At 48.6% G+C, this 57671-nt stretch carries 39 protein-coding genes (2 of these 39 only partly in view); all 39 read left to right on the top strand.

Features of this window, described 5'->3' with window-relative positions; translation table 11 throughout:
- Positions 1–572, top strand: partial view of an extracellular solute-binding protein gene (locus ACKTT9_RS12575; protein ID WP_407871840.1) — the 3' end only. 2422 nt of this gene lie to the left of the window's left edge; only the last 572 of its 2994 coding nucleotides appear in the window; its start codon lies beyond the left edge, outside the window; it ends in the stop codon at positions 570–572.
- A complete protein-coding gene (locus ACKTT9_RS12580; protein WP_127449149.1) occupies positions 559–1539 on the top strand; it encodes a carbohydrate ABC transporter permease in 981 nt (326 codons plus the stop codon). The genes ACKTT9_RS12575 and ACKTT9_RS12580 overlap by 14 nt, the downstream gene beginning before the upstream one ends.
- Positions 1540–2439: a carbohydrate ABC transporter permease gene (locus tag ACKTT9_RS12585; protein ID WP_407871841.1), complete on the top strand. Its 900-nt coding sequence runs from the start codon at positions 1540–1542 to the stop codon at positions 2437–2439.
- 40 nt (positions 2440–2479) lie between these two features.
- Positions 2480–3925, top strand: a complete 1446-nt coding sequence (locus ACKTT9_RS12590; protein ID WP_407871842.1) for a DUF5060 domain-containing protein — start codon at positions 2480–2482, stop codon at positions 3923–3925.
- Positions 3925–5385 carry a DUF5605 domain-containing protein gene (locus ACKTT9_RS12595; protein WP_407871843.1) on the top strand — a complete coding sequence of 487 codons (1461 nt, stop codon included), beginning with the start codon at positions 3925–3927 and terminating at the stop codon, positions 5383–5385. The genes ACKTT9_RS12590 and ACKTT9_RS12595 overlap by 1 nt, the downstream gene beginning before the upstream one ends.
- A gap of 12 nt (positions 5386–5397) precedes the next feature.
- Complete coding sequence (locus ACKTT9_RS12600; RefSeq protein ID WP_407871844.1) at positions 5398–7764, top strand: glycosyl hydrolase family 95 catalytic domain-containing protein; 2367 nt, start codon at positions 5398–5400, stop codon at positions 7762–7764.
- Positions 7765–8150: 386 nt separating this feature from the next.
- Positions 8151–8510 (top strand): transposase, encoded by a 360-nt coding sequence (locus tag ACKTT9_RS12605; protein WP_407868515.1) that lies wholly within the window; start codon positions 8151–8153, stop codon positions 8508–8510.
- Positions 8511–8515: 5 nt separating this feature from the next.
- Entirely contained in the window at positions 8516–9412 is an 897-nt protein-coding gene (locus ACKTT9_RS12610; RefSeq protein ID WP_407873025.1) for an IS3 family transposase, read from the top strand.
- 399 nt (positions 9413–9811) lie between these two features.
- Positions 9812–10906 (top strand): Gfo/Idh/MocA family protein, encoded by a 1095-nt coding sequence (locus ACKTT9_RS12615; RefSeq protein WP_407871845.1) that lies wholly within the window; start codon positions 9812–9814, stop codon positions 10904–10906.
- On the top strand, positions 10903–11778 hold the full coding sequence (locus tag ACKTT9_RS12620; RefSeq protein ID WP_407871846.1) for a sugar phosphate isomerase/epimerase family protein: 876 nt from the start codon (positions 10903–10905) through the stop codon (positions 11776–11778). The genes ACKTT9_RS12615 and ACKTT9_RS12620 overlap by 4 nt, the downstream gene beginning before the upstream one ends.
- A complete protein-coding gene (locus ACKTT9_RS12625; protein ID WP_407873026.1) occupies positions 11771–13420 on the top strand; it encodes a hypothetical protein in 1650 nt (549 codons plus the stop codon). The genes ACKTT9_RS12620 and ACKTT9_RS12625 overlap by 8 nt, the downstream gene beginning before the upstream one ends.
- Positions 13421–13443: 23 nt before the next feature.
- Positions 13444–16524: a glycosyl hydrolase 2 galactose-binding domain-containing protein gene (locus tag ACKTT9_RS12630; protein WP_407871847.1), complete on the top strand. Its 3081-nt coding sequence runs from the start codon at positions 13444–13446 to the stop codon at positions 16522–16524.
- A complete protein-coding gene (locus tag ACKTT9_RS12635; protein ID WP_407871848.1) occupies positions 16476–18548 on the top strand; it encodes a hypothetical protein in 2073 nt (690 codons plus the stop codon). Before ACKTT9_RS12630 ends, ACKTT9_RS12635 begins: the two co-directional genes overlap by 49 nt.
- Positions 18549–18573: 25 nt before the next feature.
- Positions 18574–21735 carry a glycoside hydrolase family 2 TIM barrel-domain containing protein gene (locus tag ACKTT9_RS12640; RefSeq protein ID WP_407871849.1) on the top strand — a complete coding sequence of 1054 codons (3162 nt, stop codon included), beginning with the start codon at positions 18574–18576 and terminating at the stop codon, positions 21733–21735.
- Positions 21732–23840 (top strand): beta-galactosidase, encoded by a 2109-nt coding sequence (locus tag ACKTT9_RS12645; protein WP_407871850.1) that lies wholly within the window; start codon positions 21732–21734, stop codon positions 23838–23840. The genes ACKTT9_RS12640 and ACKTT9_RS12645 overlap by 4 nt, the downstream gene beginning before the upstream one ends.
- Entirely contained in the window at positions 23800–26931 is a 3132-nt protein-coding gene (locus tag ACKTT9_RS12650; protein ID WP_407871851.1) for a glycosyl hydrolase, read from the top strand. Before ACKTT9_RS12645 ends, ACKTT9_RS12650 begins: the two co-directional genes overlap by 41 nt.
- A complete protein-coding gene (locus tag ACKTT9_RS12655; protein ID WP_407871852.1) occupies positions 26918–29032 on the top strand; it encodes a YIP1 family protein in 2115 nt (704 codons plus the stop codon). Before ACKTT9_RS12650 ends, ACKTT9_RS12655 begins: the two co-directional genes overlap by 14 nt.
- Positions 29029–31302: a DUF5696 domain-containing protein gene (locus tag ACKTT9_RS12660; RefSeq protein ID WP_407871853.1), complete on the top strand. Its 2274-nt coding sequence runs from the start codon at positions 29029–29031 to the stop codon at positions 31300–31302. The genes ACKTT9_RS12655 and ACKTT9_RS12660 overlap by 4 nt, the downstream gene beginning before the upstream one ends.
- Positions 31299–32159: a carbohydrate ABC transporter permease gene (locus ACKTT9_RS12665; protein ID WP_157318086.1), complete on the top strand. Its 861-nt coding sequence runs from the start codon at positions 31299–31301 to the stop codon at positions 32157–32159. Before ACKTT9_RS12660 ends, ACKTT9_RS12665 begins: the two co-directional genes overlap by 4 nt.
- A 66-nt stretch (positions 32160–32225) precedes the next feature.
- Positions 32226–33143, top strand: coding sequence for a carbohydrate ABC transporter permease (locus tag ACKTT9_RS12670; protein WP_397370149.1), 918 nt, complete (start codon positions 32226–32228; stop codon positions 33141–33143).
- A gap of 40 nt (positions 33144–33183) precedes the next feature.
- Positions 33184–33885: a hypothetical protein gene (locus ACKTT9_RS12675; protein WP_407871854.1), complete on the top strand. Its 702-nt coding sequence runs from the start codon at positions 33184–33186 to the stop codon at positions 33883–33885.
- Positions 33886–33913: 28 nt separating this feature from the next.
- On the top strand, positions 33914–34654 hold the full coding sequence (locus ACKTT9_RS12680) for a hypothetical protein (RefSeq protein WP_407871855.1): 741 nt from the start codon (positions 33914–33916) through the stop codon (positions 34652–34654).
- Between the two features lie 29 nt (positions 34655–34683).
- Positions 34684–35373, top strand: coding sequence for a hypothetical protein (locus ACKTT9_RS12685; RefSeq protein ID WP_407871856.1), 690 nt, complete (start codon positions 34684–34686; stop codon positions 35371–35373).
- Positions 35374–35496: 123 nt separating this feature from the next.
- Positions 35497–36810: an ABC transporter substrate-binding protein gene (locus ACKTT9_RS12690; protein ID WP_157318091.1), complete on the top strand. Its 1314-nt coding sequence runs from the start codon at positions 35497–35499 to the stop codon at positions 36808–36810.
- 73 nt (positions 36811–36883) lie between these two features.
- Complete coding sequence (locus ACKTT9_RS12695; protein WP_407871857.1) at positions 36884–37894, top strand: hypothetical protein; 1011 nt, start codon at positions 36884–36886, stop codon at positions 37892–37894.
- Between the two features lie 37 nt (positions 37895–37931).
- A complete protein-coding gene (locus ACKTT9_RS12700; protein WP_407871858.1) occupies positions 37932–39296 on the top strand; it encodes an ABC transporter substrate-binding protein in 1365 nt (454 codons plus the stop codon).
- A gap of 57 nt (positions 39297–39353) precedes the next feature.
- Positions 39354–40745, top strand: coding sequence for an S-layer homology domain-containing protein (locus ACKTT9_RS12705; protein ID WP_407871859.1), 1392 nt, complete (start codon positions 39354–39356; stop codon positions 40743–40745).
- Positions 40746–40832: 87 nt separating this feature from the next.
- The gene (locus ACKTT9_RS12710) at positions 40833–41537 is read left to right on the top strand and encodes an ABC transporter ATP-binding protein (RefSeq protein WP_157318094.1); all 705 of its coding nucleotides are present in this window, start codon (positions 40833–40835) and stop codon (positions 41535–41537) included.
- Positions 41527–42555 (top strand): efflux RND transporter periplasmic adaptor subunit, encoded by a 1029-nt coding sequence (locus tag ACKTT9_RS12715; protein WP_407873027.1) that lies wholly within the window; start codon positions 41527–41529, stop codon positions 42553–42555. The genes ACKTT9_RS12710 and ACKTT9_RS12715 overlap by 11 nt, the downstream gene beginning before the upstream one ends.
- A gap of 12 nt (positions 42556–42567) precedes the next feature.
- Entirely contained in the window at positions 42568–45483 is a 2916-nt protein-coding gene (locus ACKTT9_RS12720) for an FtsX-like permease family protein (protein WP_407871860.1), read from the top strand.
- A gap of 1 nt (position 45484) precedes the next feature.
- Positions 45485–46369: an ABC transporter ATP-binding protein gene (locus ACKTT9_RS12725; RefSeq protein ID WP_157318096.1), complete on the top strand. Its 885-nt coding sequence runs from the start codon at positions 45485–45487 to the stop codon at positions 46367–46369.
- A gap of 17 nt (positions 46370–46386) precedes the next feature.
- The gene (locus ACKTT9_RS12730) at positions 46387–48120 is read left to right on the top strand and encodes a hypothetical protein (protein WP_407871861.1); all 1734 of its coding nucleotides are present in this window, start codon (positions 46387–46389) and stop codon (positions 48118–48120) included.
- Between the two features lie 13 nt (positions 48121–48133).
- The gene (locus ACKTT9_RS12735; RefSeq protein WP_407871862.1) at positions 48134–49117 is read left to right on the top strand and encodes an aldose 1-epimerase; all 984 of its coding nucleotides are present in this window, start codon (positions 48134–48136) and stop codon (positions 49115–49117) included.
- A 13-nt stretch (positions 49118–49130) separates the two neighbouring features.
- Positions 49131–50231: a Gfo/Idh/MocA family protein gene (locus ACKTT9_RS12740; protein ID WP_407871863.1), complete on the top strand. Its 1101-nt coding sequence runs from the start codon at positions 49131–49133 to the stop codon at positions 50229–50231.
- A gap of 27 nt (positions 50232–50258) precedes the next feature.
- A complete protein-coding gene (locus tag ACKTT9_RS12745) occupies positions 50259–51161 on the top strand; it encodes a sugar phosphate isomerase/epimerase family protein (protein WP_407871864.1) in 903 nt (300 codons plus the stop codon).
- A gap of 28 nt (positions 51162–51189) precedes the next feature.
- The gene (locus ACKTT9_RS12750) at positions 51190–52284 is read left to right on the top strand and encodes a fatty acid desaturase family protein (protein ID WP_407871865.1); all 1095 of its coding nucleotides are present in this window, start codon (positions 51190–51192) and stop codon (positions 52282–52284) included.
- Positions 52281–52598 (top strand): MocE family 2Fe-2S type ferredoxin, encoded by a 318-nt coding sequence (locus tag ACKTT9_RS12755; RefSeq protein ID WP_127449195.1) that lies wholly within the window; start codon positions 52281–52283, stop codon positions 52596–52598. Before ACKTT9_RS12750 ends, ACKTT9_RS12755 begins: the two co-directional genes overlap by 4 nt.
- A 643-nt stretch (positions 52599–53241) precedes the next feature.
- The gene (locus ACKTT9_RS12760) at positions 53242–56505 is read left to right on the top strand and encodes an S-layer homology domain-containing protein (RefSeq protein ID WP_407871866.1); all 3264 of its coding nucleotides are present in this window, start codon (positions 53242–53244) and stop codon (positions 56503–56505) included.
- 154 nt (positions 56506–56659) lie between these two features.
- Positions 56660–57671, top strand: the 5' portion of a protein-coding gene (locus ACKTT9_RS12765; protein WP_407871867.1) for a Gfo/Idh/MocA family protein. The gene runs 314 nt beyond the window's last position; 1012 of the gene's 1326 nt are visible here — the first part of the coding sequence; the start codon lies at positions 56660–56662; its stop codon lies off the right edge, out of view.

The raw sequence follows: 57671 nt of genomic DNA on the forward strand, positions 1-57671 counted from the left end.
CACCTGAACTGAATGGCGTATGGGGCGTAGCACCGATTCCAGGCGTCAAGCAAGCGGATGGCACGGTTGTTAGATGGACGGGAGGCAACGGCGGCGATCAATTTGCTTCAGCCATTTTCAAACACACGAAGAAACCGCAGGAAAGCTGGGAATTCCTGAAATGGTGGATGTCGGAAGAAGTGCAGGAGAAATACGGCCTCGATTTGGAAACGCTCAATGGGGTTACGTTCCGCTGGTACACATCAAATGTGGATTCCTTTGTAAAGCTTCCTTGGAAGGAAGAAGACCTGCAAGCGATTTTGGAGCAGTGGAAATGGTTCCGTGAAGTGGCGAAAGTGCCGGGCAGTTACTATATGGAGCGTGAGCTTACGAACGCTTGGACTCGAACCGTTATCAACGGGGAAAATTATCGGACTTCGCTCGAAACCGCAATAAAAGAAGTGGACAGGGAAATCCAGAGGAAGATGCAGGAGTTTCACTTTGTTGATGCCAATGGGCAATTAGTACGATCTTTGAATTTACCCGTGATTACAAAGCCATGGGAAGGAGTGGATAAGTATGTTAAAAAGTGAAGTGCAAGCGCGAGTGCTTCCAAGAACGATTCAACCGGTCAAAATACGAAAAAGTAAGCTGATATCAGCGCTGCAAACGCTTTGGGAATATCGGGTCTCGTATTTATTCATCGCCCCGTTCCTGATCTGTTTTATCATTTTTATTTTGCTGCCGGTTTTGTCCGCCTTAGCGCTTAGCTTTACTTATTTCAATGCCATTGAAGCCCCTCGGTTTATTGGCTGGGACAATTTCCGGTATATGCTTTCCCAAGACCTCATTTTGATTAAATATGCGCTTCCCAATACGCTTTCTTTTGCGTTAATTGTAGGCTCCGGCGGCTATGTGTGCGCCTTCATGCTTGCTTGGCTGATCTCGATTCTGCCCGGGGTGTACCGGAAATGGTTCACACTAGCCATGTATACTCCTTCCTTGGCAAGTTTGGTTGCGATGAGCATTATTTGGACGCCAATGCTTTCCAGCGACAGAATCGGTTACTTGAACAGTTTTTTATTAAAAATGAGCTTGATTAGCGAACCTGTCCAGTGGGTAACAAGTAAAGAGCACTTAATGACGTCCATGGTTGTCGTCTCTCTATGGAAAAGTATGGGCATCGGGTTTCTCGGCATGTTAGCGGGTATTCTCAACGTGAATCCCGAATTGTACGAGGCAGGCAGATTGGATGGCATTCGCAGCCGTTTGGAAGAAGTGTGGTACATTACGATTCCTTCCACCAAACCGCAAATGCTGTTCGGCGCCGTTATGGCCATCGTCGGAGCGATTCAGCTGTCGTCCATCGGAACGGCGTTGTCCGGCATGAATCCGACGCCGGAATATGCGGGCCATATGATCACAACGCATATTGACGATTATGGTCTAAAACGGTTTGAACTCGGCTATGCGACGGCTTTGACCGTGTGTTTGCTAACCATCGTTTATTTCGCCCAAAAGCTGAGCTGGAAGCTGTTCGGAACGAAGGGAGAAGAATAAATGAAAATTGCAGGGACAATGCGTCAATTGCACGCGTGGCGCAGGAGAGTGGGGATTCGGCGGTTGAGCCCCTTCGAGATGTTTGCGGCCGTGCTTCTCGTCGCGCTGAGCATCTTCATGCTGCTGCCGATTGTATACATTATTAACCATGCTTTCAAACCGTATCAGGAGCTGTTTATTTATCCGCCAAACATCTTTGTAAGGGAACCGTCGCTGCAGAACTTTGCTGAGCTGCTTGCCACGACCAAAGGGACGGCGGTTCCGGTCTCCCGTTATTTATTCAATAGCATTATTGTCACAGGAATGGCTGTATTTCTGATTACCATGACAAGCGCAATGTGCGCATACGCCATTTCCAAACATAAGTTTCCAGGGCATAAGCTGGTGTTTGCAACGATTTTGCTGACGTTGGTGTTCGTACCGGAAACGGTCGAAATCCCTAAATATTTGATCATCAGCAAACTGCATATTTTCGATACGTATTGGGGACACGTTTTGCCGCTCGTCGCCGTGCCAACCGGCGTGTTCCTTATGAAGCAATTTATCGACCAACTGCCGGATGAACTGTTGGATTCTGCACGGCTGGACGGAGCTAAGGAGCTTAGGCTTTTTATCAGTATCGTTATTCCCATGCTCATGCCCGCTGTTGCGACGATTGCGATTATCGCTTTTGACTCCGCATGGAAAGATGCCAGCACATCGACCTTCTATATGCAGGACGAGACGATGAAAACTTTCCCGTTCTATGTGGAAACATTAACGAGCGGTATGGCGAACAGCGTGGCCCGGCAGGGTGCCGCAGCCGCAGCTGCACTCCTCTTGTTTTTGCCAAACTTGATTATGTTTCTTGTATTTCAAAGTAAGGTTATCGCTACGATGGCTCATTCCGGGATTAAGTAACCGGGTGTGCTTGCATTGAAAAGGAGGGGATCGCGAGCCTATGGCAATTGAGATGAACATGCGGGAAGTGGAGCAATGGTCACAATTCGAGCTGACATTGAAAGGGCCAACTGAAGGAAATCCGTTTCTGGATGTTAAACTCTCCGCACAATTTCAATACAAAAACTTTATGGTTGAACCAGACGGTTTTTATGATGGTGACGGCACGTACCGGGTTCGTTTCATGCCCGACAGACCTGGCATTTGGAGGTATGTGACCCGCAGCAGTGAGGAAGAACTTGACGGACAAAGCGGCGAGTTCGTATGCACGCCGCCATCTGCCGGGAATCACGGCACTGTGCGGGTAAAAGACGAGTATTTATTCGCTTATGAGGATGGAACGCCTTATCTGCCGTTCGGCACGACTTGTTATCATTGGACACACCATGGCAGCAAGGAGTTGGAAGAGCTCACCTTGCAGACGTTGAAGGATTCGCCTTTTAATAAAGTCAGAATGTGTTTATTGCCAACCCGGGATATGCAGCCGCCGCTAAGGGTAGCCTTTGCCGGCACATGCCCTGAGGATGTAGACAAAAAACAATTTAATCCGGCATTTTTCGCCCATTTGGAAGACCGTATTCGTGATCTCATGCGGCTTGGCATAGAAGCGGATCTCGTCTTATTCCATCCCTACGACAAAGGATATTGGGGCGTCGATAATATGGACCCGGAAACGGATGCCTTTTATCTGCGCTATGTGATCGCCCGTCTCGCCTCGTTTCGCAATGTGTGGTGGTCACTCTGCAACGAATATGATTTTAATAAATACAAAACGATTGCCGATTGGGACCGACTGCTTCAATTAACTCAGCGATACGATCCGTACCAGCATTTGCGATCCATTCATAACGGCACGAAGATGTACAAATCTTCGAGTTTATATGATTTTAGCAAGCCTTGGATTACACATCAAAGCATTCAGCATTGGGATGCTGAACTGACGACCTCTTGGCGTGAAGCTGTTGCCAAACCGATTGTGATCGATGAGATTTCCTATGAAGGCAATAGTTCCAGACGTTGGGGCAATATTTCCGGCGAGGAGCTAACACACCGTTTCTGGGAGGGCTTGTCGAGGGGCGGATTTGTCGGGCATGGAGAGTCCTTCATTAACCGGGAAACGAGAGCCTGGATTTCTTCCGGAGGCAAGTTATACGGGGAAAGTACAGAGCGAATTGCTTTTTTGCGAAAAGTAATGGAGGAAGGCCCGGCGGACTGGATGAAAGCTGCGGATGAAGGCACGTATAAACTGCTTTACTTCGGGCGTCATCAGCATGCATACAAAGTCTTGAAACTTAGGCAGGAAGAATCCTACCGAATAGAACTTATCGATACTTGGCATATGACAATCACCCCTTTGTCAGGCACGTTCAGCGGGAACTGCAAGGTTGACCTTCCCGGAAAACCTTTTATGGCGCTTCGAATTCAAAAGGTTGAATCAAGCAGCTGATGTGGAAGGAGGAGAGAAAGCTGATCTACTCAAGGAATGTAGAGCGATGGGGCATTTTTGAGCTTACGCTGGAAGGCCCCTCTCAAGGGAATCCGTTCACGGACATTCAACTTAGCGCCCGGTTTCGGAAGGGACGGAATGAAGCTTATGCCGAAGGCTTCTATGACGGTAACGGCAAGTATCGGATCCGTTTTATGCCGGAGGAAGAAGGCCAATGGCTCTTCGAGACTTCAAGTTCGATCGCGGGAATGGACCGGGTGAAGGGTGAATTTGCATGTACTTCAGCTGTGAATACGAATAACCACGGTCCTGTAAGGGTGAAGGACTCTGTGTATTTCGAATATGCGGACGGTACACGATATACGCCAATCGGAACAACGAGTTATGTGTGGCATCTGCAAGACAAGGAAGTACAGGAGCAAACTTTGCGAACGCTAAGGGATGCGCCTTTTAATAAAATTCGGATGTTGGTTTTTCCGAAGTCGTACATGTTTAATGATCGGGAACCCGCCATTTACCCATTCGAAGGTTCGCCCGAATCCGGTTTTGATTATACACGGATCGTTCCAGACTATTTCGCACATTTGGAGAAACGGGTAAAAGATTTAGCCGAATTGGGCATTCAGGCGGAGCTCGTCTTGTTTCATCCCTACGATGAAGGGCGCTGGGGATTTGACCGGATGCCGCAAGAAGCGGATGACCGCTATGTGCGTTACATCGTTTCGCGATTCGCAGCTTATAGCCATGTTTGGTGGTCATTAGCGAATGAATACGATCTAATGTCGCATAAAAAATTGGATGACTGGAGCCGACTATTTCGGATTGTCCAGGAATGCGATTATGGAGGCCATCTGCGGTCTATTCATAATTGCCAAACCTGGTATGATTTCGGCACGCCATGGACGACACATGCGAGCATCCAGCATGCCGATGTGAAAGTGATTTCGGAATGTACCAAACAATACGGCAAGCCGGCCATTATTGACGAGTGCGGTTATGAAGGCAATTTGGATACAAGGTGGGGCAGCTTAACGCCGGAAGAATTGCTTTGCCGGGTCTGGGAAGGCACCTGCCGAGGCGGGCATGTGACGCATGGGGAAACATACTGGAATACCGAACAAATAATATGGTGGTCACATGGCGGAGAACTGCAAGGAAAAAGCATGCGGAGGATCGAATTTTTAAAAGGAATCATTGATGAAGTTCCTGCTCAATTGGCCTATACGAGCGATAGCTATGATGCTGCGACATTGTCGGTTCGAGGCGAATATTACTTGCAATATTTTGGCCCCCATCGCTTTGCGTATCGCGAGTTTTCATTGCCGGAAGGAACCTACCGAGTAGATGTAATTGATACATGGAATATGGTTATTACCCCAGTAGAGGGTGAACATGAAGGGCGTTTTCGAATAAATTTGCCAGGAAAACTCTATTACGCGTTGCGCATACAAAAAGTTTAGGGAGTGTTGCTGATGAAACAAGTGCGAAATTCAGCCAATGGTACAAAGTTGTGGTACGAAAAACCGGCTAGATCTTGGAACGATGCGCTTCCGATCGGTAATGGGCGCCTCGGTGCAATGATATTTGGCAAAGTAAATAATGAGAGATTGCAGCTGAATGAGGACTCCGTTTGGTATGGAGGACCCGTTAACGGGGATAATCCGGAGGGACAGAAGCATTTTCCGATGGTGCGCCAGTTGTTGATGAAAGGGAAGCAGATCGAGGCCGAAGAGCTTGCGCAAATGGGGATGATGTCGATTCCTAAATCCCTGCATCCGTATCAGCCGCTTGGAGATTTTCAAATTTACCATGACGGCGAAAAGAAAATGATTTCCAATTACTATCGGGAATTAGATATTGAACAGGGGATTGCGCAAGTAGGCTATTGTCTGAACGATATTCAGCATTCCAGGGAAATGTTCAGCAGCGCGGTTGATCAAGTGATCGTCATTCGCATCAAGTGCGATCGGCCGGCGAAGTTAAATCTACGCATGCATTTGAGCCGTAGGCCTTTCGATGAAGGCACGCAAAAGATTGCCAACGATACATTGGTGATGAGCGGTGAAAATGGCCGAGGAGGCGTCACGTATTGCGCCGCTGTGAAAGCGGTTCCCGACGGCGGGTCGGTGAAAGTGATTGGCGACTTCCTCATTGTTCAGGCAGAAGCGGTAACCATCTATCTCGCGGCGCAGACTTCCTTCCGCCACTCGGACCCGATTGCGATATGCACGCGTCAGTTAGAGCATGCAGCGGGCAAGGGGTTCGATAAAGTCAAGCGGGACCACCTGGCGGATCATACGAGCAGAATTCAACGTGTGAAGCTGGAGTTAGGCCGTCCAGAAGAGAGCAAAGAAGCGGATTTGCTGCCGACCGATGCCAGGTTGCAGCGGTTCAAAGAAGGTGGAAACGACCCTGGGCTGGCGCAATTATATTTCCAATATGGTCGATACTTGTTGATGGCTTCCTCTCGTCCCGGATCCAATCCTGCCAATTTGCAAGGGATATGGAACGAAAGCTTTACACCGCCGTGGGAGAGTAAATATACCATTAATATCAACACGGAGATGAATTATTGGCACGCGGAAGTGTGCAATCTGCCTGAATGCCATGAGCCATTGTTTGATTTGATCGATCGCATGCGGATCAATGGCAGGAAAACGGCGCAGGAAGTGTATGGCTGCAGAGGGTTTGTCGCACATCATAATACCGATATGTGGGGAGCTACCCAAATTGAAGGTAACTTTATGCCGGGCTCGATCTGGCCGATGGGCGCGGCATGGTTAACTCTTCATCTCTGGGAGCATTTCCGTTACGGGCAGGATGAGCGATTCCTTCGTGACCGGGCATATCCGATTATGAAGGAAGCAGCGGAGTTTTTCTTGGACTATTTATTTGAAGATGAAAATGGTTTCTTAATCACCGGACCGTCCACTTCGCCGGAAAATAAATTTATCGGCGCTGATGGCAGCGTTGGCTGTTTGACCATTGGTCCATCCATGGATACGCAAATTATCTATTCTTTGTTCCGTGCTTGTATCGAAGCTTCTGAACGTTTGAAAACAGACGAAGGAACAAGGCAAGAATGGGAGCGCAAGCTTCGCAAATTGCCGCCGCCGCAAATCGGGAAGCACGGGCAGCTGCAGGAATGGGTGAAGGATTGGGATGAGGTGCATCCGGGACATCGTCATATTTCCCATTTGTTCGCTTTGCACCCTGGCGAAATGATTCATGTTCGCCATACGCCGGAGTGGGCAGATGCCGCCAAGCGAACATTGGATCGCCGACTGGAAGCCGGAAGCGGCCATACGGGCTGGAGCCGGGCGTGGATCATTAATTTCTTTGCCCGTTTGGAAGACGGCGAGAAGTCGTACGAGCATCTTCGCATGCTGCTGTCGCATTCCACACTGCCGAATTTGTTCGACAATCATCCGCCGTTTCAGATCGATGGCAATTTCGGCGGAACCGCCGGCATTGCCGAGATGCTGCTGCAGTCACACCGTGGGGAGATCAACCTGCTTCCAGCGCTGCCAAGTGCATGGACACGTGGATCGGTTAGCGGGTTGAGAGCTCGCGGCGGCTTCGAAATCGACTTGGCCTGGGAAGATGGGGCGATGACGCACTGTGTTATTCAAGCCAAGTATAGCCAAGCTTGCACCGTTATTTATAAGGGCGGCCAGCTGCCGCTTATCGTAGAATCCGATGGAGGCGCTGCGGTAGAGGCAGTATTGGAAGAGCAGTCCGGTATGCTTACTTTCCAAGCCGAGACAGGCAAGAAGTATCTGCTATCGCTTGGAAAGCCCGCGGTAAGTGAGAGTTTGAGAGAGGCGACGAATATTTAGATGGTTTTTGGGAAGGTCACCCGATGGGTGGCCTTTTTGTTGTTGTGGTGCCGTAAGCTAGCTACTTTACCAACCTTCCACGACCCCATCGCCCAACTCCACTTACAGCCAAATCCCACCACATGCCCCAACAACAAATTAATAAAAACCTAGCGAGACTTCCGCGAGGCATCATTGAAAGGGAACTACGGTCCCCTATTCCGAGGAAAACGAGCTATTTCCACGCTGAGGGGAACTACAGGTTCTTATTTGTTCGGATTTTCCAGTTTCCCGCGTGAAAGTGGCAAAATAGAGGACCGTAGTTCCCCCAGTCTGTTTAGCCCCCTAATTGTATTGGAGAGTACCTAGGGAAATGAGGTACTATTAAATAAAGGGGGCTGAACGGAATGAGACAACGAAACAATGCATTCAAAGATGTTCGTAACAAAGTGGCGCATGAAGCTTTAGCCGGGATTAAAGTTGGTGTTCTTGCAAGGAAGTATGAGGTCTCACCGAAGACCATTCGAAACTGGGTAAAAGAGTTTCAAGATGAATTTGGTGCAGACGCCCTACCTACGATCGACGAACGCATTAACGACTCCAAACGATTGGCTGAGCTTGAAGAAAAATACAATCGAGCTTTAAAGGCATTGGGGGAAAAGGAACTTGAGAATGAAGTTCTGCGTGAGCTCGTAAAAAAGACGAGCCCTGCCTCAGTGATCGACTCCACGTTGCACAAACGTTTATTGGGCAGGGAAACGCGGTAGTTACAATACTAGAACTTACTGGAGTCGCTTCTTCGACGTACTACGACAGGAGAAAGTCCGAGCAACGAACCACGACGAAGAAAACAATCGCAGTACTTCGTGGTAGACCCGTGACAAATTACTCTTTTACGCGCTCAGGTGAAGCCGTCAGTGATGAGCAGATCGAAGAATGGCTGATGGAACTCGTTTCCGGTGAAGAGCATAGCTATGGCTACTTGATGCTGAATGAATGCTTGCGTATCCAACACAATCTGGTCATCAACAAGAAGAAAACGTACCGCCTATGCAAGAAGCTTGGCATCCTTCATCCGCAGCGGCGAAAGAAGATTCATTATCCACGGAAACTGGCTCGTAACCACACGATCAAACGTTCAAACCAACTCTGGCAGCTCGACATTAAGTACGGCTATGTGGCAGGTTATGACCAGTTCTTTTACATGGCGGGCATCATTGATGTGTTTGACCGCAGTATCGTAGGTTACCATCTAGGCTCTAGCTGCGACGCAAAGCAGGTCTGTCAAGCAGTAAGAACTGCCCTACGTTTACGTTTAACAGATGTTGAGGAAATGCCCATCATACGCACGGACAACGGTCCGCAATTCGTTAGCAAAGCATTCGGCGAGCTCTGCGAGGACGAGAAGATTACGCACGAGCGTATACCGCCAAAGACGCCAAATATGAATGCCTACATTGAATCTTTTCACGCAACACTGGAGCGAGATTTACTCACGAAAGAGGTTTTTGGTACATTCCAGGAAGCATACGACGCCGTTGAAACGTACGTTAATTTCTATAACAATCGACGCATGCACCAAAACCTTGGTAAACGATCCCCAGCTGCATTCATGCAGTGGGCAAGTGCCCACCCGGATCAGTTAGCGGACTACATTCGAGCCGTCTAAAAGAAGAAAACGAACGGAAAGAAGAAAGAAACAAAGGATTTCTAAGAGCAACGTTACTTTCGCTAACAATTCTCCGGAATTAGGGGGTCTGACCGCAGTAGGTGGAATCGGTGTTTATTCAGGGGAATAGTGGCCTGTAGTTCCCCTACCTATCCCCATGGAGCCAGACGGCGGGTTAAACTCCGTCTGCACTAAGCTAGCTACTTCACTAACCTTCCGCGATCCCGTCGCGCAACTCCACATACAGCCAACCCCCACCGCAGACCCCGCCACTCGCCATATTTCGATGCTTTTTACGCAGAAAAACCAACGTGGTTGAATCCTCCCTACAAAAAAGCATGAACACCCTATAAATGTTTTTCCATCCTCGTGTAATGTAAGAAATAAAGAGGTGTAACTATGGAATTCATTAGACCAGACGATTATTTGCCTAATAAGAAGCGTCTTAGCAACGTAAATGAATACGGAATTGGCCTCATCGGATGCGGCAGCATAGCGAATACGGCCCATTTACCGGCATACCGCAAGTACGGTTTGCACATAGCTGCTTGCTGCGATGTCAACGAGGAAGCAGCACGCGCTACAGCGGAAAAGTTTGATATTCCATTTTGGACGACGGATGTGAATGAGCTACTTGAGAGGGACGATGTAGGTGTAATCGACCTGGCCATCCATCCTGAACCGCGGCTGGAAGTGCTGAGGTTAATCGGCAAGGCGCCAAGGCCTGTATTGTGCCAAAAGCCATTGCACCTGGATCTGGCGCAAGCCGAACGCCTGAACGAAGAAGCAACCAAGATGGGGATTATTCTGGGAGTCAACCAGCAAGCGCGCTTTGCGCCAGCGCACAAAGCGCTGAAAACGGTGCTGGAGCAGGACCTGATCGGAGAAGTATACAGTATTCACCACAATATGCGCTCGTTCCAGGATCAGGCAGGCTGGTGGTGGACGACAATGAAAAATTTCAACATTGTCGACCATGGTGTGCATTATGTGGACCTTTGCCGGTACTTCAATCCTTATCCGGAGGAATGGTCAAGGGTACACTGCACGACAGCCCAGTTAACGAAGCAAAACGCCATCGACCCGCTGATCTATTCGGCGAATATCGAATTTGGTCCCAAAGGCGGCAGGAACCCGCTGATGGCGACGCTGCATTTTAACAATATTGCCAAAGCAAGCCGTTCACACAGCAATACTTGGTGGATTGACGGAACAGAAGGAAGCTTGTGGTGCACGCAAGATACCCTATATATGGCACTCAACAAACACAAAAATGTCGTTCACGAAATCAAGCTCAAAGGCACGTGGTTCCCGGATGCTTTCGCCGGTTCGATGATCGCGTTCATGACGGCCTTGGAAGAAGGCAATCTCCCGCCGGTCACGGCAGAGGATAATATCCAAACGGTAGCGTTGACAACCGCGATGGTAAAATCCAGCCAGGAAGCCTGTATCGTGGAGAGAGCGGATTTGTTGAAAGGAAGCGTTGTGAGATGAATCAACTCGGATTTATGAGCTACGTGTATATGGGCTGGAGCGCGGAAGCCATGGCGGAAGATGCACATAATCATGGCATGAAATATGTGCAACTTGATCCCAAGCAAGCGATGCAGATGATGGATGACCAGCCATTCTCACTCACCCGTGCTGAGAAAATCCGCTCTATTTTTGAAAGTAAGGGCATCACGGTCATCGGTTTATCCGGATATACGAATTTAATGAACCCCAATCTGCAAAAAAGGGAAGCCAAACTGGAGCAGCTGGAAAAGATGATCGACCTATGTTCGGTTTATGGGACTAGGTATATGGCGACGGAGACGGGAAGTCTTCATCCGACTAACGCTTGGCGCGACTACGAAGGCAATCGTACCTCTGAAGCGTGGGAGCAGCTGCTGCAAATCATAGATCGCTTGCGAAATCGAGCGGTGAAGCAAGGTGCCGTTTTGCTAGCCGAAGGTTTTGTCAACAACGTGCTTGCGACAACAGAACAAGCTAAGGAGATGATAGAGCGCCTTGGTACAGAAGGTTTGGCGTTCATTATGGATCCTTTTAACTACCTGAAGCAAGAGGATTTGAGCAGACAGTCCGAAGCGATGGCGAAAATGTTTGACCATATCGGCGCGTATTGCCCTATCGCGCATGCGAAAGATACGCTTTACGCTGCCGAAGGATTCACAACACCTCGAGTCGGGGCGGGGCAAGCGGATTGGAACGTCTATGCGGAGCTTCTTGCTCGCCGGATGCCGGAGGTTCCCTTGATTCTGGAACATGCGAAGCCGGAAGAAGTGTCTGATTGCCTGACCATTATCCGCCAATCATTTGCGAATGTTGAGGCGAGTTGGGGAGTGACGAACACCGGTGATGCATAAACCGAAACTAGGTATTCAGGGACCGGTCGTGGCGTGGCAGGACCCGTGGGCGGGTGAGGCATCCGATCTCATCATGCGGACGGGAACAGGAAGCGTGTGCCCCTCACAGGATCCGAAACCGGAACCAGCTGCTTTTGTAAACTGCTTGCGCGAATTGGGAACGGATTTCTACGTGCACCACGTGCTGCCAGGCACGGATCATTGGGATGTGGTTGCGGATATTACCGCAGCAGGGATGGACATTTGCCTCGGAAACGAATATGGCAACATCAACGGACCTTGGGTGGAAGGAACGAACCGGTACGATATACCGGATCAGGCGATCGTCGAAGCTTCGACATCAGGACGATGTTTGGGACTGCTGTATGACGAGCCGGAGCATTTACAAATCAACGTAGGGCAATATCGCAAGGATGGATGGTTTCCGCATTGGGGCAGCACGGAAGGTTTAAGTTTGGCAGAAGCTCGGAGCAAGGTCGAACAGTCCGTGAGATCCCGAACGGAACATGTGAACCGCATCGTGGAGCAAGCGGGTTTAGCGAGTACGTCCGTACCCTTAATTGCGGAGCATGTATTTCCTACCATGTTTCATACATTTGCCAGAGCAGGGATGGATCTTTGCCCGAAAATCATGAAGGAATCGTTCCAATCGCTGCAGCTGTCGACAGCTTTGGGGGCAGCCAAGCAATATGGGCGGGCATTGTGGATTTGTGCTGATCTGTGGGGGCCAGATACGGGAAGTTGGTTTACACGGTTCCCCGGTTTTCCCGGACATTCTCCGCAGGAATTCGAGTCGGCTTTGAAAATGGGCTACTTCATGGGGCCAACCCATTTATTCGTAGAAAATATCGACGTATTGCTTAGACATCAGCCTGAGGGCTTCATGAAAACGGAATTCGGCGAGGTTTGGCTGGAATTCGTTCGCAAATTTGTTCCCGAACACCCGCTGACTTGGCATCACTCCCAAGCAGAGGCCGATATTGCAGTAATTCATTCGGATGATAGTAACTATGGCCAAAATGAGCGGCTTTTTGGCAATCGCATGAGCGAGACGCAAGATGTCTCACAAAGCCAAAGCGTGTTTCACATTTGGCATCTGCTTAGCCGAGGAACCATACCGGCCCACGGCAGCTGCCTGCATATTCCGGGGTACGACTTCCCGAGACATCAGTTGAAGCAGGACGTTCCACTTGATCAATTCCCTCTGGAGCAAGGATTTACCGGAGGGGCGGGCAGACGGGTACACCCTTTATTTTATCCAATGCCAAATGTTCTGGCGTTTGATGAGCACGTTACGGCCGATCAATTAGGTCAGCCCAAGTTAATTATCGTCGGTGGTACGACACTGAGCACAAACACGTTTTCAATGCTTACGAAAAAGGCGGAAGACGGCGCTGTTGTCGTCATCGCAGATTGGCTCCTTCCTTCGGATTGCCCGGAACACCGAAAGAAAAGCGGGAGAGCTGGTTTCGGAGGCTGGATTGTCACAAACGATTTTATGGCAAGTGAAGTTAAAGAGGCTGTGGAGCCTTTTATAGGGGAAAACAAGATTTGGACACAACGATTTGGAACGACAGAAGTACGCATGTATCCGCAAGATGAAGAAGGCTATACGTTAGATTATGAAATCGTGAGGGTATGACGAGAAGTAAGGTGGAGATGTGATTGGAGCCAACCAAACGTTTGGATCAGTTCGCGGAAATTGCGTTTCGTGAACATCCCGGAAATAAAGATGAACTGCGGGACATTCCGCCTATAACTGTTGATAAAAAATATTTCGCACCGGGCACGGATAAAGCGAAGCGCGTGCCAGAGCTTACATTCGATGCTCAGATGGATCGATTTCATGAAGAACTGAGACAGCTGCGCGAAAAGTATAGACCTTATATGAGAAATTTAGTGCCGACTCCTTCGATGACACGGGATCGGCAAGTATGCAGCCAATTTCAATTTCGCTATCAAACGCCTGAAGACGTTAGTTTTACACGCGTACTGGACGGTGCAGGGGATTGGGAAGCGGTGACGATCCCGGATTTCCGCGGACCCAGCGGGGAAGAAGGCAAATGGACGGGGTTTTATCGCAGCGAGTTTGCCTATCCCGGCATTCCAGAAGGAAAACGCGTATATCTCGTATTCAAGGGTGTTGATTATAAAACGACGGTATACCTCAATCACAAATGCATTGGCAGTCATGAGGGATTTTTCGCACCGTTCGAATTTGATGTGACCGACTTTTTGCAGGAAAACAATACGCTCGTCGTTGAGGTTCAGACGGACATTCCCATGATGGGTGTTGGGGGAACGAAGCTGGATGGCGATAAGATATACGCAGCGACGGGGCCAGGATGGGATGATCCGTACAACGGTTGGAGCCACTGTCCACCGGGAGCAGGCATTTACAATCAAGTGTATCTGGAACAACGGTCAGAACTGTTTATCCAGGATGTGTTCGTAAGACCGGATATTGACACCGGCTCTGTGGAAGTCTGGATTGATGCCGTGAACACCACGACGCGTGTGATGGAGAATTTTGAGCTGGAACTGGAAATTATGCCTCAGAATTTTGAGGGTGATGGAATTGAGCCAATCTCATTTACAGTGGCCTATGCGGGGCCGGGTATTAATTATTTCCGTTATAAAGTAGAATTTCCTGCATTTAAAATGTGGGAACCGGAATCTCCCTTGCTTTATGCCGTGCGTATCGAAGTGAAAAATGGCAGCCATTGCACAGACAGCCGGGATCGCACTTTCGGTATGCGGAAATTTCATATGGATGAACAGCAGGTTCCGAAAGGCACGCTTTATTTGAACAATAAACCGATCGTACTAAGAGGCGCCAATGAAATGGGGCATCTGCAGCAGTGTGTGATGAACAACGATTTTGACCAATTAATGGATGATATCTTGATTGCCAAATTGGCGAATTTGAATTTTTACCGAATTACACAACGTCCCGTGCAGGAAGAAATCTATGACTATTTCGATATGCTCGGCATGATGCATCAATGCGATTTGCCCACGTTCGGCTTTATTCGTCGGAATCAATTTGTCGAAGGCGTGAAGCAAGCAGCGGAAATGGAAAGGCTGATTCGCAGCCATCCGTCCTCCATTATGGTATCGCTAATCAACGAGCCTTCTCGAACGGAGAAAAGACGCAAGGGTCACCGTTATTTGCACAGAAATGAGTTGGAAGCTTTTTTCGTAGCCTCCAGGCAGGCCATATTTGTTGAGAATCCGGATCGAGTTGTTAAAAACGTGGAGGGGGATTACAACCCGCCTACCCGTGAAGGGCTGCCCGATTTTCATTGCTATAATTTGTGGTACACGAACAACGTTATTCCTGTTGGGAAAATGTACAAAGGGTACCTTCCAACGATCCGAGAGGGCTGGAAAGCGGGATGCGGCGAATATGGGACCGAAGGTTTGGATCATGCGGAGCTTATGATAAGCCGTTATCCCAAGGAATGGCTCCCGACATTGGAGCAAGATTGGTGGCTGCCGAACAGCATCCATGGCGCACAAACCTACAATCTCCACGGAGATTGGTATGCGGAACAAACCAATATGCACGATTGGATTCAGGCCAGTCAGAAGCATCAAAGTTTAGCGACGAAATTGATGACGGATGCATGGCGCAGAAGAGCGGATCGGGTTGTATCCACGGCCATCCATCTGCTGATAGACGCTTGGCCGGCAGGTTGGATGAAAGCTCTTGTAGGTGTGGATCGAAAACCGAAACCGGCATTTTTCACCTATCAGGACTGCTTGGAGCCTGTTCGCGTTAACTTGCGAAGCGATCGCTGGAAGGTGTATGAAAGCGAGACATTGGAAATAGAAGCTTGGCTTTTGAACGATACAGCAAAGGAATACGGGAAGTGCCGGATTGTTGCTACACTGCGTGATGATTCAAGGGACTACGCACATTACGAAATCGCTAGTTTACTACCGATAGCTTCATCGCTGTATGCAGGTTCAATTCGATTCTCCGTGCCTTCCGTTCAAGACAGACAGAAATTATTCGTGGATGCGGAATTGATAGATGAAGACGGCCAAGTATTAAATGCAGAACGGTTTACTTTTGAGGCTTTTGCAAAGGCGAGAATCCAGCCCCCTCAGAAGGTTGCTTATCTCGACGCAGCGTCCGAACTGCTCGGTTCACTGCTGAATGTTAACGGAGAGCGTTATTCCGAAGAGGTGCAGGACGACTGTACGCTTGTTGTCTCATCCCCGGAAGCATTCAACAGCCAACGGACCGCTATCCTTGCAAAAGTTCGCAAAGGCGCAACAGCTGTATGTATTCTAAAACACGCTGATAACGGTTCATGGGAATTAGATGATACACAAATTCAGACGGTGAAATTACGAGAAGTGTATACGCTTTCTATGCAAGTTGACGGTCTCAACATGCCAAGCGTAAAGCCGGACGATTACGCTTATTTTTATAATTTGACGACAGACCGGCTGGATGGCATGACCAATAGCCATTTGATCGGCGAGGGCATCGAACCCATTGTATTTGCTTACCAGGCGCATTCGGAGACACCGGGTAAGCGGAAGCTGCCTGTTGTAGGATTGAAACGTTTAGGCAAAGGGCTCTTATTCTTCGTGTGCCTGCCGTTAGCGGGCCGAGTGGGCTTTAATCCAACACTAGACCGTCTGCTGGTGACTTTGATGAGCGAGAAAGGAGTGAGCCCCGAGTGTTGTACACCATTGTTAGCCGCAATCAGAAGCGACGAGCCGAGATAGCAGTCACGCAAGAAGGTTTACAGCTCATGCTTAGATCAGAGGGCGATCCCTCTCCCTTTTTCACAGAGCGGTTGAATGACATGCTAAGTTATTCCACGGGCAGACCGTGGAGAATGGACACTCCCGGGCTGAGGGATGTGCAAGTTAGTGATGAGACCGGCTTGCTTCGGATCAGCGGTTTCTTAGAAGCCTTATACGTCACGATGTGTCTGACGTTTGACGAACAGGACCTCCTGCGTATGCAAGTGAGTTGGGAGAATCGGAGCGATCACTTCATTCGTGAAGCAGCCGTGGGCATCCTGTTCGCGCTTCCGAAGCGAAGCCGTGAAAAAGTGACGATTCCCCACCTGATTTACAATAACAATCCTTCTTCTGATCCGAATCGGATCGTGCCACGGCTTGGCGTGGAGCCAGGTCTTGGCTTCATCTGCGAAGAGCACAGACTGCCCATTCCCTGCGTGAATGTGGAATGGGAGGAAGAGGAGACACGGTTTCTCTCCTTGTTTTCGATCCCGGATTTTGTGGAGTCGGAAGACGGAGTTGTGCATTACGGCTCGCTGGGAGCCATCCAAGAGGAGAGTCGCATCACGGCGGTTGCGCTAAGCGGCGTTCTGATGTTTAACGGGGAGAAAGATACTTATTTTATCGCTAAAAATACTACGCAATCCTATACCGATGGCTATACGGATTTCGAGCAAGGCCGCACATTAACCAAAATGTATGCCCTGGATTGGGGAGTGGCTGACCGCCCAGGCCATGCTTTTCGTGAAATTGTTCGAAAGAGCGATAAGCTTTTCACGCCGGTGGGAAAAAGTCCGCTGTCGCTGGATGAGATGATCCGGCTTAAGACCAATGCGATGGATGATCGGTATCGAAGCGGGGAGCAGGGGGCCGCAGGCTATATCAAGTTTACCGATTCTAACGGGACCGTCCCCAAGCATCCGCTGCATTACATGTACGGTTGGACGGGGCAGTGCTTGAAGCTAGCCTGGTGCGATGCCAAATTAGGCATTGAAAACGGGCAGGAAGAACGAGTCCTGAACTGCAGGCGAGCTGTTGATTTCTATGTGTCGCAGAGCCGTACTGACGTCCCTGGTGTGAGACATAGTTTGTTCCGGCTAAATGAAGGAGTTTGGGACGACTTTTACTGGAATAAAGAGCCGGTCGTCTCAAGCCGGGCATACGGTGAAACGATTGCTGATTTGGCGGAAATTACCTTGTTATTTCGGGAAAACGGTCTGGAAGTTCCGCTAAGCTGGATCGAAGCGCTGCGTGAGTCCGCAGATTTCTTAACGGGTGGCGCGCTGTTAACGGGCATCTACCCTTCCTCATGGCGAATGGATGGCACGCCGGCAGATGATATGATAACAGCTGCGGGGATCCCCTGTTTGATCGCTCTCGTGAAAGCCTATTGGATCACGCAGGAGAGCAATTATTTGGAATTCGCTGAGCGAATGATGCAGCATTATTACGAACTGCATGTCGAGACGTTCGAACGGCCATTTGCCCGTTCCACGCTGGATGCCAAGTGCGAGGACAAAGAAGCGGGCATGTACTTTTTCCTAGCCGCATACGAACTGTTTCTTTTGACCAGGGATGAACGGTATCAGGAGTGGGCTGAAATCGCTGCGGATTGGCTTTTAACTTTTGTATATGTGTGGAATCCGGCATACAACCAAGGCTCGGCATTCCGGAACACGGATTTTAGCGCTGTAGGATGGCCTGGCGTCAGTGTGCAAAACCACCATTTGGATGTATTTTTTCCAACCTACGAGTTTTGGAAATTTGGCCGCTTAACCGGCAAAGAGCAGTACGAGCGGTGGGGACGCGTGTCCCTGGAGGCGATGGGACAGGGCATTTGCACGAAACCGGGCGAATGGGGATTTACCGTTGCCGGGGAGCAGGGAGAAGGCTTTTTCCAAACGTACTGGAACCACCGGGGACACAGCAATAAATGGAATCCTTCATGGGTTATCGCGCTAGTTTTACATAACGCTTTGCGTTTCAGGGATACACAGGGTTGACGGTGAAAGATAGGAGGGCATTTCGATGAGAGAGAAAGAAATTCCGGATTGGGAGAATCTGGAGGTGCTTGGGCGCAGCGTGGAGCCTTCCAATACCGGTTACATGCCATATGCAGATGTAGAAACGGCGTTGATCGGCGAGCGGGCACTTTCGCCATATTTTCAATCGTTAAATGGTAGTTGGAAATTCAAGTATGTGTCAAGTCCGTCGGAGGCGCCAGCGAACTTCTACGAACCTACCTACAAGACCGATGATTGGTCTGCCATGCCGGTACCTGGCAATTGGCAGATGCAGGGAGTTGGACGTCCGCATTATTCCAGCAGCTATTATCCGTTTCCCATTGATCCGCCGCATGTCCCTAACGATAATCCAACGGGTTGTTACCGCAGAAACTTTTACGTTTCGGATACCTGGGAGGATCGGCAAGTATTTCTCGTGTTTGAAGGTGTTGATTCCGCTTTTCATGTCTGGGTGAACGGGCAATTGGCAGGGTATGGGCAGGGCAGCCATATGCATAGTGAATTTCGCATTACTTCTTTGCTGAATGAAGGAGAGAACACGATTGCCGTGCAGGTCTATCAATGGAGCGACGGCAGTTATCTGGAAGATCAGGACAAATGGCGGTTAAGCGGGATTTTCAGAGACGTGTATTTGAAAGCAACGCCTGATGTGCATATGCAGGATGTTTCTGTACAAACCAGCTTCCATGAGAATCAGATCGATGCAGAGCTGAACCTCCGGATTGCGGTTAAATACTTTTCAAATCATGAGGAACTGCTGCACAACCATACGGTAAACGTTACGTTGATGGACGAAAAGCGCCAAACGGTATACACCGGAAAAACCAGTGCCGTTTCGCTAACGGATGAAAAAGTGCTCAACATGCACATTCCCGTCTCGGCCCCGCACAAATGGTCGGCGGAAGATCCGTACTTATACGCGTTAGTTTTGGAACTTACGGATGAGACAGGGGCTTCGTTAGAATCTGTAAGCGTTTCCGTTGGTTTTCGCGATATTGCGATCCGTAACGGGCGGCTTTTGATCAATGGCACTCCAGTTACCCTCAAAGGCGTAAACCGCAATGAGTTCCACTCCGATCTCGGTTATGCGATACCGCTGGAATCAATGGTGGAGGATATCCGCCTAATGAAGCAGCATAACATGAACGCCGTGCGAACATCGCATTACCCGAATGATACACGTTGGCTGGATCTTTGTGATCGATATGGGCTGTATGTCATCGATGAAGCGGACCTTGAAACGCATGGTTGCCATTTTATTGGCAACGAGAGCCATCTTGCCCAAGATGAGCGATGGAAAGAACCGTTTGTCGACCGTGCCCGCCGCATGGTGGAGAGGGATAAAAATCATCCGTCCATCATCATCTGGTCCCTTGGGAATGAATCGGGTTATGGAACGAACCATGACGCTATGGCTGACTGGGTGCGGGCAGCAGATCCGACTCGCCCCATTCATTACGAACGGGCCAAAGATGCCGAGGTCGTAGACATTGTTAGCTGCATGTATCCCTCCTTGGATGCACTGATTGAAGAAGGAGAGAAAACGGAAGATCCAAGACCTTTCTTAATGTGTGAATTTGCACATGCCATGGGAAATGCATCCGGCAACTTGAAAGAATACTGGGAAGCGATCTATCAGTATCCCCGGTTGCTTGGCGGCATGATCTGGGAATGGGCGGACCTCGCAGTCCGGCAGCAGACGGAGGATGGCACGGAGTGGTACGCGTACGGCGGCGATTTCGGCGATCATCCCAACAGCGGTCACTTTTGCATTGACGGCCTGGTGTTCCCGGATCGAACGATCAAGTCTTCTCTCATTGAGTTTAAAAAAGTGATTGAGCCGGTGAAGATTCATGCGGTCCACATGCCGTCCGGCATCGTAAGAATTGAGAATCGCTACGACTTCTTATCGCTTGATCATCTGAAGGGCTCGTGGCAGCTGCTGCATGACGGGGATATTGTGGAGCAGGGAGAGCTGCCGAAAACCGAAGTGCCGCCTGGCGGAGAAGCGGAGATTGCCGTTCCTTTCAGCAAGGCCTATGAGCGGTGGAAAGGCGAGTGCTGGCTCCGCATTCGGTTTACGATGCGGGAGGAGACGCGATGGGCGCCGCAAGGACATGAAGTGGCTTGGGCAGATATGCCGCTATCTACTCCACCGAGTGGCGCACCACTGATCAACGTGAAGCCGATGCACAGTTTGCGTGTGGAAGAGCAGAATACGCGACTGCTTGTAAGCGGTAACGATTTTTGTCTGGTTTGGGACAGAAACAGCGGCGCCTTGAGCGCCTTCGAATATAACGGACTTCCGCTGCTCCAGTCCGGCCCGAAAGTCAACGTTTGGCGAGCACCGATTGATAATGACGGCCGTCAAGCCAAAGAGTGGAGAAAGGCCGGTTACGATGCCTTGCAACAGCGCTTAAACGAATTTTCTGTGCAGTCGTATGGGGATCATGCGGCGCAAATTAAGGTGAAGGCAACGCTTGGCGCAGCGGGATTAGGCATATGTTTTGAGACTTGTATGGTGTATACGGTTTACGGATCAGGGGACGTGTTCCTCAAAGCCCATGTGAATCCGCGAGATGGACTCCCGCCATTACCGCGCCTTGGTTTGCAGATGGTCATGCCCGGCACCTTCGATCGTTTAGCTTGGTTCGGGCTAGGCCCGCACGAATGTTATATCGACCGCAAGGAAAGCGGGCGGCTAGGCATTTATGCAGGAACAGTGCAGGAGCAATATGTTCCTTATATTAAGCCGCAGGAGCATGGCAATAAAGCGGAAGCACGATGGGCAACCGTAACAAATACGTTAGGAACGGGCTTGTTTATAGGCGGTTTGCCAATGTTCGATGTGAGCGCGAGCCATTATGCTACGGCGAATGTAACGCGTGCGAAACATACAACCGATTTGGTTCGCTTACAGGAAACGATCGTGAACCTGGATCATCAGCAAGCTCCGATTGGCAATCACAGCTGCGGAGAAGCTCCTCCGTTGGAGCGTTATTTGCTTCATCCGAAGAAGACGATTTTTGAGCTGCGGCTGAAGCCGTTTTCGGCAAGAGATGTTTCGCCGATGCAGGTGAGTAAACGGTGGCCGGCGCCATTTTCGTTACAAGGTACCGACAGTGAAACCATGATTCCATTAACACTTCAGGGGGCGATTCGATGATTAGCCGAACATTTCCCAAAATTATGTATGGCGGCGACTACAACCCGGAGCAGTTCCCGAAGGACATATGGGATGAGGATATGAGGCTGTTCGGGCTTGCGGGCATTGATATTGCAACCGTCAATGTGTTCTCGTGGTCACTTAACCAGCCGGATGAGGAGACGTACGAGTTTGGATGGTTGGACGAAGTCATGAACAAGCTGCATGAGAATGGCATGTATGCCTGTTTGGGAACGGGGACGGCCGCGCATCCGGCTTGGATGGCGAGGAAGTACCCGGATATTTTAACCGTAACGACCGATGGGAAAAAAAGAAAGTTTGGCCGCAGACATAACTCCTGCCCGAATAGTCCGACGTTCCGCCATTATGCCGAGGTTTTGGTCCGTAAGCTGGCGGAGCGATACAAGGGCCATCCGGCGCTGCTTTTATGGCATATCAACAATGAGATAGGAATCCGCTGTTACTGTGAGAACTGTGAGCATGCATTTCGAGAATGGTTGAAAAATCGGTACGGAACGCTCGAACGGCTGAACGAGGCCTGGTATACGCGATTCTGGGGGCATACCTTCTATGATTGGGAAGACATCGTTCTTCCCAGCGCATTAAGCGAGGGACTTTCTGGAGGAAACTCCGATCAAACGGCATTCCAAGGCATGACACTGGATTATTATCGATTTAATTCGGACAGCTGGTTGGCCTGTTATCAGTTGGAATATAACGCGATCAAATCGTTCATCCCGGATGCGGTCATCACGACCAACTTCCAGGGGAACGGGACCTATAAGCCGCTTGATTATTTCAAATGGGCGCCTTATCTGGACATCGTCGCTCTTGATATATATCCAGAAAATCAAACGCCTGAAAGCTACATGGCGCTTCGTTACGACCTCATGCGAGGCTTGAAAGACGGCGCTCCCTTCATGCTGATGGAGCAGACGCCGAGCGTGTTGAACTGGAAAACGGTCAATCCGACCAAAAGGCCTGGCATTATGCGGCTTCGCAGCTATCAAGCCGTGGCACGCGGCGCCGATTCGGTGATGTTCTTCCAGCTGCGCCGCTCGCTAGGGGCTTATGAGAAATTTCACGGAGCTGTTATCGATCATGCCGGCCATGAGCATACGCGTGTGTTCAGGGAATGTACAGAGCTTGGCCAGGAGCTTAAGCAGCTGGGCAATCAATTGCTCGATGCACGGGTGAAAAGCAAGGTAGGTATTTTGTTCGACTGGGATAATTGGTGGGCAGTTGAATTAGGAGGCGGACCGTCCGCTCACTTGAAATATGTCGATCACATCCAGAAATATTACGATGCTTTTTATGACAATCATATTCAAGTCGATTTCATTCATGTGGATACAGATCTTTCACAATATGAACTTGTGGTCGCCCCTGTTTTATATATGGTGAAACCGGGTTATGCGGAGAAGCTGGAGCGTTATGTTAAAAACGGAGGAACCTTTCTCACTACGTTCTACAGCGGTGTGGCGAATGAAAATGATCTTGTCACACCTGGCGGTTATCCTGGTGAGTTGCGCGAGCTGCTCGGCATTTGGGTGGAAGAGCTGGACGCGCTGCACCCGGATCAAAAAAACCAGCTCGTGCTGCAGACGAACTTAGGAGAGCTTCAAGGCACCTACGATTGCGGCTTGTTGTGTGAGGTGGTTCATCCGGAGGGTGCGGAGACGGTTGCGAGCTTTGGCAGCGATTATTATGCAGGTTCACCGGCATTAACCCGTAACCGCTTTGGCAAGGGAGAAGCTTGGTATGCGGCAACGGATCCTAGCCGATCTTTTTTAAAGCAATGGATCAGCTATTTATGCGCAAGTAAAGGAATCTCTTCTCCCATGGAAGCACATGCTCATGCACCAAAAGACGTGGAAATCATTCAACGCCATAAAGATGAGTTTGTCTTCACTTTTGTGTTAAATCATAGCGAACAAACGCAGAAGATAAATGTAGGGATGTACGAACAAAATGAGCTGCTCAGCGGCACGAGCGTAAGCGGAGATGTTGAACTTCTGCCGAAAAGCGTCGCGATATTCCAACAGAAGAAGGAGGCGGAGACTTGTGGAAGCGCCCCAGCTGGACCGATTGCGGCATCAGTTTGAGAATCCTCCGAATGTCTACAGATCGCTTCCTTTCTGGGCTTGGAATGACGACTTGGAAGAGGGAGAGCTGAACCGGCAAGTGAAGCAAATGAAGGAGCAAGGGATGGGCGGTTTTTTCATTCATTCCAGAGACGGATTGGAAACCGTCTACATGGGTCAAGAGTGGATGAAGCTGGTGCGTTCCACCGTGGAAACAGCGAAAGCGCAGGGTATGCAGGCATGGCTGTATGACGAAGACCGCTGGCCTTCAGGCTTTGCCGGGGGACTTGTGCAAGCGCGAGGCGGTGACGCGTTCCGCGCCAAGGGGCTAACGTTAGAGGTACTTTCAAGCGCCTCCTTACAAACGGAGATTGACGACACCGACACCGTAGCACGGTTCAAAGCTGTGATTAACGAAAGAAACTTGATTCGCTGTGAAAGACTTCAAGCAGGTGCAAGCAGTGAGTTAGAAAATGACGAAGTGCTGCTTCTTTTCCGGGTTGAAATATCCGAACGGAGTGAATGGTTCAACAATGAAGCGCCTCCGGATCAATTGAATCCCGAATCGGTTGAAGCGTTCATCGACATTACCTACGAGGCTTACAAAAAAGTAGTGGGCGAACATTTCGGCCAAACCGTTCGCGGCGTTTTTACTGACGAACCGAGCCTTCATGACCGTCATTGTAAATTTACAGAGGGGCGCGGTTGGATTCCCTGGAGCTGGTCTTTCCCCGCTTATTTCCAAGAGAAACGTGGATACGATCTACTCGATCTCGTTCCTTATTTATACTTCAATGGCGAACGCTCCACAGAGGCGCGTCACGATTACTGGCGGACGATTACCGAACGATTCAGCGAATCCTATGCGAAGCAAATCGGTGAGTGGTGCGAGAACAACGGGCTTGCTTTTACCGGACATTTTCTCTGGGAAAATAATTTGGGCACAGCCACTCGTGTTTGCGGAGCGATCATGCCCAACTACCGCTATCAGCATGTGCCGGGCATCGATATGTTGACGGAGCAAACGAACGAATACATCACGGTTAAGCAGTGTACCAGTGTCGCAAATCAGTACGGGAGAAAATTCGTTCTGACCGAAACTTATGGCTGCACAGGCTGGGGCTTCACCTTTGAAGGGCAGCGATGGATCGGAGATTTCCAATTCGTACTTGGGGTTAATCTTAGGTCTCAGCACTTGGCGCTTTATTCGATCAAAGGCTGCCGGAAGCGGGATTATCCGCCTGTCTTCAACTACAACACCAGCTGGTGGAAATACAATGCGATTATGGAAAATTATTTTGCCAGATTGTCCGCTGTTTTGACAGAAGGACGCCCGGTCCGAGATGTGCTTGTGCTTCATCCGGCTTCCACCGCATGGAGTATGGTTGGCACGGGACCTTACGGTTTTCCGGCCCGAGGCAAGGACCGTGACGTTTCCGAGACGAACCGGTATGGTCACGAATTTAACGCTTTTCTCGGCAAGCTGCTGAGAGCGCACTACGATTTTGATCTTGGCGATGAAACCATCATGGCGGAAACAGGGGCCATTCACGGCAAGAAGCTTGCTGTTCATACAGCCGAGTATCAAGTCGTCGTCATTCCGGAAATTCGGACGATGCTAAACAGCACGTTCCAGCTGCTCCTGCAATTCCTTAACGCTGGCGGCAAAGCTGTCGCTGTCGGAGCTCGCCCGGAAATGCTCGAAGGCAGAGTGAGCAATCGTCTATCCGACCTCTATGATCACCCGAACATGGTCATCGTTGGGGACGCGGCTGAGGCAGCCCAAGCACTGGAAAACATACTGACACGCCAAGTCAGCATCAAGAGCGCAGAAGATGAAGAGTCTGCTGCCTGCTTGTATATGCTCAGAGATATGGGGGATCGTTATGCGCTGTTCATTGTCAATAACGACCGCGAGCGCGAACATCGCGTTCGGATCGAAGCTGCCTTGGAAGGGCCAGGCTGCATGGAAGAGTGGAAGGCATTGACTGGCGAAGTAAGCGCAGTCGACACCCGTTTTCGTCAGGGTTATATCATCTTTGACGAGGTATTCGGTCCGGCAGATTCCAAGTTGTATATTTGGCATAAGAACGGCCGCAAGGCTGAAACAGAAGGAAGCCGCGCGAACGCGGATCTAGCCGACACTCAGGTGTTAGGCCCGGTCTGCAAGTTCACGCGGTCAATGCCGAATGTGTTAACGCTGGATATGTGCTCATATCGTATCAATCACGGCGGCTGGTCGGAAGAGATGGAGGTATGGCAAGCACAGAAAGCCATCCGGTCGCTTTTGGACATGAGACAGATTTACGGCAATGGCATTGAACAAAGGTACAAATGGATTCACGAGCCTCATCCGGAAGATGGCAAGCCGGTCGCTTTCAAATTCACCTTTCCTATCACCGATGTTCCGAAGGAAGCTGTGTATCTGGTTGTGGAGTCTGCGGAACAGTACGAGATCAGCCTTAACGGCGAATCCATCGCTAATAAGCCGGATGGTTGGTTTTTGGACCGGTCGTTTGATCAGGTGCTTTTATCCGGTTTGAGAGCTGGAGAGAACGAGTTGATCTTGTCGTGCAACTATTTAAATCGCATGGAAGTGGAAGATATTTATTTGATCGGATCGTTTGGCGTCGATACTTCAAGGAGCATTATAGCCGAACCTGAAACCTTGGCCTTTGGCGATTGGTGCAAGCAAGGATATCCTCACTACTGCGGCAGCATGATTTATCATTTTGACATTCAGGTGGAAAATAAGTCGGAAAGCCGGACAGTACTGGAACTTGGCGATTATGCCGCGGTTACCATCGAAGTAAAGGTCAACGGGCAAACGGCTGGTCATGTGCCTTGGCGCAGCGCAAACCGTCTTGATTTGACGAAGCAGCTTTACGAGGGTGTGAACCGTTTGGAAGTGGAAGTCATGGGAAGCCCGCGCAATATGCTTGGACCTTTCCATCAGGCGTCGGGCGATACGCTGACAACCAGTTGGGCGTCTTTCCGCAAAGAAGGCCAGCATTTTACTCGCGACTATCAATTGAGCCCTTATGGCTTGTTTGGGCAAATGACACTATACACAGAGAGATGGGAACGGAGGTTTGAGCATGAAAATCCATAAGTGGGGGCTAGTTCTATCGTTCTTCCTCTTATGCGCCGCATTATTGCCTGCGACTGCATTCGCCTCGGTGAAATACTCCACGTATACCAAAGACAGCCGGGGAAATTTAGTATGGCTTCAGCCGGCGTATTTCCCGCTGGGGGTCATCGGGCAGAATCTGATGGCGCCAGATCCGGGCAACAAGTCGGTTCAGATGAGTTCGCCGATGAAAAATCCGAAAGACATCTTCATCGATGCGAAAGGTGAAGTTTATATCGCGGATACGGGCAATAACCGTATCGTACATATGACAGAATCCGGGCAGCTGCTGCGTTACATTACCCTGCCAGAGAACCCTTTTAATAAACCAGAAGGTGTTTTCGTAACCAATGATGGCAGCATCTATGTCGCGGATACAGGCAACAAACGAGTGCTTAAGCTGGATGCCAGCGGCAAGGTCATGCAAGAGTACAAACGGCCGGAATCCCGGTACATTCCCGATACATTTGTTTTCGATCCGGCGAAGGTCATGGTTGATGAACGTGAGTTTATGTATATTGCTGTACACGGCAGCTATGAAGGGCTTGTGATGCTTGATCCGAAAGGCAAATTTCAAGGTTTCTTCGGTGCCAACGGCACGGCGATTTCCCCGTTAGACGCTTTGAAAAGAATGCTTTACACCAAAAAAATGTACGCCAATGAAGTTGCTAAGAGACCCGAGCCGATCAACAGCGTAGCGACGGACAAAAACGGCTATATTTTTACAGTGACGGGCGGAACAGCTACAACGAATCAATTGAAAAAGCTGAATGTAAAAGGCGATAACTTGCTGCGCAGCTCCTCGAAACCGTTCGGAGAAACAGCCCCATGGGACGTGCCGGCGGAGGGAGTCATGACAGGTCCTCAACTAACGGATGTCGCGGTCGATCAGAGCGGCAATATGATTGTTGTGGATCAGCAGAATAAATATATCAGCCATTACGATGGATCCGGTAATTTATTGTACTTCTGGGGCGGCGCATCTGCGATCGGTTCCTCGCAGGTCGGACTGTTGAAAAGTCCTGTGGCGCTTGATGTTAATGAAAGAAACGAGCTGTTTGTCCTGGACGATCAGGAAAATATTGTGCAAGTGTTCCGGTTGTCCGAGTTTGGGCAAAAGGTAGACCAAGCCAACCAGCTTACCCTGGCTGGCCGATATGAGGATAGCGAGCAGCCATGGAGAGAAGTGCTGCGTTTAAACGGGCAATTCGCTCCAGCTTATCTGGGGCTTGCGAAGTCAGCTTTTAAAAAAGAACAGTACGAAACAGCAAAAGATTTGTTCAAAGAAGCGGGAAATCAACAAGGGTACTCCGATTCTTTCTGGCAAATCAGAATGCTGTGGCTACAGAGTAACTTTTCTTGGATAGCGAGCGTCATCCTGCTTGGTGTAATCTTATACACCGTTACCAATAAGCTCACCGCAAAGCGTGAATTCCGGGTCAGATGGCGCAATCGACCGAAGAGTCAGAATCGTTTCCTCTCGAATTTAAGGCTTGCTCTGCATGTATTAAAACATCCGATTGACGGTTTTTCCGCCATTCACTATGAGAACAAAGGCAGCTACTTGAGCGCCAGTATCGTTCTGCTAGGTGTATACGCGTCTCTGATTATCAGCCAGTTCGCGACTAGCTTTTCTTTTAATCCGAAGACTTTTGTGGATATTTACTCGACGTTCACGCAATTTTTCATCGTTTGGATCGCTTGGATTGTGGCTAACTACCTGGTCAGCTCGATTTATCGGGGCGAGGGACGCTTCAAGCACATTTTCATCGGCAGCGCCTATGCGCTCTTGCCTTACATAGCTATTGGCATCCCGCTTGCTTTTATATCCAATGTTATGACGATGTCCGAGGCATCGATTTATCATTTCGTGGGCAATGCGATGACGGTATGGATCGGGCTGCTTATTTTCTGGAAAATTCAGAACGTCCATAATTACACGTTTGGTGAAACGATCATGAATGTTTTCCTTACGTTATGTACGATGCTTGTCATCGGTGTGCTTATTTTCATTATTATGGGACTTACCAGTGATCTTGGATCGCTACTTTATCAGATGTATCAGGAGGTGACCTTGAGATGATCCGGATGATCAAAACCAATAAAACAGCCATCATCGTTACCATCCTGATCTTGGCGGCCGTCGTCACCTTCCTGACCCGTGCCAAATTTGAGTTCAAAGATTCGGGACAACGCAGTTCGCAAGCGGTGCAGCAAAATACGACGGTAGAAGCAGCGAGTGTTCCCGCCAAACTGCCGCTCGATACCGATTTCAAGCAAGTTGCAGAATCCGAGACGTTGAGATTGAAAATGGACGACAAGACGGGACATTTTATCGTCGAGGACAAACGGAACGGCAATCTGTATCGCTCTTACCCAGATCCGAAATATTGGTCGAAAGAGAAAATTTCGGAGACCTGGAAAAAGCATTTGGCTTCGCCGCTGATGGTCCAATATGTGGATTTTTCCAAAAATATTTTGCAGGCCAAAGAGACGAATCTGGCAGCGGAAGGCGGAAGCATCAAGGATATTCAAACGATTCCAGGCGGTTTCAAGCTTGTTTACGAGTTTCCTGTGACGGGCTTCACGATTCCTGTCCAAGTAACGGTCGCTCAGGATTACGTTGAGACGAAAATCTTGCAGGAAGGCGTTAAGGAGACCAAAATGGGTCTCGTTTGGGTCAGACCTTATCCCTTCTTAGGTGCAGAGTACACAGACGGACAGGACGGATACTTGTTTATTCCGGATGGTGCAGGAGCTCTGGTGCGATTCAAGGATAATCAATTAAATGTCAACAAATTGTATGACGAATTAACATACGGCCAAGATATTGCATTCCCGGGAATCAACAACAATCGGAATAAAGTCATGATGCCGGTCTTCGGTATGAAGTCGGGATCGAAAGGCTTTCTGGCCGTGGTGCACGAAGGCGATGAGTATGCCGACGTGGTCGCTGCTCCAGCAGGTGTCCTAAGCAATTACAACTGGATTGGGGCCCAGATGAACTATCGTTCCAGCTTCTTGCAGTTTACAACAAGAAATACGAATGTCCCTGATTCGTGGGGATATGTCGACTATGATCGGGATCACATGTTTGGGAGCGATCGTTCCATTCGTTATTACATGTTGGATGAGAAGAAGACGGATTACGTCGGGATGGCTGAAACTTACCGCCAGTATTTAATGAAGGAGAAAGCGGTCAAACCGGTTACCGTCAAAGACCCGAATATCCCGTTATATACGAACATCATCGGAGCCGATCGGGAAAAAGGGGTCATTAGCGACCGCTACCTTAATTTGACCACGACGAGCGAAGGCATTCAAATTATGAATTCCCTGCATGACAAGGGCATAAACAATATGTCGCTCACCTTCACGGGCTGGCAAAAGGGCGGCTACAGTTCCTTTGGCCAAACGTTCCCGGTGGATTCCCGCCTTGGCGGAGACTCCGGCATGAAGGCATTCATCGATCATGCGCATGGACTTGGTTATCCGGTGTATCTGGAAGCACAGTATTCCTTGAATAATACCAAAGGCGGCGGGTTCGACGAGAAGTTTAACGCTATGGTTAACTTAGCCGGCCGGACGCTGATGCAGAGCCCTTTGTTCAACCGGGAGAGAACGCCGGTCGTTAGCGATAAATACATCGAACAGATGGTGGATAACGATTTGCCGAAATATAAAGCCATGGGTGTCGACGGACTTGCCGTCGGATTGCTGGGCCAGAGGTTGTACAACGATTACAACACGGGGTACGGCTCCTCAAGAGACGAGGCCCGCAAAATTCAAGAGCGGATTTTGCAAAAAATCAAGGATACGCTTGGCGGTGTACAGGGTGAGAAATCCAATGTCTACGCACTGCCGCATATCAATTACATTCGAGACATGGTATATGACAATTCCTATGACTTATTTTCGGATGAATCGGTGCCCTTCGCCCAAATTGCTACACACGGATTAGTTTCCTATTCATCGGAATATGTGAACAACCGCCAGGAAGACGTGAACGATTTCTTAAGGGACATCGAATATGGAGCGGCACCATCCTTCGTATTCACGAAAGCTGAAACGAAGAAATACGTAAATTCTTACGGCTTGCGCTTCTATAACACGTATTACCCGGATTGGGAGAACTTTGCATCCGAGCAGTATAAACGCTACAACGAAGCCCTTGGAGATGTGCAGGATCAGTTTATTACCGGGCATCGGAAGCTTGCTGAAGGTGTGAAAGAAACGACGTATGCCAACGGAAAAAGAATTATCGTGAACTATAATTTGACGGAATACCGGAACGGGGATTTGGCCGTACCGGCTCATAACTTTGTTGTTATTCGAGGAGGGGGAGGCAAATGAATCGGAAAGCGAGACTGAGGTCATCCCTGATCGAATATTTGGAAGGAACGTTGTTCATCGCTCCGTGGTTCATCGGGTTTATCTTTTTTATGGCGTTCCCGATCGGCTATTCCTTGTTTATGAGTTTTCAGGATGTAACCATAACCGCAACCAAGACGACGACCCGTTACATTGGCTGGACGCATTATAAGTACATTCTGTTTGAAAACGGAAGCCTGCTGTACAATCAACTGCTGCCTTTCCTGCGCCAAGCGCTTTTCATGATTCCGATCATTGTCATATTCGCGCTGTTAATTGCGATTATTTTGAATCAAAAATTCCCCGGACGCACGTTTTTTCGGGCCATCTTCTTCCTACCCGTCATTTTGGCGACAGGCGAGGTCGTGAAGGAATTTCTGACGCAGGGCGAAGGCGATCTCGGCTTTATGTCCAAATTTAACATTTCAGGCCTTATCCAGGCTAACTTATCGGCCACTTGGTCCGATCCGCTGATTTCTATTTTGAACTCGTTCGTACTTATTCTGTGGTATTCGGGCGTGCAAATTATGATCTTCCTGGGCGGCAGGCAGACGATTTCGAATTCCGCTTATGAAGCAGCCCGAATTGATGGCGCAGGACCTTGGGAAACATTCTGGAAAATTACGCTGCCTGCCATGACGCCGTTCATTTTCCTCAATTTGATTTATACCGTGGTCGATCTCTTTACGTTTCCTACCAATCCGATTTTGTCGAAGGTACGGGAGAGCGAGTATGGACAATACAGCGCTTTGTTCTGGATCTACTTCATGATCATCGCCTTTTTCTTAGCGATCCTATTCATTATTTTCGCCAGGGTGACGAAATCACATCGTGCTTAACAAGTTTACGACAGGAGGGATGACGCTATGTTTCGTATCAAATTGAAAGAAGAGCAGACGGTCGGCATGCTGCAGCTGCTCAGCAAAATCCGCTATGCGGTTATCGGGCGGGAAGCGGATAAAGGTCTTTTATTCAAATTGTTCATCTACTTGATCTTGCTGGATACAGCTTACATTTATTTGAAGCCGATCTTGCACATGGTAGCGACCATGGTTAAAAATGCAGACGATTTACTGGATCCGGCCGTCAACTGGTTCCCGAGGACAATCTACCTCGGGAATCTCCAAGAGGCTTGGTCGTGGATGAAATACCCGAAGGCGCTGGGCATCAGCCTAGGCCTCTCGCTCTCTGTGGCTATCTTGCAAACCCTCTCGTGTGCCGTTACCGGTTATGCGTTTGCAAGACTGAAAATCCCGTTTAAGCGAGTGCTGTTTTTTTTCCTGATGCTAACTTTTATTGTGCCTATGCAGGTTACGATCCTGCCCAACATTATTTATGCCAGACAGTTAGGCCTGTTGAATACGATTTATCCGATCATCGTTCCGGCCTTTTTCGGATTGGGGTTAAAAGGAGCGCTGTTCGTCATTATTTACCGCCAATTTTTCTCCACACAGCCGAAGGAATTGGAAGAAGCAGCACGGATTGACGGGGCCGGCGTATTTAAAATCTTTTACAAGGTTATGATGCCGTTAGCCAAACCGGCGATTCTCGTCGTTTTTCTGTTTTCCTTCATCTGGACGTGGAACGACTTCTACCTGCCGAGCATGTACTTGTCGGATATCGAAACGGCGCCTTTATCGCTCGGGATAGAGAAGATCGCTTCAGCCCTGCGTCAGCAAGCCGAGGCTTATGGGCCGTCCGTGAATGACGAGGCGATTCGCATGTCCACAACGTTCTTAATGATTATCCCGCCACTGCTACTGTACACGTTCACGCAGCGATGGTTTGTAGAAGGCGTAGAACGTACAGGTTTAGTGGAATAGAAACTTGATCAGTGACAGTTGAAACGGAGGGTAAAAAGAGATGAAACGTCTTCTCGCATTATGTTTAGTTGGCGTGCTGGTCGCCATGCTGGCGGCATGTTCGCATGCAACAACGACGGCAAGCAAGTCAGCCGGACCGGTTAAAATGCTCTATATCAAACGAGGGGAAGGGACAAATGACCCTTATGTGGTGAAACATTTTGAGAAGGTAGGCTATACCGTCATTGATATGGCAGATAACGTGTTTAAACCGGAAAATCTAAACGGGTATGGCGTTGTTTATGTCAGCCCGACTGTCAATGCTTCCAGAATCAATGATCAGCTTAAGGGCTCGAAGGTACCAATCGTTTTTGCGAAGCCGCAAGTGGCCAGTATTTCCGCATTAACGGGACTGCTGGATTACAATGAGCTCAGCGCGGCAAAAACCGTTCAAATTAAAGACAGCAAACATCCTTTGGCCGCTGGATTTAAAGATCAAGTAACGGTTTATAAAAATGACGGTAAGATCGGTTACGCCATCCCGGGCAAAGAGGCTGTTACAATCGTAACAGCTCCCGGTGATGATAAGAAAGCGGTTGTTTTTGGCTATGAGAAGGGTGCGAAAAATATCAATAATGAGCCGGTCCCATCCCGGCAGGTATTCTTTTATTTGAGTGCAGGGGAAGAGATGAATCAGACGGATGACGGCTATAAACTATTGGATGCGGCTGTGCAATGGGCAGCTCAAAATGGACAAAAATAAACATTCCTGACAGGGAGGAAATTCGTCTATGAAAAAGGTAAATGCAGCCCTCATGGCTTGTATGGTCTTTGCACTTTCCGCTTGCAGCTCAGTGACCAGTCATCCTGTATCGGTATCCAACCAACCGGCATCCAGCGCGGCAGCCAAGTCGCAAAGCAATGGAAAAAGTGTGCTTTTTATCGGCCAAGAAGGCGGTGGCGACGGGATTGTAATCAAGCGCTTCAAGGAAAAACACGGAATGAATGTCACCGTGGTTTCCGACAAAGAGGTGACGACAGAGAAAGCCAACGGTTTCAATTTGATTTTTGTTAGCGAGTCGGTCAATTCAGGGAAAATCAAGGATAAATTCGTGGCTATCCCAGTCCCTGTCATCTACGACGAGCCGCAAATTTCCGGTGATACAGGCATGACGGATGTTGATATGAACGGCAAGCTGGAAGGGAACAATGCAGCGAAGACGATTCAAATCCGCAACGGTCAGCATGCGTTGGCAGCCGGTCTCCAAAACAATGTGGATGTCTACAAAGATAATGGAAAAATGAGTTGGGCAACGCCGGGCAAAGATGCAATTGTTGTGGCAACCGTGCCCAATGATGAGATGAAGGCGACCATTTTTGCTTACGATAAGGGCATGACGAATGTGAAAGGGCAGCCGGTTGCTGCACGTGAGGTTTTCTTTTACATGATGACAGGTGAAGAAATCAATCAAACCGATGAGGGATGGAAGCTGTTTGATGCCGCTGTCCGCTGGGCGCAAGAGACCAAATAACACGAGTTCTTGAGAGAGGCGGGGAGTTAATGAAGCGGTTGTTTTCTTACTTAATAATCGTCATCCTGATTTTTGCAAGCGCTGCCTGTTCCATGCCGACGACGCAAAAAGACGCTGGAAACGGGAAGAAGGTCCTTTTTGTCGGCACGGACAGTGCAAACGATCGAATTGTGATGAAGCATTTCAAGGAGCTTGGCTATGAGGTTACGCTGATGTCAGATAAAGAGCTTACTCCGGAACAGCCGGCCAATTACGGCTTGGTCTTTGTCAGTTCATTCGCAGGTTCTCATCGCGTTGCGGATAAATTGCTCGGATCAACTGCGCCTGTCATTTATGCCAATGGCAAAATATTAGGCGAAGTGGGATTGGCCAGCAAAGATGATTCGGATTACGGCGAATATACCGGCCTGTCAATCGCGATAAAAGAGAGTAAGCATGAGCTTGCGGCCGGATTACCGGGTAAAGTGGATATTTATAAAGAAGAAGCGAAGATCAACTTTGTTGTGCCGCAGGGGGGCGTCATTATCGCCTCAGCAGCGGATAACGATAAACGTGCCGTGATTTGTGCTTTTGACAAAGGTACGAAAAATATGAGCGGCCAAGTTTTGCCGGCCAAGCGCTTGTTTTTCAATTTGACAGGCGGGGAAGAAATTAACAGGACGGATAATGGATGGAAGCTTTTTGATGCAGCCGTTCACTGGGCAGTGGGGAAAGGTTGAATCGGAATGATGCAACAAACAACCTATAATGTTGGAGAACCCCCCTAATGTAAACGTAAACATTTCGTAATAAAGTTAAAGTATACAAAATTTGAAATCACGATTGGGAGGTTCATAGAGAAAATGAAAAAATTTCTCAAAGCATCTTTAGCGATCACGTCGGCATTTGTTATCCTGACAGGCTGTACGTCCGAGCCCGCTCAAAGCGATAAACAGCAGCCGGTTGCCTCAGCAAACAAATCACCGGATAACGAAATATTCATTTATACCGTGTATCCAGCCTTTTATGCCAAAGAAGATATCTGGGAGAAACAAGTGGGGCAATACCTCAAGAAGAAATTTCCAGACCTCACGTTCAAACATGTACAATGGGATAATCCTGGCCGGCAATATAAAGATCTGATTGCAGCAGGTACGATACCTGACATTGTTATTGATAACGCCCGGATGAACTTGCAGCGCAATATTTTGAAAAACGATTTGCAGTATGACATGACGGATTTGATTAAAAAGTACAATTTTGACACAAGCACATTGAATCCTGCGGCAATGACGCAAATGAAAAACGTAACGCCGGAAGGGAAAATTTATGGTTTGCCTTTCCAATTAAGCGATTTCGTTTTGTTCTATAACAAAGATATTTTTGATAAATTCGGTGTGGATTACCCGAAAGACGGAATGACCTATGATGAAGTTTATGAATTAGCTAAAAAGCTGACTCGTGTCGAAGGTGAAAATACGTACAAAGGTTACCAACAGCATCCTGGTTTGTATATGACTTATAATCAGCTTTCCCTTTCACCTCTTAGTTTGACGGAAGATAAGGCGGAGATGAATACTCCGGGCTGGAAGAAGGAAGTCGACAATTTAAGACGTTTCTACGAGATTCCGGCTAACCAATTTACATCCGTCGATGATTTCCCGAAAGGGAAAATGGCGATGAGTGTTCACGTGACAGAGAAGATCGTTCAGTGGTATGAGCAAAATAAAAACTTGAACTTTGATATCGCTGCAATGCCATCCTTCTCAGATGCGCCGGGCGTCAAAGCTCAGCCAAATCTATACTCGGCATACATTACCAAACAGTCGACCAAGAAAGATCAAGCTTTCCAAGTGATCCAGTATCTGCTGTCTGAAGAGATGCAAATCAACTTTGCGAAAGAAGGCATCATCGGACCGCTGCAAACGCAGAAAGTACAAGAAGCTTTCGGTAAAAACTTGCCGCAAATGCAAGGGAAACATACGCAAGCTATCTTCTACGGCAAAAATGCCATGCCGCCAGCGGCTCGCGCTTCAGGTTTAACTTACATTGACGTGCCGGTACACGGCGTGTTCCAGCCTCTGATCTTCGGAGAATCCAAGGACTCCGTAACCGCACTGCGCATGATTGAAGAATCTGCAACGAAAGCGATTCAGACTGAGAAAGCCGCCCAATAATGCAGTATAGGGCTCCTTCATCCAAACATTGGAGGGGCCTTCATTCCAATTTGAAAAAGGGGTGACCCATTTCATGAAACGTTTACTATTGCTCCTCATCGCTGTGTTTATGACTATTGCGATGAGCGCCTGTTCATCCTCAGAGAAAGCAGCTGATCCGGGCGTGTCGACAACACCTGCGTCAACGGTAACAGCGACAGCAACGGCAACACCATCGGCGACTCCAACCGCTACGGCGAAGGCTTCAGAGTCTCCCGCAGCTTCGTCAACACCGGCAGCTTCAGCAACGCCTGCTGCAACCGTGGAAGTAACGAAAGCGGCAAGCCCTACAGCTGATGCAACGAAGGCGCCGGCTGCGGCTTCCACAGCGAAGGCAAGTGAAGCACCTGCCCAGGCAACGGCTGCGCCAGCGCCGGCTGCGAGCCAACCAGAGGCAGCTCAGAAAGCGGAAGTTTCTCCGCAAGGGAAGAAAGTGCTTCTTGTCGGCAGGGATTCCGAGCCGCTTCCCGCTGAAGACGTTGCGATTGCAAGCCGTTTGAAAGGGATGGGATTTAGCGTAACCCATCTTGCAGATCGCGAGCTTACCGCTGATGCGACGAAAGGGTACGATTTGATCTACGTCAGCCAAACTACGAATTCAAAATTTTTGAAAACAGGTGCGATGAAAGAAGTTGCGATTCCAACGGTGTATGTGAAAAGCCACGGGATGTTCTATCTCGGACTCTCCTCCCAAGAGGAAGGCACGACGGTTAAGAAGTTGAAATCCATTGATATCGTCGATAGCAAATCTAAGATTGCCGGTGGATTATCTGGCACTGTAGAAGTTTACACGGAAACCGGCGATAATTTCGGCGTCAGCTATGGGATTCCAGGCAAGGAAGCGAAAGTGATCGCTACGGTTCCTGGCGACAAAACGAAGGCTGCTCTTTATTACTATGATAAAGGCGCGAAAGGCGATAACGGTTATGAAGTGAAAGCGCGATTATCCTACTACTATTGGAGTAACGGCATGCAGGATACTTCTACGGATGCGGGCTGGAAACTTTGGGATAACATTGTTTTGTGGACGCTGCAGAACGGATAACTAAATCTTGCGGTTCATGAAGGAGGTCATAGTCGTAATGAAACGAGTACAAATAAGTCTGGCTCTTGCGCTTACCCTTGCGCTGGCGGCTGGATGCACGAACGAGGCAGCTCCAAGTGCCAAACCGGGTGGAACGGATGAGAAAACCTCACCGCAAGCCCAAGCATCACCGGATAACGAATTGTTTATTTATACCGTATGGCCGGCTTATTATGTCAAAGAGGAAATTTTTCAGAAACAAGTCGGAGACTTTATTAAGAAGAAATTTCCGAATGTCACGATCAAACACGTCGCTTGGGACAATCCGGGCAGACAGTACAAGGACTTGATCGCAGCCGGGACGATTCCTGATATCATCATGGACGACACTCGGATGAACGTTCAAAGGTATTTGATCGATAATGACCTTCAATATGATATTAGCGATCTGATCAAAAAGTATAACTTCGATACGAGCAAATTGAATCCGGCTTATATGGCGCAAATCAAAAATTTAACCCCGGATGGAAAAATATACGGGCTTCCGTTCTATAACAACGATTTTGCTTTATTTTACAACAAAGATATTTTCGATAAATTCGGTGTTGATTACCCGAAAGACGGCATGACATACGATGAGATCTACGAGTTGGCGAAAAAGCTGACGCGCGTTGAAGGTGACGTTACGTACAAAGGTTTCTCTCAAAACCCGGGCCATTATTTAAATTATAATCAATTGTCCTTGTCCCCGTTAAGCAAAACTGAGGATAAAGGAGATATGAGCGATCCAAATTGGAAGAAGCTAGTAGACAACATGAGAAGGTTCTACGACATTCCAGCCAACCAGTTCGATACCGTGGAAACGTTTGCTTCAAAGCCAAGCATCGCTATGGCCGTGGCAACGGTGAGTGACCATTTGGTCAAGTTCTATGAGGAAAACAAAAACTTGAATTTCGACATTGCTTCTGTTCCGTCTTTAAGTGATGCTCCTAACACGAAATATCAGCCGAATGTGTACTCGATGTACATCACGAAGCAATCCAAGAAAAAAGATCTTGCCTTCCAGGTCATGGATGCACTGCTTTCGGAAGAGCATCAAATTGAGCTTGCCAAAGAAGGTGTCATCGGTCCGCTCCAGACGGATGCGGTCAAAGCAGCCTTCGGGAAAAACCTGCCTCAAATGCAAGGTAAGCACGTAGAATCCATTTTTAGCAGTCAAAATGCGATGCCTCCTGCTGCACGTAATCCTGGTTTAGTTTGGTATGACGTACCTGTTCAAGGCGTATTCCAACCGCTGATTTTTAAGGAGTCCAAAGATTCCGTAACAGCGCTCAGGATGGTTCAGGAGCAAGCTACGAAAGCGATTGAGACCGCAAAGGCAGCTAAAACTGAAATTAATAAGGCTGCGAGCACGACCAAATAACCGTTTACCAACCATGCTAACATACATCACAAATCAAATTTAGAAAGGTGAGTTCACGTGAAAAAATTTGTATTCTCGCTACTGTCCATCCTTCTCATGTCCCTAACTGTCCTTCCGTTTGCTTTCGCAGCAGACACGGATACACCTGCCGCAACGGTTAAAAGTGTTGATGACTTCAAAGATTTGAAAAATTTACCGCAGGCAGATAAGGATAAGTTTGATTCACTGATTCAAGACGGTGTTTTTAATGGGTTGACGGAAGATACGTTCGGACTGGATGCTCGTATGAATCGGGCACAGTTTGCGAAAGTGGCTGCGATTATTTTTAACCTCGAAGTTGACGATACGCTGACGGTTTCTTCTTTTACTGACGTCAGAAGTGACGATCCAGCCAATTCCTATGCGCTTCCTTATATTGAAGCATTGAAGAAGGCGGGACTTACCAATGGTTATGATGCAGAAGGCAAAACGTACAAACCGGCTGGCGACGTGTCCCGTCAAGAGCTTGCAGCTTTCTTGATTCGCGGATTAGGTCTGGATGACGATGCAGCTGCAGCTACGCCGGTTGATGATTCTACGGTAGATGACTGGGCCAAAGGTTATGTTTCTCTTGCACTAGAGAAAAACCTGCTAGCAAATCAATCGGCAGGTAAATTTAGCGGAAAAACATCCGCTACACGTAAAATGCTGGCTCTAGCAAGCTTTGCAGCCAAACAAATTCTTTCCGGTAGTGAGCCGGAACAAACAGAAGAACCAGAGGTCAAACCAGAGACTGGCAAAGATCCTGCGGCGCCAGCTGGCGAAATTTCCGCACAAGGCAAAAAATTGCTTTTCATCACACGTCAAAGCTCGCAAATGACACAACTGAAAGAAAATCCGGATGATGAGAAAATTATTAACCGTTTGAAAGATCTTGGTTTCAAAGTGACATGGGTCAACTGTGATAAGTTTACGGCAGATAAAGCAGATGGATATGATTTGGTTTTCGTCAGCAACACGCTCAACTCCAAATATCTTCGTTCCGGCATTATGAAAGATATTGCGATTCCAACGGTTTACTTGAAAAATCACGGCATGTACTATCTAGGTCTTTCCTCTCAAGAGGAGAATACCAACGAATATAATATCAAGTCTACAACGATTGCTGAGCCAAAAGATAAAGCTGCGGCAGGACTTTCAGGTGAAGTAGACCTTCTATTAACGACAGATCCAAAAACAGCTATGGCTTATGGTCTTCCAGGCAAGGACGCTACGGTTATTGCGACAGTTCCAGGAAAACCGAAAGAAGCAACCATTTTCTACTACAACAAAGGAACGCACTCCGATAGCGGCTATGAGGTGCAAGCGCGTCTTTCCTTCTTCTCCTTTGCCGGTAATTATGATAACGCTACTGAAGATAGTTGGAAGCTTTTGGACGCACTTGTTTTGTGGACACTGCAAAACGGCTAATAGCTTTGCATCAACATGTCGAACTCCAGTTTTCGAACTGGAGTTCTTTCTCTAGCCAAATCCGCACATATAGGAGCGTGAGTGGTCATGAATGTCCTTCAACAAGCAAGCTCTGCACCTCTGGTTCAAGCGGAAGGTGTCACTCGCATATTTGGACGCGGCTCTGCAGCTGTTCATGCGTTAAGAGGAGCGAGCTTAAGTATTCCTTCCAAGCAGCTCATTGCACTCAGAGGTCGTTCGGGCTCTGGCAAAACCACATTAATCAATATTCTGGGTGCGCTGGATAGACCGACAGAAGGACGGGTGTTTTTTAACGGCAATGAAATCAGCGGCTATTCCGAGAGCAAACGTAACGCCCTCCGGCGAAAGGATATGGGGCTTATTTTTCAATCTTTTGGCCTTGTTCCGTTAATGACAGCGTATGAGAATGTAGAGTTTGGCTTGCGTATTGCCGGGGTAAAGTCGGTGAATTTTAAGGAGTATACGGAGAGTGCACTAGAATATGTAGGGCTTAAAGCGAGGATGAAGCATAGGCCGTTTGAAATGTCTGGGGGAGAGCAGCAGCGGGTGGCGATTGCAAGAGCGATTGCCCACAAACCGACGTTAATTCTTGCAGATGAACCGACGGCTGAATTAGACAGCAAAATGGGGGCGCAAGTGATGCGGGTATTCAAAGATTTGGTGCAGCATGAGGGCATGACGATTATCCTCACAACGCATGATCCCGCCATTATGAGTTATGCCGATCATGTTTACGCATTGGAGGATGGACAAATTGTCGATGCGACTTAAACGCGCAGTTATGCCGGTTATTGGCCTATGCTGCATGGCGTGGCTGCTGGCGGGGTGCGCGCTCTTGCCCGTTGAGGAAGGTGAGCTGAAACCACCGCTTGTCGAGCCCGCTAAGGAAATCTTAAACCTGTACACGGTCAAACGCAGCAATATTACCCAACAAATTACGGGTGTTGCGACATTTGCTTCTGATAAAATGGACTATTTATTTTACTCGGAGTCCGGCGGACGTTTGAAGCAAATCAACGTCAAACTGGGGGATCAGGTAAAAGCCGGGGACGTACTGGCAACAACAGAAACGTCTGATTTGGATATGAGAGTGAAGCTCCAGCAAATCGCCATTGAGAAGCTGAAAATTTCACTTCAGCAAGCCATGGCGGAGAAAGATGGCGACGATCCCGATATTCGGATGAAGCTGCTCGATATGGAGAGCGCCCAGCTGCAATTGGAATCGCTCCAGAATCAACTCCAGAATACAAGGCTGACTTCTACCATTGATGGGATTGTGACGTTTATCGATACGCTTCAGCCAGGGGATCAAGTCGTTGCTTACAAACAAGTCATCACGCTTTCTGATCAGAAACAGATGAAGCTCGTTTATACGGCTTCAAGTAGCAATGATCTGGGTGGAGTCGAAGTCGGCATGGATGTAACTGTGAAAATCAAAGATAAAACCTACCCGGGGAAGGTTGTTCAAACGCCTCTCTCTGCGCCACCAAACAGTAATAAAGCGATTCAGGACAAAAATGCGAAAGCCATCTACATTCAGGTGACAGGTTTGCCACCGGATGTCGTGATTGGCAATCAGGCCGATATCACGATTGTGACCCAGAAGCGCGATCAGGTGATGGTGATCCCAAGGGCTGGACTTCGCAACTACATGGGTCGGGATTTCGTCCAGGTGCTCGATGGTGAAAGCCGCAAAGAAATTGATGTGGAGAAGGGCATCGTTGCGGCGACAGAAGTGGAAATTCGCAAAGGGTTAAGCGAAGGGCAGCAGATTATCCTGAACAACTAGGAGGCTAAGACGTTGGCGTTATTTATCATGATCTTGCGCAAAATGATCAATAATAAATGGCTTGAGCTTAGCTTGTTGTTCGGGCTTGTGCTGTCCGTCGCATTGGCGAGCAGCATGCCGATTTATACGAGTGCCATTTTGCAACGGCTGCTCATTCAAGAAATGCAGCAGCTGCAGCTGGGCAGCAATCAATATCCGGGCATTTATTGGCTGTCGGCCTCTTTTTCCGCGCAAGAAAAACAACCGAAGCATGTCACGATAGCAGAAACCGAGCAGTTTCTTAAGGGAAAAGAAGGACGATTCGGCATCCCGGTGCAGTCCTTCGTACGTGAAAGAGCAACACAACGTTACAATTTAACGCCAGCTGAGCCGGATAAAATCGATATTAACGTTCAAAGGTCGGCGGATATTTCCGCGATCGATGGCATGGAGAATCACATCAGACTCGTAGATGGACGGCTTCCGGCGAAAGAGCCGGTTAACGGTGTGTATGAAGCCCTAGTTGCCCCAGAGGCATTAACTGAGCTCGGGATGGTGCTGAACACCGTTTTTATCATCAAAGATGCGGGTTTGCAGGAGCCGATCTCCATTAAACCTGTCGGTGTGTTCGACCGTAAAGACTACACCGATATTTTTTGGTACAACAATACGAGCAGTTATAAAAACAGCTTTCTCATCGATTTTCAATTGTTCGAGAAAGCGTTTACGGTGGATGGCAAGTTAAATGTTCAATCCAGCTATTGGTATTTTGCGCTTGATTACAAGTTGTTGACTTTGGCCTCCGCTGACGGATTTCTGTACAACGATGAAGCGATCAATACCTACATGGATGCTCATTATGAAAACCACAATAAAAACGTGCCAGCGCTCCAAACACTCACTAACTATTATGTGAAAGAAGCGAATTTGCGGAAAATGTTATGGTCACTTAATGTGCCTGTTATGCTGATGCTCGCATTTTACTTATACATGGTGGCTAACCTCATCACGGAAAGGCAAAAAACAGAGATCGCCGTGCTGCGCAGCCGGGGAGCCAGCCGTTGGCAAATTGTGCTTAGTTACGCCGTTGAAGGCGTAGTGCTTGGGGCGATTGCCTATGGGGTCGGGCCGTATATTGGCGAATCGATTACAAGCTTATTAGGTGCTTCTAGTGGATTTCTTGAATTTGTCCAACGCGCAAAGCTGGAAACTGCGCTTAATCAGGATGCTTTTCTCTATGCGTTGATCGCAATTTCAGCATCGCTTGTCATGACGATTATTCCCGTAATCCTTGCCACAAGAGTCACCATTGTCGGCCACAAGCAGCAATCAGCGAGACTGCAGAAACAGTCTTTTTGGCATAAATTTTTCCTCGATATCGCGATCATCGGTATTTCGTTGTACGGATTGCAGAATTACAAAACGAGGGTCAAAGATATCCTTTCACTCGGTTTGAAATCAGGCGATTTACGAGTAGATCCCTTGTTGTTTCTCATTCCCGCGATGTTTATTTTCGGACTCGGCTTGCTCGTGCTTCGTTTATATCCCTTATTCATGAAGCTTTTGTACCGAATCGGGAAACGCTGGTGGCCGCCAACCGTGTACACGACTTTAATCCAGGTGAGCCGTTCGATTATTCAGTATCAATTTATTATGGTGTTTCTCATCATTACGATCGCTACCGGACTGTTCAGCGCAAGCGCTACACGTACCATTAATCAGAACACGACGGATAAAATCCGGTATTCCGCCGGTTCCGATATCGTCATGCAGATTCATTGGGAAAACGATGCGCCACCGGCTATCTTGTTTGGTGCAGAGGAATCGAGCGATGACAGTTCGTCTGAAGAGGCTTCATCGGACGATGCTGCAGTAACTCCACCGCCTAAGGTTCAATACAGCGAGCCGTCTTTTTTACCGTTTACTCAGCTGCCAGGCGTGGAACATGCCGCTAAGGTGTTTGTCAAAAACGATGCATCCTTCACCAAAGGCAAAACGAACGCCAAAGTTGAGCTGATGGGCATAGACACCAAAGCTTTCGGCGAGACGGCGTGGTTGAGAGATCATTTGTTGGATCATCATATTTATGAGTATTTAAATTTAATTGCCAAAAATCCTTCCGCGGTTCTGATATCAAAGTCGGTAGCGGAAGAATACGGCGTCCAAGTAGGAGATACCCTGACGGTCGGTTGGGGGAACCTCGAACCTGCCTCCGTGACCGTCTTCGGGATCATTAATTATTGGCCTTCCTGGAATCCTAATCCGGGAGCGGGCGATACGATTTCGGTTACTACGAAGCAAGGGACGACCACGAAGGTAAAGAAACCGATGCTAATCGTCGGTCACCTCACGTACATTCAGAATAACATTGGGATAGAGCCTTATGAGGTTTGGATGAAACTGAAACCGGAAGCAAGCAGTCAAGCCGTGTATCAGGCCGTGATCAAACATGGGTATGATATCGAGTCTTTGACCGACGCCAAGCAAGCGCAGATCATAGCTGTCAAAGATCCTTTTCAACTCGCGATTAATGGTGTTATGACGTTAGGATTTATCATTTCGGTTGTCGTTTGCTTTTTCGGGTTCCTGCTCTACTGGGTGTTGTCGTTATCCGCTCGGACTCTGCAGTTCGGGATTTTCAGGGCGATGGGCGTTTCCGTTTTTCAACTCATTGGTATGCTGATCGGTGAACAAGTGATGGTATCGGGCGCAGCAATTCTTATTGGGATGATGACGGGCAACATCGCTAGTCACTTGTTTGTTCCCTTATTCGAGTTATCGTTCGATCCCAGCACGCAAGTACCTCCGTTTCAAGTTACGTTCGATCCGCGCGACCATGAGCGGCTGTACGCGATCGTTACCGTCATGATTACAATTGGGCTTGTGGTGCTCGGACATATCGTCTCGCGAATCCGGATACATCAGGCCGTGAAGCTTGGGGAGGATTAAGATGATCCATTGCGATAATCTGGTTAAAATCTACAAAATTGCCGATTTGGAAGTCGTGGCGCTGCAAGGTTTGGATCTGCATGTGGAAGCTGGCGAGCTGATGGCTATTATCGGCAATAGCGGAAGCGGCAAATCGACGCTGCTGAATATGCTTGGCGGACTTGATCGTCCTTCTGCCGGGCGTTTGATCGTAGACGGCAAGGACCTGCTCAGCATACGCGAGAAGGACCTCGTCAAATATAAGCGCGAGTCCGTCGGCTTTGTCTGGCAGAACAATGCGCGCAACTTAATCCCTTATTTGACCGCTCAGGAAAATGTGGAGCTGCCCATTCTGCTGCAGGGCAAACGGAAACGGGAGCGCGCGCTTGAGCTGCTGGAAGCCGTTGGGCTTAGCCACAGAAGGAATAACAAGTTGAACCAGTTATCCGGTGGAGAGCAGCAGCGCGTGGCGATTGCGATTGCCCTTGCCAACCATCCGAAGCTGCTGCTTGCGGATGAACCCACGGGCTCGGTCGATACGCGCATGGCGAACCAAATCCTTGATTTGTTCCGGCAGCTGTCCCGGGAACTAGGGCTCACGATCGTGATTGTGACACATGATCCCATGCTCGCCAAGAAAGTGGATCGTGTCGTTGCGATCCGGGACGGACGCACGTCGTCAGAAATTTTACGGCGTAAGTCGTATGAGCAAGAAATGCAGGATTTAGAAGAAGGCATTGAAGAGGAAGAAGAGGAGTCTCACGACGAATATGCGGTGCTTGACCAAGCCGGTCGGCTGCAAATTCCGGCGAGCTACTTGGAAACCATCGGCATGAAAGAAACGAACAAAGTGAAGGTTACGGTGGAGGACGGCAGGATCGTGCTCATACCTCCAATCAAAGTATAACGAAGGAGCAATTGTCGATGATTAGTCAGGAAACGAAACAAATACCGGATACCCTCCTGCTGGAGGATCGGGCAGGGCACGTGCTTAGCGCCATTATCGGGATGGCAGACGAGGATTTCGGGTATATTCCTTTTTTTGCAGCGAACTTGATGGAGAAACCGGCGTTTTTGACCCATGGGGATTGGGATTACGGCTCCAGCCATGGCCGCTTGGTGGATGCTCTTATTTTGGCCAGACATATGACAGGAGACGAACGGGGGCGGGATATTGAAGAGCGTTACCGAGCTAACTTCCTCAGCTTTTTTAAAGAAGATGGACTTAGTTATCGGCAAATCAATCCGAAGGCACCTTGGGAAACGAATGCAAACTTGATTGACCAGCGGGCTGTCATTCTCGCTTTGACTTCCTGGTTTATGTCAACAGGCGACCGTAAAATCAAGCATGTGGCTGATAAACATGTAGCTGCGCTCAAACGTATCGCTATTAAGGAAAAGGATGTGTGGTACTACCCGGCTTCCGAGTACACCGTCAATGGCTGGCCGTCCACGAACGCGGTCCAGCTTCGGTTGGCCCCCGATCCGGCGGCCTTCTGCGGACGTTTGGTCATGCCGCTGCTCAAATATTATGAGCTGACAGGAAATATGGATGCTTTCGAGCTGTGCCAGTTTTTCTCGGCGCTTATCGTTCATCGCAGCGGTGTGTTCAATCCGGATGGCAGCTTTAACGATTCGCTTGCTTACCGCAGCGGCCACTTCCATACCCGCATTGGTACGCTTGATGCGCTCGCACGTTTTGCTTTGCATACCCAGGACGCTTCAATCATCCATTTCGTCAAAAAGAGCTATGACTGGGCGTTAACTCGCTCCACAACGTTTGGCTGGACGCCTGGCGACATGCACGAACAGGCTTTTGAGCATGAAACTTGTTCGCTCGTTGACTTGATTTCTACGGGAATTACGCTGGCTAGAGTTGGGTATGTCGAGTACTGGGGTATCGTAGAACGCTTCCTGCGCAACCACTTAACGGAGTCGCAGCTGCTGAATCTGGATTGGGTTGTGGGAGCTGACAATAAAGCCAACGATGATGTTGGGATGAAGTCATTTTTTAATGTAGCGGAACGTACGCGTGGCGCATTCGCCGGTTACTCCGCTCCAAATGATTTCTGCTGTAATGTCAGTGGAGGCAGAGGGCATACCAGCGATTTGCAAACCTGCTGTATCGGCTCGGGGACGCGCGGTTTGTTCATGGGCTGGAGCAATACGATTACGGAGCATAACGGGACGATTAGCGTTAACTTTTTGTTGAACCGGGGCTCACGTTGGCTGGATGTCTCCAGTCATTTGCCCCACGAGGGCAAGGTGGAGCTGGAGATTCATCGCAGCGTGCCAAGATTGCTGGTCCGCATCCCTGAATGGGCAGGTTACGCGAAGGTGGAAGTCTACCGTGAACTCGGCGATAGCGTACGGACACAATCCGGCAGCGAACCGAGCATGTGGGTGAATCAACGCTTCCTCGCGCTCGGCCCTGTACAGGCAGGGGAGAAGATTACACTAACCTTCCCGCTTAGTGAGCGCCAAACCATAGAGAAGGCGGTAGGGCAGGAGTTTATCACGCGTTGGCGCGGGGATGATGTCATTCACCTGAGTCCGGCAGGGACGCATCACCCCTTTTATAACAACCGGAAAATATTCGAGAAAGCACCTCTTCGTTCAGGCCAGTATCGCCGATTACAGGAAGAATTTTATTGGTAAAAAGGAGGGGCATATGAGTACATATTGGGCTGGCCCCTTACTCAAAGAGGGATTCTCCATCATACGGTTAACCGATGAAGAAAGCCGCTCCTCCGCGGAGCTGATCCCGGCAATCGGCAATAATCTCTATCGTTTCACGTGCGATGGGGTTGAAGTTCTCATGCCGCCTGCGAGCTTAAGCTCATTATGGCATGAACAGAATGAGGTGTTTAAATACGGGACACCCCTGTTATCTCCGCCGAACAGGGTTCGAAACGGCCGTTTTTTATTCAAGGGACGTGAATATAAGCTGCCTCTGAACGAGCCTCCTGACCATCATTTGCATGGTGAACTATGTTCCAAAGCATGGAAAGTGGTAGGCTACGGCGCTTCCGAGGAGGAAGGGGCTTGGGTCACCAGCCAATTTCGTTATGCTGATCATCCTGAGATTATGGCCTATTTTCCTCATATGCTGGTCTTTACAATGACGTATCGGCTGAAGGCTGGTCGACTTTATCTGGAAGGGGGGATTGAAAATAAAGGCGTGGAGGAGGCCCCGTTCGCTTTTGGGCTGCACCCTTACTTTGCAGTACCGTTCGGGGACGGGGAAGAGATCGCACTTCGTGTACCTGCGGCTGGGGAATGGCCCGTTACGAACCAGGCATTCGTCATCGGCACGCCGGAGGAATCGGCATTCAGCCGAGAGCTTCGGCAAGGTGCTTCTATCGAGAACTACCCGCTGCTTGGCTGTTCCCTGATAACCATGGGTCAGGATAGTGAGCGAACATGCCGGATTGAGATGAAAAATCGGAACTATACGATTGCTTACCAGTTCGATCAAACCTTTCCTTATGTGGTCTTATTTCGGCCAGATTGGGCATCATCTTATTCTTTGGAGCCTTACACCTATGTTACGGATGCCTTTAATCTCCCTTACGAACACGAACTGACAGGAGCCCGAGGCATACGGGCAGGTGAACAAGTCCGCTTCACGACAGGGATGTGGATTGAAAAATAAGGAGGCGCTGCGTTTGGTTAACTTAGACTTGAATATCAGGCCGGAATGGCCGGTACGCAAAGATTTCCGTATCGGCTGCATCGGTTCCGGGTTCATTATGCGAGACTGCCATCTTGTCGCTTATCGCGATGCTGGTTTCAATCCAGTGGCGATCGCATCGAGAACCTACGATAATGCCAAAGCCGTTGCAGAACTGCGGAACATTAAAACTGTGCACAGGACGTGGGAGGAGCTCGTTCAAGATGAGCAAATCGAGATTCTGGATATTGCGTTTCCTCCTGACCGGCAGCTTGAAGTTGTTCGTCTTGCGGTGAAGATGAAGCATATCAAGGGCATTTTGTGTCAAAAACCGTTGGCGATGAACTCTAAAGAAGCTAAGGAAATCGTGGACTTGTGCGAGAATGCAGGGATCAAAATCGCCGTCAATTCCAACATGCGGTACGACCAATCGATGCGTGCCCTCAAGACTATACTTGACCGGGGATATCTGGGGCAGCCTGTGTTAGCGTCGATAGACATGCGCGCGATTCCGCATTGGCAGGATTTTCTGCATAAGTATGAGCACCTTGAGATATTGAATATGGGGATTCATCATATTGATGTGTTCAGGTATTTGTTCGGCGATCCAGAGAGAGTTACAGCCGTTACGCGCAGCGACCCCCGCACCAAATTCCCGCATATAGACGGGATATCGCAATATACGTTCCAGTATGCGAACGAGTTAATGGCAACCAGTCTCGATGACGTCTGGGCTTGGCCTGGGGAAGGCAACGAGAAGGACATTTATATCAAATGGCGGGTTGAGGGACTAGATGGCATGGCACAGGGCACGATCGGGTGGCCGGTTTACCCGGAGAGATCGCCGAGCACGCTGGAGTTTACAACAAGGCAAGCGCCGAATCAGTGGTTCCGGCCGACATGGGAGGAAGTCTGGTTTCCGGATGCCTTCCAAGGTACGATGGCGCAGCTGCTTCGGGCTGTTGAGACCGATAGCGAGCCGGAAATCGGCGGACGAGACAACTTGAAGTCCATGGCGGCAGTTGATGCTTGTTACAAGTCAATTGCCGAAGGCAGGACAGTTTTATTTTCTGAAGTAGCAACTTCATTTCAATAAAATAGACTTTCGAGGAGGAAATTTCTAATGATCTCAGTCGGTATTTTTAACGGGTACTATCCTTATTCCTTGGAGGAATCCATTTCCCGCATGAAAAGAGACGGATTTTCCTGTGTTCAACTGGATTTGTCCTTCAAAGACATGGACCTTGCCTACGAATCGCTTACAAAGGAAAAATGCCACCGGATTCGTGATGCCTTCCGTGATGCCAATTTGCCGATCGTCTGTATTTCCGGTTATACGAACATCATTCATCCAGACCCGAAGAAACGTGAACAAAACCTGTTCGGACTTCAGACTTTGCTGAAATTTGCCCGCGATTTGGGGACGCCGTATGTCATCAGTGAGACGGGGACTTACAACACGGAAAGCGACTGGGTGTGGGACCCGAAAAATGGCTCGGAAGAAGCTTACGAGGAGACGTGCCGTCAAATCGAATCGTTAGCCAAATTTGCTTATGACCATGGATCGGTATTCCTTGTGGAAAACTACGTAAATAACGTAATCGGTTCCGTTGACGCGCTGACTCGTTTATTCTCCGATGTGAATCATCCAGGTCTTGGCCTGCTGATGGACCCGACGAACTATTTCACGGACAGCAACATTGGCAGCGTCGACGAGACGCTGAACCGCATTTTCCACACGCTTGGAGATAAAATAAAAATTGCTCATGCCAAGGACTGCAAGCCTGCTGAAGATTTGTCGGAGAAACATGCGGAAATTGACGCCGTTGAATCGCACACCTTCCGTGGTGCAGGCGCCGTTGAGCTTCCAGCTCCTGGACTTGGAATTCTGAACTATGACTTATATTTGCAAAAGCTGTCTAAGCTTCACCCGAATATACCCATTATTATCGAGCATCTGGATGAGCAGGATATCCCGCGCGCGAAAAAGTTCCTTGACGACAAGCTGAAAGCAATCGGCGGTTAAAAGGTAAAGGATGAGGGAGTGAATTGACATGTCTGTAGAAAAGAAAAAAAGGGACTACAGCATTACTGGAGCTGAGAATAAACGGGCAATTGAGCTCGGGCTGGCGGAGGCGGAATGGTATACGTGCCCGATCCCTCGTCAGCGGATGAAAGAATTGATGAAACGGAAAGATGGCCCGGCCATTCGGGACACGATCATCTGGATTGGCGGACTTTTCATTTTGGGATATCTCGCCTATTTGTCGTGGGGAACCTGGTGGGCTATTCCCGCCTTTCTCGCTTATGGCATTCTCTATGCGACCCCTGGTGATTCCAGATGGCACGAGTGCGGCCATGGAACGGCATTCAAGACGCCTTGGATGAACGAGGTCGTGTATCAATTCGCGTCCTTTCTCGTCCTGAGGTCCGCCACGCCTTGGCGGTGGAGTCATGCCCGCCATCATACGGACACGATCATCGTTGGGCGTGATCCGGAAATTATTACCGAACGGCCGCCGATTTGGAAAATCCTCATCATGCAAATTTTTCATCTATATGGCGGTCCTATCGAGATCAAACGCTTCTTTCTGCACACGTTTGGCAAGTTGGATGAGCAGGAGAATGCGTATATTCCCTCCTCTCAGCACCGGAAAACATTCCGCGAAGCGCGCATTTATATGCTCATTATTGTCGCTGTTTTGGCAGCGTGCCTGTTAACAGGCAGCCTGTTGCCAGCAATGTTCGTGTTTCTGCCTTCGTTTTACGGCGGAATCGTCGTGCTGCTGTTTGGTGTCACGCAGCATCTAGGTCTTTATGAAGATGTGCTTGATCATCGGTTAAACACCCGTACGGTTTATATGAATCCGATTTTCCGCTTTCTCTATTGGAACATGAACTATCATACGGAGCACCATATGTTCCCGATGGTCCCTTACCATGCGCTGCCAAAGCTGCATGAAGAAATGAAATCCGATTGTCCGGAAGCTCGGCCAAGTCTGTGGGCAGCTTTGAAAGAGGTGGTTGGCGCTCTAAGAAAGCAGAAGCAAGACCCTGCTTACGTTGTGATAAAACCGCTGCCCAAAACGGCGCGCCCTTATATGTACGGGCCTGCTCATATGCTGAAAGAAAGGAGCGAATTAGGATGAGTCTCGGAGAATGGATTGAAGCCTGCCCTGCAGACGAAGTGGAGATTGAAGATGTTATCCGTTTCGATCACCAGGATCGGACGTTTGCGATTTATCGCACGGAGAAGGGCGACTACTATGCATCGGATGGTTTTTGCACCCATGGCAAATTTCATTTGTCCAATGGTTTAGTCATGGGCAATCAAATTGAGTGCCCTAAGCATAATGGCCGTTTTGACATCCCCACGGGTGTCGCGAAACGTGTGCCTGCGTGTGTGGATTTGCAGACGTATCCAGTGAAAATAGAAGCGGGGAAAGTATTTATTCAAATTTGAGCTTGAGTTTCAAGCTCGACTGCTTGATGAACCCTGACGGAGGAGACTTTGTCAGGGTTATTTCGAGTACTGGCCGTCGGTTAGGGGCGGCTGTGCTGCTAGCATACCTCCTTGCACACTGGTCGTCAGCTAACGGACCCAGATACCGCTATTTGCTGCTTTTAGGCTAGCTTTTGCTTCTAACGGACACACGAGCCGCTATCTGCCATGAAATGGCCTGGAACAGCGGTGAAACCCGCAAATAGCGTCTCCTCAGTCCGATAGCCTCTCAAATTCAGCCGATTTTGGCGGAATAGCGTCTCCTGAGTCCGTACTTGGAAGGGCTGGAGGATGAGCGGCTATTGGTGGGATTTGTGGAATTTTAACTAGTTGGCTTTGGAGGGGAATGGTGGTGTTCTTACTCTCCCATCCAGTTTAGGTCTTGGTGGGCCCAAAATAGGCCATCATCAGCAGGATGAATAAAACAACCTATAAAATTGCATAAAAGCCCCCATAATTTGGTCGCGTTTTTGTAATAAAGTTAGTCCATGCAAGAAAATGAACGAATGAGAGCGGGGCTGATTACTTTGAGGTATTAGTTTTGTTTTACACATAATGTAAGCGTTTTATTATGGGGTATCATCATAATAGGGAGGTGCACGAAATGAGGAAAGAACTTGCTCTGTTACTATCATTTATGCTGCTATGTTACTGTTTTGCCCCTTTAGTCAGTGCAGAAGAAACTGCTGCACCACAAACGTCATCCACATCGACGGCGACACCAGCACCAAAATCAACAACAAAACCAGCGGCAACGAAACCAGCAGCTTCTTCTTCAAGCGTAACTGCCGACACTTATTTAGCTGACCAGCTCAGTGATTTAAAAAGTCTTTCGAAGGATGACAAGAAAAAAATCAGCGCTCTCCTAAAAATGGACGCGATTGAGAAGTCATCTGCCGATACTTTTGGTGTGGATGATACCATCAATCGAGCTCAGTTAGCAAAAACAGCAACACTCGTTTTGGGATTGACCATGGACAACATGTCTAAGGGATCAAGCTTCACGGACGTCCAAACGAATGATGCATCTCGGATCTATATTGAAGCACTAAAGAAAGCGAATCTGACTTACGACGTGGTTGATAACAAATTCAATCCGACAACGGTCGTGACCCGCCAAGAGCTGGCAATGCTGTTGATCAAAGGGCTTGGCCTAGATGATAAGGCGAAAGCGGCAGCTCCTAGTAAAGATGAGACGGTAGACGCGAATTATAAAAGCTATGTCACCTACGCCCTGCAGCAAAAGCTCATGACCAATCAGACAGGCGGTAAATTCGGCGGCAACGTTAACGTGACTCGAAAAGCACTGGCACTTGCTTCTTATGCAGCGCTGCAGCTTCATCTGACAACGGCTAAGCCTGCTAAAGCTTCAATTGCGGAAGTAAAAGTTATCGGGAAGAATAAGCTAACCGTAAGATTGAATCGTGAAGTTGACAGCAATAAGGCTGTTCTGAACGTGACGAAAATGGGTTATTTAGATTCGGACAACAAACCCGTTAAATTCGAACCCATCACCTCATGGTCCGATGACAGCACGATAGCAACGCTTGAAATGAGTGATGACTTAGAGTTTGCGCAATATCAAGTCATTTTAAGCGGCGTGGATGTTGAAAACGGCACAATGGGTTTTATCGCTGAGAATGAAAGGGCAGCTAAATTTGAATTCGTTACAGACACGGAGAAGTTGCCATGGTCTAAGGCGCTGATTTCTTATAAGGCTCTTAATCAATACGGCGAGACAATGAAGTTATCGGCAAGCAATGTGAACGTGTATGTAAGCGCACCGAAAAAAGTTCAATCAACTATTTTGGCCGATAGCAATGCAATTATCTTGGATTTAAGCGATTTACGTCCTGATGATACGATTACAGTTAATGTGCTGGAAAAAAGCGGTTATCTGAATGTCATCAAAACATTCACGATCGGTGACATGCCGCAAGTGAAGAAAGTCGACTTAGGCGATCCGAAAAACAATTTGAAGTTGCCGGTCGGACAACTCGTGTTTCAAGCCGGAGGGCGGGCATACCTCACCTTTAAGGCTTATGACCAATACGGCAATCGAATTGTAGATCCTAAAATTTTGAATATGGGAATATTCAAATCTTTTACCGGGGCACTTGGTAATGTTTTCAAAACGGATGATCCTAATGATTTCGTTGACTTCGATAACGACGGCTACCCGGAATTGCAATTGGTCGTCTACTCGGATTTGGACAGTAATAAAGAAGTGACACTAAATTTAATGTTTAACGGCGAACAGTTATCACAAACGTTGAATGTAGCAGCGCCGAAGACAGCTTATTCCGTTGTTATCGGTCCTGTACTCACGCCATTGACGGAAGGCGATAAAGATAAAGCGATAAGCCTGAAAATTATCGATTCGTCAAACCAGGAGTTAACTTCAACAGAAATAGCTGCGCTAGAAACAGCTGGCAAGATTTCCGTTTATGCTACAGGAGGCCTTGTAGTAGAAGCGAGTCCGAATACCCGCACAGATCCGAAAACAAATATTACGCGCAACGTAGGCATAGACCTTAATGGAACTATTCACGTCAAACAGGTAACGTCCGCAGGACCAGCCACGATTTATGTCCGAGTGAACGGTCTCGATCAAACGTTTAGCCTTCCTATGATGATCGAACCGGCTCGTAAGCCTAATTCCATCAAGCTGGATGAAGGAAACTCGGCAAGAACCATTTTGTTAATCAATTCCTTGTCGCAAGCGAAAACGAGCGGCGTATTCAAAATTTATGATCAGTTCGACCAAGTGTATTCAACAAAGCGCGACGATTATAAAGTTGAAATGAAGCTTGAAAAGCTAAGCGGTGTTACAGGAGCTGTTTATACCACAGGAGCGGTGACGCTTACTGATGCTACTCCCGTCGTATTGAGGGAGATTACGGATATTGTCAAAGCGAGCGGAGGAGACGGTCAATCCATCACGTTCAAACCGGATCCCGTCAAAAAAGGCAGCTACAAATTGACTGCTACGTTAGTTCATTTGGATGGAAGCGGGCAGATCCAAGAAAGGCTCAGCAACGACTCAATCATTGTGGATGTCGATGATATCAATAATCCGAATCTGACCTACTCTTTAGACTTAGGTTCAAGCAGTGAGCTCTTGGCAGTCGGAAGGATATTGTATGATGCAGCAAAAATTAATAGTGTTACGAATGCGACGTACTTGTTCAGTAACTATTCGTCTCTGGCCAGAGGTGTCACCATTTTAACCAAAGATTCTGCAGGTTTGGATACAGGTCTTTCCGTTAAGGTCAGAGCGGTTACTTCCGACAATCCGAAGGCCATGGCTTATAACAACGGGAAAATTATTGGTCTCGACAGCGGAAAATTCAACCTTACTGTCTTCTTTGATACTCCGAGCGGAGTTAAGTCTCTGACACAAAGTCTTGGTTCCGGTATCGACTCTATGGCCCCAACATCGCTCAAAATATCTGGAAGTAACCCAAAAACGATAAGTAACGGTGCCAAACTGCAATTAAACGGTCTTTATCTGTGGGATACGCAACTAATGAGCCAATTACAGGCTGCTACGAACTATGGTACTTTCACTAATGTGTGTAAAGATAAAGACAATAAAGCAACTACCTGTGCTGCTGCCGTTACGAATCAAGATCAAATTGGTCCAGCAAATGACTTTATCGGTTTGCAATCGTTTATTGGAGACATTATCTATAAAGAACTCGATCCTGAGAAGCAAGATTCGGTCTCTGTGAATCCTAATTTTACATTATCTTATACCCGCAATCCAAAAAGCAGCGATCCTACGACGAACAACATTCAACAATTCAATATTTACCTTGTTGGAGGAACGCAGATTCTCAAATTCACAGTTATCTTAGGTTCTTAAACTTTTAATTTCAATACCCTGCCGCAACCCGGCAGGGTATTTCTATGCCCAGCCAGCCCAGACAGGATTGACCTATAATGACAGTCGTTTTCACTAATGGTTTGCCATTCGCAACTTTGTATACTTAACAGTAGAAGCAAGGAGGGGTAACATCATGGCGAAGAAAAAATACGTGATTTGCGGCGTGAGCACGAGGGCAAACGGCATGTTTATTCGTCCAATGCTAGAGACGTTCCATCAGCATTGTGAGATTGTCGGCTTGCTGGATGCGGACCCAAGCCGCTTTGCGAATTGCTTTAGGAAATTTCCTGCGCTGACAGGGACACCGGTATATGCTCCGGCTCAATTTGAGCAGATGATTCAGGAAACGAACCCAGACGCTGTCATTGTGGCAGGAGTGGATTACACCCATGCGGATTATATCGTAGGGGGGTTGCAGCACCATCTGGATGTCATCTCGGAGAAACCGATGGTGACGACCGGCGCTGATTGCAAGCGGGTTTTGGATGCTCAGCAGAATAGCAGGGGGAAACTTCACGTCACTTTTAATTATCGGTATTCTCCGATTCATACAAGAATTAAGGAACTGATTCTGGAAGGCAGAATCGGCCGGGTAACGTCGGTGGATTTGAATTGGTACATTGATACGTATCACGGTGCAAGCTATTTCAAAAGATGGAATCGCAAACGCAGCAATTCAGGCGGGTTATCAATTCATAAGAGCACACACCATTTTGATCTTGTAAACTGGTGGATTGGCCAGAAACCATTGGAAGCGTTCGCATATGGAGCGCTGAACTATTTTGGTCCGGATGGGGAGTTCAATCCCGTCAAGGAAGACGGCAGACACTGCGGGACGTGCAGGGTCAAACCTTCCTGTGCGTATTTCATGCGATGGTCATCACGGAGCAAAGAGGTTGTACCGCCGGACGACCATGTGAATGCGGTTGATATTAAGCCTGATAACTTTACAGGATACCGTCCTGACGGGTGCATTTTCGATAGCGAAATTGATATTGAGGATACGTATGCAGCGGTAGTTAAGTACGATAAAGGCGCTATGTTAAGCTATTCCGTCAATTTCTCGGTACCGTACGAGGGCTATCGTCTCGCTATTAATGGGACAAAAGGCAGGATTGAAACAAAGGAAATTATGTCCGGGCGCG

This window comes from Paenibacillus sp. P36, from assembly GCF_045866505.1.
In the GTDB taxonomy this organism is placed as follows: domain Bacteria; phylum Bacillota; class Bacilli; order Paenibacillales; family NBRC-103111; genus Paenibacillus_E; species Paenibacillus_E chondroitinus.

Excerpts from the sequence above, each read along its gene's own strand:
- ACKTT9_RS12620 (WP_407871846.1), top strand. The coding sequence starts at position 10,903 with ATGAATCAACTCGGATTTATGAGCTACGTGTATATGGGCTGGAGCGCG.
- ACKTT9_RS12680 (WP_407871855.1), top strand. The coding sequence starts at position 33,914 with ATGAAAAAGGTAAATGCAGCCCTCATGGCTTGTATGGTCTTTGCACTT.
- ACKTT9_RS12590 (WP_407871842.1), top strand. The coding sequence starts at position 2,480 with ATGGCAATTGAGATGAACATGCGGGAAGTGGAGCAATGGTCACAATTC.
- ACKTT9_RS12585 (WP_407871841.1), top strand. The coding sequence starts at position 1,540 with ATGAAAATTGCAGGGACAATGCGTCAATTGCACGCGTGGCGCAGGAGA.
- ACKTT9_RS12755 (WP_127449195.1), top strand. The coding sequence starts at position 52,281 with ATGAGTCTCGGAGAATGGATTGAAGCCTGCCCTGCAGACGAAGTGGAG.
- ACKTT9_RS12725 (WP_157318096.1), top strand. The coding sequence starts at position 45,485 with ATGATCCATTGCGATAATCTGGTTAAAATCTACAAAATTGCCGATTTG.
- ACKTT9_RS12615 (WP_407871845.1), top strand. The coding sequence starts at position 9,812 with ATGGAATTCATTAGACCAGACGATTATTTGCCTAATAAGAAGCGTCTT.
- ACKTT9_RS12580 (WP_127449149.1), top strand. The coding sequence starts at position 559 with ATGTTAAAAAGTGAAGTGCAAGCGCGAGTGCTTCCAAGAACGATTCAA.
- ACKTT9_RS12645 (WP_407871850.1), top strand. The coding sequence starts at position 21,732 with ATGATTAGCCGAACATTTCCCAAAATTATGTATGGCGGCGACTACAAC.
- ACKTT9_RS12595 (WP_407871843.1), top strand. The coding sequence starts at position 3,925 with ATGTGGAAGGAGGAGAGAAAGCTGATCTACTCAAGGAATGTAGAGCGA.
- ACKTT9_RS12640 (WP_407871849.1), top strand. The coding sequence starts at position 18,574 with ATGAGAGAGAAAGAAATTCCGGATTGGGAGAATCTGGAGGTGCTTGGG.
- ACKTT9_RS12760 (WP_407871866.1), top strand. The coding sequence starts at position 53,242 with ATGAGGAAAGAACTTGCTCTGTTACTATCATTTATGCTGCTATGTTAC.
- ACKTT9_RS12625 (WP_407873026.1), top strand. The coding sequence starts at position 11,771 with ATGCATAAACCGAAACTAGGTATTCAGGGACCGGTCGTGGCGTGGCAG.
- ACKTT9_RS12745 (WP_407871864.1), top strand. The coding sequence starts at position 50,259 with ATGATCTCAGTCGGTATTTTTAACGGGTACTATCCTTATTCCTTGGAG.
- ACKTT9_RS12695 (WP_407871857.1), top strand. The coding sequence starts at position 36,884 with ATGAAACGTTTACTATTGCTCCTCATCGCTGTGTTTATGACTATTGCG.
- ACKTT9_RS12605 (WP_407868515.1), top strand. The coding sequence starts at position 8,151 with ATGAGACAACGAAACAATGCATTCAAAGATGTTCGTAACAAAGTGGCG.
- ACKTT9_RS12665 (WP_157318086.1), top strand. The coding sequence starts at position 31,299 with ATGAATCGGAAAGCGAGACTGAGGTCATCCCTGATCGAATATTTGGAA.
- ACKTT9_RS12735 (WP_407871862.1), top strand. The coding sequence starts at position 48,134 with ATGAGTACATATTGGGCTGGCCCCTTACTCAAAGAGGGATTCTCCATC.
- ACKTT9_RS12690 (WP_157318091.1), top strand. The coding sequence starts at position 35,497 with ATGAAAAAATTTCTCAAAGCATCTTTAGCGATCACGTCGGCATTTGTT.
- ACKTT9_RS12655 (WP_407871852.1), top strand. The coding sequence starts at position 26,918 with ATGAAAATCCATAAGTGGGGGCTAGTTCTATCGTTCTTCCTCTTATGC.
- ACKTT9_RS12685 (WP_407871856.1), top strand. The coding sequence starts at position 34,684 with ATGAAGCGGTTGTTTTCTTACTTAATAATCGTCATCCTGATTTTTGCA.
- ACKTT9_RS12750 (WP_407871865.1), top strand. The coding sequence starts at position 51,190 with ATGTCTGTAGAAAAGAAAAAAAGGGACTACAGCATTACTGGAGCTGAG.
- ACKTT9_RS12715 (WP_407873027.1), top strand. The coding sequence starts at position 41,527 with ATGCGACTTAAACGCGCAGTTATGCCGGTTATTGGCCTATGCTGCATG.
- ACKTT9_RS12660 (WP_407871853.1), top strand. The coding sequence starts at position 29,029 with ATGATCCGGATGATCAAAACCAATAAAACAGCCATCATCGTTACCATC.
- ACKTT9_RS12675 (WP_407871854.1), top strand. The coding sequence starts at position 33,184 with ATGAAACGTCTTCTCGCATTATGTTTAGTTGGCGTGCTGGTCGCCATG.
- ACKTT9_RS12700 (WP_407871858.1), top strand. The coding sequence starts at position 37,932 with ATGAAACGAGTACAAATAAGTCTGGCTCTTGCGCTTACCCTTGCGCTG.
- ACKTT9_RS12600 (WP_407871844.1), top strand. The coding sequence starts at position 5,398 with ATGAAACAAGTGCGAAATTCAGCCAATGGTACAAAGTTGTGGTACGAA.
- ACKTT9_RS12730 (WP_407871861.1), top strand. The coding sequence starts at position 46,387 with ATGATTAGTCAGGAAACGAAACAAATACCGGATACCCTCCTGCTGGAG.
- ACKTT9_RS12710 (WP_157318094.1), top strand. The coding sequence starts at position 40,833 with ATGAATGTCCTTCAACAAGCAAGCTCTGCACCTCTGGTTCAAGCGGAA.
- ACKTT9_RS12670 (WP_397370149.1), top strand. The coding sequence starts at position 32,226 with ATGCTGCAGCTGCTCAGCAAAATCCGCTATGCGGTTATCGGGCGGGAA.